General features: G+C 70.6%; 45 protein-coding genes and 1 pseudogene (1 of these 46 running past the window's edge). 11 read left to right on the forward strand and 35 right to left on the reverse strand.

Annotation, left to right across the window (positions count from 1 at the left end):
* Positions 1-110 precede the first annotated feature (110 nt).
* The gene (locus tag AB0M82_RS37405; protein WP_364732546.1) at positions 111-1,235 is read right to left on the reverse strand and encodes an acyl-CoA dehydrogenase family protein; all 1,125 of its coding nucleotides are present in this window, start codon (positions 1,233-1,235) and stop codon (positions 111-113) included.
* Between the two features lie 25 nt (positions 1,236-1,260).
* Positions 1,261-2,091, reverse strand: a complete 831-nt coding sequence (locus tag AB0M82_RS37410) for a substrate-binding domain-containing protein (protein WP_364732549.1) — start codon at positions 2,089-2,091, stop codon at positions 1,261-1,263.
* Between the two features lie 250 nt (positions 2,092-2,341).
* On the opposite strand from AB0M82_RS37410, the gene AB0M82_RS37415 reads away from it, so the two are divergent.
* Positions 2,342-3,793, forward strand: a complete 1,452-nt coding sequence (locus tag AB0M82_RS37415; protein ID WP_364732552.1) for a DUF1996 domain-containing protein — start codon at positions 2,342-2,344, stop codon at positions 3,791-3,793.
* Positions 3,794-3,859: 66 nt separating this feature from the next.
* On the opposite strand, the gene AB0M82_RS37420 is transcribed toward AB0M82_RS37415, so the two are convergent.
* The 16 genes from AB0M82_RS37420 to AB0M82_RS37495 all read right to left on the reverse strand — a co-directional run bounded on the left by AB0M82_RS37420 (position 3,860) and on the right by AB0M82_RS37495 (position 25,457).
* Positions 3,860-4,552 carry a hypothetical protein gene (locus AB0M82_RS37420; protein WP_364732554.1) on the reverse strand — a complete coding sequence of 231 codons (693 nt, stop codon included), beginning with the start codon at positions 4,550-4,552 and terminating at the stop codon, positions 3,860-3,862.
* A gap of 185 nt (positions 4,553-4,737) precedes the next feature.
* A complete protein-coding gene (gene mmsB / locus AB0M82_RS37425) occupies positions 4,738-5,958 on the reverse strand; it encodes a multiple monosaccharide ABC transporter permease (RefSeq protein WP_364732556.1) in 1,221 nt (406 codons plus the stop codon).
* Entirely contained in the window at positions 5,955-7,475 is a 1,521-nt protein-coding gene (mmsA, locus tag AB0M82_RS37430; RefSeq protein ID WP_364732559.1) for a multiple monosaccharide ABC transporter ATP-binding protein, read from the reverse strand. Before mmsA ends, mmsB begins: the two co-directional genes overlap by 4 nt.
* Positions 7,472-8,578, reverse strand: coding sequence for a multiple monosaccharide ABC transporter substrate-binding protein (gene chvE / locus AB0M82_RS37435; RefSeq protein ID WP_364732561.1), 1,107 nt, complete (start codon positions 8,576-8,578; stop codon positions 7,472-7,474). Before chvE ends, mmsA begins: the two co-directional genes overlap by 4 nt.
* 52 nt (positions 8,579-8,630) lie before the next feature.
* Positions 8,631-10,139 (reverse strand): L-arabinose isomerase, encoded by a 1,509-nt coding sequence (gene araA / locus AB0M82_RS37440; protein WP_364732563.1) that lies wholly within the window; start codon positions 10,137-10,139, stop codon positions 8,631-8,633.
* Between the two features lie 16 nt (positions 10,140-10,155).
* Positions 10,156-10,833: an L-ribulose-5-phosphate 4-epimerase gene (locus AB0M82_RS37445; protein ID WP_364732565.1), complete on the reverse strand. Its 678-nt coding sequence runs from the start codon at positions 10,831-10,833 to the stop codon at positions 10,156-10,158.
* On the reverse strand, positions 10,833-12,482 hold the full coding sequence (gene araB / locus AB0M82_RS37450) for a ribulokinase (protein WP_364732568.1): 1,650 nt from the start codon (positions 12,480-12,482) through the stop codon (positions 10,833-10,835). The genes AB0M82_RS37445 and araB overlap by 1 nt, the downstream gene beginning before the upstream one ends.
* A gap of 70 nt (positions 12,483-12,552) precedes the next feature.
* Positions 12,553-16,386: a LamG-like jellyroll fold domain-containing protein gene (locus AB0M82_RS37455; RefSeq protein WP_364732571.1), complete on the reverse strand. Its 3,834-nt coding sequence runs from the start codon at positions 16,384-16,386 to the stop codon at positions 12,553-12,555.
* Between the two features lie 72 nt (positions 16,387-16,458).
* Positions 16,459-17,442, reverse strand: a complete 984-nt coding sequence (yjfF, locus tag AB0M82_RS37460) for a galactofuranose ABC transporter, permease protein YjfF (protein ID WP_364732574.1) — start codon at positions 17,440-17,442, stop codon at positions 16,459-16,461.
* The gene (locus AB0M82_RS37465; RefSeq protein ID WP_364732576.1) at positions 17,439-18,494 is read right to left on the reverse strand and encodes an ABC transporter permease; all 1,056 of its coding nucleotides are present in this window, start codon (positions 18,492-18,494) and stop codon (positions 17,439-17,441) included. The genes yjfF and AB0M82_RS37465 overlap by 4 nt, the downstream gene beginning before the upstream one ends.
* Positions 18,491-19,993 (reverse strand): sugar ABC transporter ATP-binding protein, encoded by a 1,503-nt coding sequence (locus tag AB0M82_RS37470; protein WP_364732675.1) that lies wholly within the window; start codon positions 19,991-19,993, stop codon positions 18,491-18,493. The genes AB0M82_RS37465 and AB0M82_RS37470 overlap by 4 nt, the downstream gene beginning before the upstream one ends.
* A gap of 127 nt (positions 19,994-20,120) precedes the next feature.
* Positions 20,121-21,107 (reverse strand): ABC transporter substrate-binding protein, encoded by a 987-nt coding sequence (locus AB0M82_RS37475; protein WP_364732578.1) that lies wholly within the window; start codon positions 21,105-21,107, stop codon positions 20,121-20,123.
* 98 nt (positions 21,108-21,205) lie between these two features.
* Complete coding sequence (locus AB0M82_RS37480) at positions 21,206-22,249, reverse strand: LacI family DNA-binding transcriptional regulator (RefSeq protein ID WP_364732581.1); 1,044 nt, start codon at positions 22,247-22,249, stop codon at positions 21,206-21,208.
* A gap of 253 nt (positions 22,250-22,502) precedes the next feature.
* The gene (locus AB0M82_RS37485; protein WP_364732584.1) at positions 22,503-23,474 is read right to left on the reverse strand and encodes an endonuclease/exonuclease/phosphatase family protein; all 972 of its coding nucleotides are present in this window, start codon (positions 23,472-23,474) and stop codon (positions 22,503-22,505) included.
* Positions 23,471-24,394, reverse strand: coding sequence for a serine hydrolase (locus tag AB0M82_RS37490; protein WP_364732587.1), 924 nt, complete (start codon positions 24,392-24,394; stop codon positions 23,471-23,473). The genes AB0M82_RS37485 and AB0M82_RS37490 overlap by 4 nt, the downstream gene beginning before the upstream one ends.
* A 268-nt stretch (positions 24,395-24,662) precedes the next feature.
* Complete coding sequence (locus tag AB0M82_RS37495) at positions 24,663-25,457, reverse strand: SDR family oxidoreductase (RefSeq protein ID WP_364732590.1); 795 nt, start codon at positions 25,455-25,457, stop codon at positions 24,663-24,665.
* Positions 25,458-25,679: 222 nt separating this feature from the next.
* Between AB0M82_RS37495 and AB0M82_RS37500 the strand changes: the two genes are divergently transcribed.
* The gene (locus AB0M82_RS37500; protein ID WP_364732677.1) at positions 25,680-26,297 is read left to right on the forward strand and encodes a LysE family transporter; all 618 of its coding nucleotides are present in this window, start codon (positions 25,680-25,682) and stop codon (positions 26,295-26,297) included.
* Positions 26,298-26,429: 132 nt separating this feature from the next.
* Here the strand turns inward: AB0M82_RS37500 and AB0M82_RS37505 are convergent, their stop codons facing one another.
* The 4 genes from AB0M82_RS37505 to AB0M82_RS37520 form a co-directional block, all read right to left on the reverse strand.
* Entirely contained in the window at positions 26,430-30,524 is a 4,095-nt protein-coding gene (locus AB0M82_RS37505; protein ID WP_364732593.1) for a beta-galactosidase, read from the reverse strand.
* 315 nt (positions 30,525-30,839) lie between these two features.
* On the reverse strand, positions 30,840-31,883 hold the full coding sequence (locus tag AB0M82_RS37510) for a LacI family DNA-binding transcriptional regulator (protein WP_364732680.1): 1,044 nt from the start codon (positions 31,881-31,883) through the stop codon (positions 30,840-30,842).
* Between the two features lie 95 nt (positions 31,884-31,978).
* Complete coding sequence (locus AB0M82_RS37515; RefSeq protein WP_364732596.1) at positions 31,979-32,206, reverse strand: hypothetical protein; 228 nt, start codon at positions 32,204-32,206, stop codon at positions 31,979-31,981.
* 111 nt (positions 32,207-32,317) lie between these two features.
* A complete protein-coding gene (locus AB0M82_RS37520) occupies positions 32,318-32,974 on the reverse strand; it encodes a helix-turn-helix domain-containing protein (RefSeq protein WP_364732599.1) in 657 nt (218 codons plus the stop codon).
* Between the two features lie 115 nt (positions 32,975-33,089).
* On the opposite strand from AB0M82_RS37520, the gene folE reads away from it, so the two are divergent.
* Positions 33,090-33,683: a GTP cyclohydrolase I FolE gene (folE, locus tag AB0M82_RS37525; protein ID WP_364732683.1), complete on the forward strand. Its 594-nt coding sequence runs from the start codon at positions 33,090-33,092 to the stop codon at positions 33,681-33,683.
* A gap of 29 nt (positions 33,684-33,712) precedes the next feature.
* On the opposite strand, the gene AB0M82_RS37530 is transcribed toward folE, so the two are convergent.
* The 4 genes from AB0M82_RS37530 to AB0M82_RS37545 all read right to left on the reverse strand — a co-directional run bounded on the left by AB0M82_RS37530 (position 33,713) and on the right by AB0M82_RS37545 (position 36,996).
* Entirely contained in the window at positions 33,713-34,144 is a 432-nt protein-coding gene (locus AB0M82_RS37530) for a hypothetical protein (protein WP_364732602.1), read from the reverse strand.
* A gap of 121 nt (positions 34,145-34,265) precedes the next feature.
* Positions 34,266-34,925, reverse strand: coding sequence for a response regulator transcription factor (locus AB0M82_RS37535; RefSeq protein ID WP_364732605.1), 660 nt, complete (start codon positions 34,923-34,925; stop codon positions 34,266-34,268).
* Entirely contained in the window at positions 34,922-36,424 is a 1,503-nt protein-coding gene (locus AB0M82_RS37540) for a GAF domain-containing protein (RefSeq protein ID WP_364732686.1), read from the reverse strand. The genes AB0M82_RS37535 and AB0M82_RS37540 overlap by 4 nt, the downstream gene beginning before the upstream one ends.
* Before the next feature lie 164 nt (positions 36,425-36,588).
* On the reverse strand, positions 36,589-36,996 hold the full coding sequence (locus tag AB0M82_RS37545) for a pyridoxamine 5'-phosphate oxidase family protein (RefSeq protein WP_364732607.1): 408 nt from the start codon (positions 36,994-36,996) through the stop codon (positions 36,589-36,591).
* 243 nt (positions 36,997-37,239) lie between these two features.
* Here AB0M82_RS37545 and AB0M82_RS37550 point away from each other — a divergent pair, with 243 nt between their 5' ends.
* The 3 genes and pseudogenes from AB0M82_RS37550 to AB0M82_RS37560 form a co-directional block, all read left to right on the forward strand.
* Positions 37,240-37,857 carry a sigma-70 family RNA polymerase sigma factor gene (locus tag AB0M82_RS37550; RefSeq protein WP_364732609.1) on the forward strand — a complete coding sequence of 206 codons (618 nt, stop codon included), beginning with the start codon at positions 37,240-37,242 and terminating at the stop codon, positions 37,855-37,857.
* 588 nt (positions 37,858-38,445) lie between these two features.
* Positions 38,446-39,873: a DUF1996 domain-containing protein gene (locus AB0M82_RS37555; RefSeq protein ID WP_364732611.1), complete on the forward strand. Its 1,428-nt coding sequence runs from the start codon at positions 38,446-38,448 to the stop codon at positions 39,871-39,873.
* A 39-nt stretch (positions 39,874-39,912) separates the two neighbouring features.
* A pseudogene (locus AB0M82_RS37560) lies at positions 39,913-40,062 on the forward strand (MmcQ/YjbR family DNA-binding protein); the annotation flags it as partial.
* On the opposite strand, the gene AB0M82_RS37565 reads toward AB0M82_RS37560, so the two are convergent.
* Positions 40,038-41,270 carry an MFS transporter gene (locus tag AB0M82_RS37565; RefSeq protein WP_364732613.1) on the reverse strand — a complete coding sequence of 411 codons (1,233 nt, stop codon included), beginning with the start codon at positions 41,268-41,270 and terminating at the stop codon, positions 40,038-40,040. The pseudogene AB0M82_RS37560 and the gene AB0M82_RS37565 sit on opposite strands and share 25 nt — an antisense overlap.
* A gap of 77 nt (positions 41,271-41,347) precedes the next feature.
* Here AB0M82_RS37565 and AB0M82_RS37570 point away from each other — a divergent pair, with 77 nt between their 5' ends.
* A complete protein-coding gene (locus tag AB0M82_RS37570) occupies positions 41,348-41,872 on the forward strand; it encodes a winged helix-turn-helix domain-containing protein (RefSeq protein ID WP_364732615.1) in 525 nt (174 codons plus the stop codon).
* A gap of 156 nt (positions 41,873-42,028) precedes the next feature.
* On the opposite strand, the gene AB0M82_RS37575 is transcribed toward AB0M82_RS37570, so the two are convergent.
* From AB0M82_RS37575 to AB0M82_RS37610, 8 genes are all read right to left on the reverse strand, one after another.
* Positions 42,029-42,787: an SH3 domain-containing protein gene (locus AB0M82_RS37575; protein WP_364732617.1), complete on the reverse strand. Its 759-nt coding sequence runs from the start codon at positions 42,785-42,787 to the stop codon at positions 42,029-42,031.
* 103 nt (positions 42,788-42,890) lie between these two features.
* The gene (locus AB0M82_RS37580) at positions 42,891-44,339 is read right to left on the reverse strand and encodes a glycoside hydrolase family 3 N-terminal domain-containing protein (protein ID WP_364732619.1); all 1,449 of its coding nucleotides are present in this window, start codon (positions 44,337-44,339) and stop codon (positions 42,891-42,893) included.
* A gap of 3 nt (positions 44,340-44,342) precedes the next feature.
* Positions 44,343-45,173: a carbohydrate ABC transporter permease gene (locus AB0M82_RS37585; protein WP_364732622.1), complete on the reverse strand. Its 831-nt coding sequence runs from the start codon at positions 45,171-45,173 to the stop codon at positions 44,343-44,345.
* Complete coding sequence (locus tag AB0M82_RS37590) at positions 45,170-46,156, reverse strand: sugar ABC transporter permease (RefSeq protein WP_364732624.1); 987 nt, start codon at positions 46,154-46,156, stop codon at positions 45,170-45,172. Before AB0M82_RS37590 ends, AB0M82_RS37585 begins: the two co-directional genes overlap by 4 nt.
* A complete protein-coding gene (locus tag AB0M82_RS37595; protein WP_364732626.1) occupies positions 46,153-47,454 on the reverse strand; it encodes an extracellular solute-binding protein in 1,302 nt (433 codons plus the stop codon). The genes AB0M82_RS37590 and AB0M82_RS37595 overlap by 4 nt, the downstream gene beginning before the upstream one ends.
* A gap of 398 nt (positions 47,455-47,852) precedes the next feature.
* Complete coding sequence (locus AB0M82_RS37600; RefSeq protein ID WP_364732628.1) at positions 47,853-49,946, reverse strand: (Fe-S)-binding protein; 2,094 nt, start codon at positions 49,944-49,946, stop codon at positions 47,853-47,855.
* Positions 49,947-49,977: 31 nt separating this feature from the next.
* Positions 49,978-50,397, reverse strand: coding sequence for a hypothetical protein (locus tag AB0M82_RS37605; protein ID WP_364732630.1), 420 nt, complete (start codon positions 50,395-50,397; stop codon positions 49,978-49,980).
* 178 nt (positions 50,398-50,575) lie between these two features.
* Positions 50,576-52,684 carry an EAL domain-containing protein gene (locus AB0M82_RS37610; RefSeq protein WP_364732633.1) on the reverse strand — a complete coding sequence of 703 codons (2,109 nt, stop codon included), beginning with the start codon at positions 52,682-52,684 and terminating at the stop codon, positions 50,576-50,578.
* A 629-nt stretch (positions 52,685-53,313) separates the two neighbouring features.
* On the opposite strand from AB0M82_RS37610, the gene AB0M82_RS37615 reads away from it, so the two are divergent.
* From AB0M82_RS37615 to AB0M82_RS37630, 4 genes are all read left to right on the forward strand, one after another.
* The gene (locus tag AB0M82_RS37615) at positions 53,314-54,321 is read left to right on the forward strand and encodes a LacI family DNA-binding transcriptional regulator (RefSeq protein ID WP_364732635.1); all 1,008 of its coding nucleotides are present in this window, start codon (positions 53,314-53,316) and stop codon (positions 54,319-54,321) included.
* Positions 54,322-54,557: 236 nt separating this feature from the next.
* Positions 54,558-54,803 carry an ATP F0F1 synthase subunit C gene (locus AB0M82_RS37620; protein ID WP_364732637.1) on the forward strand — a complete coding sequence of 82 codons (246 nt, stop codon included), beginning with the start codon at positions 54,558-54,560 and terminating at the stop codon, positions 54,801-54,803.
* A 532-nt stretch (positions 54,804-55,335) separates the two neighbouring features.
* A complete protein-coding gene (locus AB0M82_RS37625; protein ID WP_364732640.1) occupies positions 55,336-56,730 on the forward strand; it encodes an endo-1,4-beta-xylanase in 1,395 nt (464 codons plus the stop codon).
* Positions 56,731-56,767: 37 nt separating this feature from the next.
* Positions 56,768-57,671: the 5' portion of a glycoside hydrolase family 43 protein gene (locus tag AB0M82_RS37630; RefSeq protein ID WP_364732644.1), read on the forward strand. The gene runs 458 nt beyond the window's last position; 904 of the gene's 1,362 nt are visible here — the first part of the coding sequence; the start codon lies at positions 56,768-56,770; its stop codon lies beyond the right edge, outside the window.

Raw genomic sequence — 57,671 nt, forward strand, 5'->3', positions numbered from 1 at the left:
TTGGTGATCCCCCAAATTGTGGTGTTGGTTGCTACAAACCACCACAATGTGGCGTTGGGTGCGTTGGACGCACCGAACGCCACATTGGGGCGCATGAGCGCCCGCCCGGCTCAGAGGTAGCCGGGGAAGGGCTGCGCGCCGAGGAACACCGCGCCCGCGCCGTCGTACATGGCTTCCGTCAGGAACGCGTGCTGCGGCACCACGGCGGCGTCACGCAGGTGCCGCTGCAACGGGTGGTCCGCCTCGATCGCCGCCGTACCGGCGAGCTGGTACGCCGCCTGGACCACCGCGAACCCCACCCGGGCCGCGTGCGCGGCCGCCAGGCGTAGCAGGCTGACCTGCTCCGGGCCCGGCTCCCCCGTCAACGCCGTCTCCCACGCTTCTTCGGTCGCCTCGTAGAAGAACGCCCGCACCGAACGGAGATCCGCCTCGGCCTTCGCGAGGGCGACGCGGGCGTACCCGCGGTCGGCGAGCACGGGACCGCCGCTGAGCCCGGCCCGGCCGGCGCCGAACCCCGTCACGTGGTTCAGCGCCGCGCGCGCGATGCCGAGGTTGACCACCGCGAGCGCCTGGGCGGCGTAGGCGAGCGTCGGGTAGCGGTAGAGCGGCTCGTCGACCGTGGCCCCGCCGCCGCGGACGAACGTCCACTCCGCCGGGACGAACGCGCCGTCCAGCCGCAGGTCGTGGCTGCCGGTGCCGCGCAGGCCGACCGCGTCCCAGGTGTCGACGATCTCGGCCCGCGCGGCCGGCACCATGGCGGTCCGCGGCCGGCCCGAGGACCCGGCCCCGATGCCGACGCCGAGGTAGTCGGCCGCGAGGCAGCCGCTGGCCAGGCGCCACTGCCCGCGGACGCGGAACCCGCCCGGCACCTCTTCGGCCGGCTGCACCGGGAAGAGCGCGCCGGCGAAGACGAGGTCCGGGCCGTCGGCGTAGAGCCGGGCCTGGGTCTCCGGCGGCAGCGCGGCGAGGTAGACGCCCGACGAGCCGAAGCCGGCGACCCAGCCGGCGGAGCCGTCCACTTCGGACATCCGCTCGACCATCCGGAGGAAGTCCCCGGGCGGCCGGGCGTCCCCGCCGAAGCGCTTCGGGGTTGTCGCCCGGTAGAAGCCGGCCAGGCGGAACTTGTCGACGACGTCTCGCGGTACGTGCCGCAACCGGGTGAACTCCCCGGCCCGGCCGGCCACCTCCGCCAGCGCCGCGTCGAAGGCCGGCGATGTCCCCCAGGTGTGCGGCATGGGCCCAGCGTAGGGGTGGCTCCGGTCACGTCCGGAGGCAGCGGCTGCTTTCCCGCACCACCAGCTCGGCTTCGACCGGCGGGCGCGGCGGGGGCACCACGCCGTCGATGTGGGCGGTGAGCGCCGCCAGCGTCTGCCGGCCCGCCTCCAGAAAGTCCTGGCGGACCGTCGTCAGCGGGGGCTCGAAGTAGGCCGCCTCCGGCACGTCGTCGAAGCCGACGACGTGGGCGTCGCGTGGCACCCGCATTCCCGCTTCGGTGAACGCGGCGAGCAGGCCGAGTGCCATGTGGTCGTTGGCGGTGAACACCGCGCGGACGGCCATTTCGACGGCCAGTGACTGCCCGGCCCGGTACCCCGAGCGGGCCGACCAGTCGCCGCGGATCACCGGCGGCACCTCCGCGCCGTGCCGTTCGAGGGTCTCCCGCCAGCCGCGCTCCCGGGCGCGCGCGATCGGCCCGTTCTCGGGGCCGCCGAGGTGCCAGACCGTCGAGTGGCCCAGCTCCAGCAGGTGCTCCGTGGCCCGGCGCGCGCCTTCGTACTGGTCGGCGGATGCCGCCGGGACCAGCGGGATCCCGCTGACCGGCGCCAGTTCGGCGATGAGGTGCTGGTCGAGCACGACGATCCCGGCCACGCCCTGCAGCCGCAGCCCGGCCACTGCGGCCAGCACCGCCGCGCCGCCCCGGCCGGGCACGCTGAAGACGCTGAGTGCGTAGCCTTGCTCGCGGGCGGCGGCGCGGAGACCGTGCAGGACGGGACCCGTGACGGCGGACCCCGTCGCGACGACGCCGAGTGTCCCCCGGCCGTGGACGGCACGCGCGCGGAGCAGACCGTCGGGACCGGCGTCGTCCAGGGGCATGCGCTGATGTTAGCGATCACACGGGGTAGACGTGAACTTCCTTCACCTTCCATAAATAACGAACCGATAACGGCGGAATCCCGGTTTGAACCGGCCCCCGCCCCCAGCCGTTTCAGCCAATGCCGGAACCAGTGACACCCGGACGCGGCCCCCCGACTTCCGCGCCCGGTGGCACTCCCCCGGGTTCCGCGCGTCTCCCCCCGGGCACGCTGCCGTCTTCGGCGCGCCCGGAAAACCGAACGAGGTGAACATGGCCCGGAAAACATCCCGATCCCCCGTCACGGGCAGACATCGCATCAGCCGCCGCACCAAGATCGCGACCGGCGGGCTCGCGCTCGCGATCGCGGTCGGCGGCATCGTCGTCGCGACCACGACCGGGCGCACCGGCGAAGCCAGCGCCGATCCCGCCGACGCTTCGTTCTTCCTCGACATCGCGAAGGTCCCCTCGGGCGTCAACGTGAACAAGGCGCTGCAGCAGAAGGGCGCGCGCGGCACGTTCACCGTGGACTGCGGCCGCAACGAGAACCAGCACTTCAACCCCGACAACTTCATCGCCCAGCCCGGCATCCGCAACGGCGCCCAGCACCTCCACGACTACGTCGGCAACCTCTCCGCCAACGCCGACTCCAACAACAAGAGCCTCGTCAAGTCCGGCACGACCTGCAAAAACGGCGACAAATCAGCCTACTTCTGGCCCGTCGTCCGCATCGACACCGGCGAAGCAGAGAAGAACGAGCCCGCGAAGGACCCCGCCGCCGACCGCGCGGCCGGTGCGAAGGACAAGGCGAGCACCCAGGTCGACTGCCCGGACGTCGCGAGCAAGCTCCCCGACGTCCCGGACCAGGCCATGGACGAGGTGAACCGCAACCTCGACCTGCTCGACAAGCAGATCGACGAAGCGAACAAGCGGATCGCGAACGGCGACCTGAAGACCCCGCAGGACGTCCAGAACGCCGTCGTCGGCCCGCTCAAGGACAAGCGCGCCGCCACCATCGACCGGATCGCCATCGCCATCGGCCGCCGGGCCGCGAAACCGACGGACCTCGGCGGGCTCGCGCCGTGCGCGCTCAAGCAGAACGGCCAGGGCGGGCTCGACAACGGCGGCCAGAACAGCGGCGGCCAGCCCGCTGAGCTTCCGGGCGTCAACGACAAGAACGAGATCGCCGACAACGACGGCGAGATCCAGCGCGTCCGGTCGGCGACGATCACGTTCACCAGCGGCGGCGCGAGCAAGGTCGTCGCGATGCCGCAGTTCCTCCGCGTCCTCTACGGCGACGCCAAGCAGAGCACCAACGGCCCGGCCAACGCCCGGCCCAGCTGGACGTGCACCGGGTTCGAGGACCGGCTGACCGACCACTACCCGATCTGCCCGCAGGGCAGCCGGGTCGAGCGCGTCCACGCCTTCCCGAACTGCTGGGACGGCAAGAACATCGACAGCGCCAACCACCGCACGCACATCGTGTTCGCCGACCAGCAGGGCAAGTGCCCGAAGGGGTTCAAGAACGTGCCGCAGCTGGTGATCAAGCTGGTCTACGACATCCCGCACGACATCCAGGTCAAGGGCCAGTACAAAGTGGACGCCTTCCCGCAGGAGAACCACAACCCGCGCTCGGACCACGACGACTTCGCCAACGTCATGGGCCAGCGCCTGATGAACCAGGTCGTCAACTGCATCAACACCGGGAAGCGCTGTTCCCAGTAGGAAAAGCCGTGAATGTCGCATTGAGGGACTTAGCGTCTCTCAATGCGACATTCACGGCTTTCGCGGTCAGGAGGCGGTGACCGAGTAGCTGTTCGTCGTGAAGTTCAGCCCTCCGGCCGACGAGGTGATCTCGAAGCCGAACTGGACCTCGCCCAGCGTCACATCGCCGTACCAGCCGCGGGCCTTGATCCAGTTCAGCACCGCGAGGACGTCGACCGTGCCGGCGTTCGTCCCGGAGGTCCGGACGAACGAGAACACCGCGTTCGAGCCGTTCGTTCCCTTGTAGACGTCCCAGGTGTGGCCGCCGACGGACGCCGTGGTCTGCTTGCTGCCCAGCGGCCCGACCGCGCCCTGCTGGTTCATCCACAGCATGATTTCGTAGGCGTTGTTGTTCGCCCAGATGTCATAGGCGGTCTCGTAGGCGCCACTGCCGGGGCGGCTGACGTCGAAGCTGCTGGAGACCCTGCTCAGGGCACTGAGCTTCTGGTTCACGTTCTTCGCCGAGTGCGGGTAGGTCTTCACCCCGCCGGTGTTCGGCTGGTCCGACCAGACACCGAAGTTGCTGTAGGAGTTCGCCCAGATCGCCTGGGGACCGGCACCGCCGCCCCAGACGTCGTTGCGGACGGTGTAGCCGCCGTTGGACCAGGTCGCCCATTTGTCCGAAGACGACCAGGTCGCCGCCGAGGCCACGCCGGCCGAGGTCGCCACCGCCGCGGCCACCGTCATCGAAACCACAAGGGAACGCACGACTTTGTGCATGGATCCGTCCTCTACTGGTGAGGGATTCACCAGGACTATCGCAGTCGCGCGACCGGCCGGTCAAGCATTAACCGGCGCGTTCGAGAAGTTCGAAAATAAGGTACCGTCGAATTCCGTCGAATGTGCCCTGGAAGCGCCGAAGGGGCATTCCGCGGTCGCGGAAAGCCCCTTCGGAACCTCGGCGCTCAGGAAGCCGCGCGCCGCTTCGTCCAGATGTCATACGCCACCGCGGCCAGCAGAACGACGCCCTTGACCAGCATCACCCGCTCGCTCGGCGCGCCGATCAGCGACATGCCGTTGTTGATCACGGCCATGATCAGGCCGCCGGTGATCGCGCCGACGACCTTGCCGACGCCGCCCTGGACCGCCGCCCCACCGATGAACGCCGCCGCGATCGCGTCCAGCTCGAAGTTGACGCCGGCCGTCGGGCCCGCCTGGTTGAGCCGGCCGGCGAAGATGATGCCCGCCAGCGCGGCCAGCACGCCCATGTTGACGAAGATCCAGAACGTCACCGACTTGACCTTGACCCCGGAGAGGGTCGCGGCCTGCAGGTTGCCGCCGACGGCGTAGATGTGCCTGCCGAACACCGACTTCCCGGCCACCAGCGAGTAGCCGAGCACCAGCACCGACAGCAGGATGAGCACCCACGGCAGGTTCTTGAACCGCGCCAGCTGCACCACCAGCGCGAGCACCACCACCGCCACACCGGCGATCTTCAGCACGAACACCGCGAACGGGTCGACGTCCTGGCCGTAGCCGAGCCGCGCCGAGCGCTTGCGCCACTGGGTGAACGCGATCCCGGCGACGGCCGCGACGCCGGCGAGCAGCGAGACCAGGTCGGCACCGCCCAGCGGGCCGAGTGCGACGTTGCCGAGATAGCCGTCGGTGAAGCCGTTCGACAGCGTGCGGATCGCGTCCGGGAACGGGCCGATGCCCTGGTTGCCCAGGACCGTCAGGGTCAGGGCGCGGAACGCGAGCATGCCCGCCAGCGTCACGATGAACGCCGGGATCCCGAAGTAGGCCACCCAATAGCCCTGCCACGCGCCGATCACCGCGCCGACCACGACGGTGATCAGCACGGCCAGCGGCCACGCCAGGTGCCAGTTCACCATCAGCACCGCCGACACCGCGCCGGTCATCGCGACGACCGACCCGGCGGACAGGTCGATGTGCCCGGAGATGATCACCAGGATCATCCCGATCGCGAGGATCAGCACGTACGAGTTCTGCACGATGATGTTGGAGATGTTCTGCGGCTCCAGCAGCGCGCCGCCGGTGAGCACCTCGAACAGCACCACGATCAGCGCGAACGCGACGTAGATGCCGCTCTGGCGCGGGTTGATCGAGATCCTCCGCTTGGAGCGCTCGCCCGGGGGCGCGGCGGGCCGCGCTTCGGTGGTGGTCATTCCCGTTCCTTAGTCATGTATTGCATGAGCAGTTCCTGGGTGGCTCGGTCACGGGTCGCCTCACCCGTGATCCGCCCCGCCGACAGCGCGTAGATCCGGTCGCAGAGCCCGAGCAGCTCCGGCAGCTCGGAGGAGATGACCAGCACGGCTTTCCCCTGCGCGGCCAGCTCGTTGATGATCGTGTAGATCTCGAACTTCGCCCCGACGTCGATGCCGCGGGTCGGCTCGTCGAGGATCAGCACGTCCGGGTCGGTGAAGATCCACTTGGCCAGCACGACCTTCTGCTGGTTGCCGCCGGAGAGCTTCCCGGTCACGCTGTTCACCGTCGGCGCCTTGATCCGCAGGTCCCGGCGGTATCGGTTGGCGGTGTCGTGCTCGGCGTGCTCGTCGACCCAGCCGCGCTTGGCGAGCTTGTCCAGCCCGGCCGCGGACACGTTGCGCTGGATGTCCTCGATCAGGTTGAGCCCGTAGCGTTTCCGGTCTTCGGTGGCGTACGCGATGCCGTGGTTGACGGCGTCGCGCACCGAGCGGACGTCGATCTCCTTGCCGTGCTTGAAGATCCGGCCGGAGATGTTCTTGCCGTACGACCGGCCGAACACGCTCATCGCGAGCTCGGTGCGGCCCGCGCCCATCAGCCCGGCGAGCCCGACGATCTCGCCGCGCCGCAGGGTGAGGTTGGCGCGGTCGACGACGAGCCAGTCGGCCTGGTTGGGGCTGTAGACCGTCCAGTCCTCGATCCGCAGCACCTCCTCGCCGATGTCCGGTTCCCGCGGCGGGAACCGGTGCTCGAGGTCGCGCCCGACCATGCCGGTGATGATGCGCTCCTCGGTGAGCCCGGCCGCGTCGAGCGTTTCGATCGTCTTGCCGTCACGCAGGATCGTGACGGTGTCGGCGATCGCGGTCACCTCGCCGAGCTTGTGCGAGATGATCACGCACGTGACGCCTTCGTCACGCAGCCCGCGCAGCAGATCGAGCAGGTGCGCCGAGTCGTCGTCGTTGAGCGCCGCGGTCGGCTCGTCGAGGATGAGCAGCTTGACGTCCTTGGACAGTGCCTTCGCGATCTCGACGAGCTGCTGCTTGCCGACACCGATCTCCTGCACCGCCCTGGTCGCGTTTTCGGCGAGGCCGACGCGCTTGAGCAGCGCGTCGGCCTCGTGGTTGGTGCGGTTCCAGTCGATCCAGCCTCGCTGCTGCCGTTCGTTGCCGAGGAAGATGTTCTCCGCGATCGACAACTGTCCGCACAGTGCGAGTTCCTGGTGGATGATCACGATCCCGCGCCGTTCGCTGTCGCGCACCGACCCGAACTCGCACCGCTGCCCGTCGAAGTGGATCTCGCCGTCGTACGTCCCGTGGGGGTAGACGCCCGAGAGCACCTTCATCAGGGTGGACTTCCCGGCGCCGTTCTCCCCGCAGATCGCGTGGATCTCCCCTTGGCGCACGGAAAGCGTGACGTCGGACAGCGCCTTGACCCCGGGGAAGGTCTTGGTGATCCCGCGCATGCCGAGTAGTTCGGTCATTTCAGCTGACCTGCCGTGTAGTAGCCGGAGTCGACGAGCTCCTTCTGGTAGTTGGCCTTGTCCACGGTCACCGGCTGCAGCAGGAAGGACGGGACGACCTTCTTGCCGTTGTCGTAGTCCTTGGTGTTGTTGACCTCGGGCTTGCCGCCCTTGAGCACCGCGTCGGCCATCTTCACCGTGGTGTCGGCGAGGATGCGGGTGTCCTTGAAGATGGTCGAGTACTGCTCACCGGCGATGATGGACTTGACCGAGGCGACCTCGGCGTCCTGCCCGGTGACGATCGGGTACGGCTGGCCGGCGGTGCCGTAGCCGTTGCTCTTCAGCGCCGACAGGATGCCGATCGACAGGCCGTCGTACGGCGAGAGCACGCCCTGGACCTTCCCGCCACCGGTGTAGGTCTTGGTGAGCAGGTCCTCCATGCGCCGCTGCGCGGTGGCCGGGTCCCAGCGCAGGATGGCCGCGCGGGCGAAGTCGGTCTGCCCGCTCTTGACGACCAGCTTTCCGCTGTCCATCAGCGGCTTGAGCACGGACATCGCGCCGTTGAAGAAGAACGTGGCGTTGTTGTCGTCCGGCGAACCGGCGAACAGCTCGATGTTGAACGGGCCGGGACCGTCACCCAGGCCCTTGACCAGCGAGTTCGCCTGCTCGACGCCGACCTTGAAGTTGTCGAAGGTGGCGTAGTAGTCGACGTTGGGCGAGTTGCGGATCAGCCGGTCGTAGGCGATGACCGGGATCTTCTTGTCCGCGGCCTCCTGCAGCTGGGTGGTGATGGCGGTGCCGTCGATCGAGGCGATGACCAGGACCTTGGCGCCCTTGGTGATCTGGTTCTCGATCTGGTTCACCTGGGTGGGGATGTCGTTCTCGGCGTACTGCAGGTCGACCTTGTAGCCGAGCTTCTCCAGCGCCGACTTGATGTTGTCGCCGTCGTGGATCCAGCGCTCCGACGACTTGGTCGGCATGGTGACGCCGACGAGGGCGCCGGCGGCACCGGCGGCACCGGGCGCCGCCGTCTGGTCCGCGGTCTTCTGGCTCGAGCCGCACGCCGACAGCGTGAGCACGAGCCCCGCGGCGGCGACGGCCGCGATTCCTCTGGTGAACTTCATTGTTCTTTCTTCCTTTCTCAACGACCCGGCACTTTCACGTGAAAGTGCCGCGTCAGAAACCTTGGGCAAGGCGGTGGTAGGCCTGGTTCCAGCGGATGCGATCGGCGAAGTCGTGCGGGGTCGTGTCCTTGTCGATGACCAGGAGCTCGACCCCGAGCAGGTTCGCGAAATCGCGGAGGGTTTCCGTGCCGACGGCCTGGGTGAGCACGGTGTGGTGCGGGCCGCCCGCGGTGATCCACGACTCCGCGGACGTCGCCAGCGACGGCGCCGGCTCCCAGACCGCCCGGGCAACCGGCAGGTTGGGCAGCGGCTCGTCCGGGGCGACGACCTCGATCTCGTTGGCCACCAGCCGGAACCGGTCGCCGAGGTCGACCAGGCCGAGGACGACGCCGGGTCCGGGCGCGGCGTCGAACACCAGCCGGACCGGGTCTTCGCGGCCGCCGATGCCCAGCGCGTGGATCTCGCAGGACGGCTTCGCCTTGGCGATGGTCGGGCAGACCTCCAGCATGTGCGCGCCGAGGATCTTCGGCGTGCCCGGCCCGAAGTGGTAGGTGTAGTCCTCCATGAACGACGTGCCGCGGTCCTTGCCGACGCTCATCGCCTTGACCGCGGCGAGCAGCGCCGAGGTCTTCCAGTCGCCCTCGCCGCCGAAGCCGTAGCCGTCGGCCATCAGCCGCTGCACCGCCAGGCCGGGCAGCTGCCGCAGCCCGCCGAGGTCCTCGAAGTTCGTGGTGAACGCGCCGAACCCGCCGTCGGTGAGGAACTTCCGCATCCCGGCTTCGATCCGGGCCGCGTAGCGCAGCGAATCGTGCCGCGCTCCCCCGGCCGCCAGTTCCGCGACAACGTTGTATTCCTCGGCGTACCGCTGCACCAGCGCGTCCACAGTGTCGTTTTCGGACACCGCGTCGACCAGTTCGACGAGGTCGTTGACGCCGTAGGTGTTGACCGACACGCCGAACCGCAGTTCGGCCTCGACCTTGTCGCCTTCGGTGACCGCGACGTCGCGCATGTTGTCGCCGAACCGGGCCAGCCGCAGGTTCCGCAGGTGGTCGGCGCCGAGCGCGGCCCGCGCCCACGCGTCGATCCGCGCCACGACGACCGGGTCGGAGACGTGGCCGGCGACGGTCTTGCGCGACACCCCCAGCCGGGTCTGGATGAACCCGAACTCCCGGTCGCCGTGGGCGGCCTGGTTGAGGTTCATGAAGTCCATGTCGATAGTGGACCACGGGAGTGCCTCGTTGAGCTGGGTGTGCAGGTGCAGCAGCGGCTTCCGGAGCGCGTCCAGCCCGGTGATCCACATCTTCGCCGGCGAGAAGGTGTGCATCCAGGCGATCACGCCGACGCACGCCGCGTCGGCGTTGGCCTCCTGCAGCACCCGGCGGATCGCCGAGGCCTCGGTCAGCACCGGCTTGCCGACGATCTCGGCCGGGAGCCCGCCGGAGGCGGCCAGGAGCTGCTGGATGCGCAGCGACTGGCCGGCGACCTGCTCGAGGGTCTCCTCGCCGTAGAGGGCCTGGCTGCCGGTGAGGAACCAGAGCTGGGGTTTCGATGCCGAAGTCATCGTTCTCCTTGGAAGATCAGTGCTGGCCGTAGACGTTCTGGTACCGGGCGTAGAGCCGGTCGACGTCCTCGGGCGGCAGGGGTTCGGGCGTACCGAGCTCGAAAGCCTTGTGCACGGTGCGGGCGACGTCCTCGACCATCACCGCGGCCTTGACCGCGTCGCGGGCGGTGCGGCCGACGGTGAACGGGCCGTGGTTGCGCATCAGCACGGCCGGCGACCGGCTCGCGCGCAGCGTCTCGACGATGCCGCGGCCGATCGAGTCGTCCCCGATCAGCGCGAACGGCCCGACCGGGATGTCCCCGCCGAACTCGTCGGCGATCATCGTGAGCACGCACGGGATCGGCTCCCCGCGGGCGGCCCACGCCGTGGCGTAGGTCGAGTGCGTGTGCACGACGCCGCCGATCTCCGGCATGTGCCGGTAGACGTAGGCGTGCGCGGCGGTGTCCGACGACGGGGCGAGGTCGCCGTGCACCAGCTCGCCGTGCAGGTCGGTGACCACCATGGTGTCGGCGGACAGGGTGTCGTAGGACACCCCCGACGGCTTGATGACCATCAGGTCCCGGCCGGGCACCCGCGCCGAGACGTTGCCCGCGGTCCAGATGACCAGGCCGTTGCGGGTGAGCTCGCCGTGCAGGTTCGCCACGGTCTCCCGCAGTTCGCCGAGGGTGTCGAGGACTTCACCGGTGAGCGACATCAGGACCGTCCTTTCGCGACGGCGCGGCGGCGGGCCGCCAGGCGGTGCATGACGTCGTTGCCGCCACGGCCGAAGTAGTCGTGCAACGCCGTGTACTCGGCATACAACTCGTCGTAGGCGACGACGTGGGCGGGCACCGGCTGGTACACCGCGCGCTCGACCGCGCCCATCGCGGCCGCGGCCGCCCGGACGTCAGGGTAGGCCCCGGCCGCGACGGCCGCGTGGATGGCGGACCCGAGCGCGGGCCCCTGCCCCGAGCCGATCACCGAGAGCGGCAGCTTGGTGACGTCGGCGTAGATCTGCATCAGCAGCGCGTTCTTCATCAGCCCACCGGCGATGATCAGCTCGGTGACCGGGACGCCGGCCTCGGTGAACGTCTCGATGATCTTCCGGGTGCCGAAGGCGGTGGCCTCCAGCAGCGCGCGGTAGATGTCCTGGGGGCGGGTGGCGAGCGTCTGCCCGACGATCACGCCGGACAGCTCGTGGTCGACCAGCACCGACCGGTTGCCGCTGTGCCAGTCCAGGGCGATCAGGCCGTGTTCGCCGATCTCCTGCTGGGCCGCGAGGCGGGTGAGGTGCTGGTGCACGCCGTCCGGGTGCGCGTAGGACGCCGGGACGCCGTGTTCGACGAACCAGCCGAAGATGTCGCCGACGCCGCTCTGGCCGGCTTCGTAGCCCCACAGCCCGGGCACGATCCCGCCCTCGACGACCCCGCACATGCCGGGGACCTCGCGCAGTTCGGCGCCGTTCATCACGTGGCACGTCGAGGTGCCCATGATCGCCACCATCTGGCCGGGTTCGACCGCCTGGGCGGCGGGAGCGGTGACGTGCGCGTCGACGTTGCCGACGGCGACCGCGATGCCTTCGGGCAGCCCGGTCCAGGCGGCGGCCTCCGCGGTGAGGCCGCCCGCGCGGGAACCCAGCTGGCCGAGGGGGTGTTCGAGCTTGTCGGCCACGAAGGACTCGAAGCCGGGCGCCAGCTCGCGGAGGAAGTCCTGGCTCGGGTACTCGCCGTCCTGCAGGATCCCCTTGTAGCCGGCGGTGCAGGCGTTGCGGACGTACACGCCGGTGAGCTGCCAGACGATCCAGTCGGCCGCCTCGACCCAGTGCCGCATCGCGGCGTAGACGTCCGGCGCTTCTTCCAGCACCTCGAGAGCCTTGGCGAACTCCCACTCCGACGAGATCAGCCCGCCGTAGCGCGGCAGCCACTTCTCGCCGCGGGTGCGGGCCAGCTCGTTGATCCGGTCCGCCTGCGGCTGGGCCGAGTGGTGCTTCCACAGCTTGACGTACGCGTGCGGCTCGGCCTCGAACTCCGGCAGCTCGCACAGCGGCGTCCCGTCGGCGGTCGTCGGCACCATCGTGCACGCGGTGAAGTCGGTGCCGATGCCGACGACGTCGGCCGGGTCGACGCCCGCGTCCCGCAGCGCCGCCGGTACGGCGTTGCGGAGTACCCCGACGTAGTCGGCGGGCACCTGCAGTGCCCAGTCCGGCGGCAGCGCTCGGCCCGTGGCGGGCAACGTCTCGTCGAGCACCCCGTGCGGGTACGCGAAGACGGCGCTGCCCAGTTCTGCTCCGTCACGGACCCGCACGACCACGGCGCGGCCCGACAGGGTGCCGAAGTCGACGCCGATGGTCAGTGGTTCTGCCACGGTGTCCTCCCTCCTGATTGGTGACCGGGACGCGGCGCGGGCGGCGGTGAACGCGCCGCGCCCCGGGGTTCTAGCGGCCGGTGAGGACCAGGACGGTCACCGAGTTGGCCGGCAGCGTCAGCTTCGACGTCGCGGCCAGACCGGTGATCTCCCTGGTCTGCGGCACGATGGCGGTCGGCGCGGCGAGGCTGTTGCGCCCCGCCGGGTCGCCGGTGAGCGTGGTGAGTGTTCCGGTGCCGTCGACCGCGGTGACGCCGGTCAGCGCCAGCCGGGCGGTCTGCACCTGGGCGGTCGGGTTGACCAGCTTGACCGTGAACGTCTTCCGCCCGCTCTTGGTGGTCACGTTGACCACCTGCCGCAGCGGGCTGCCCTGGTTGAGGCGGCTGGTCACGATCTGCTTGCCGAGCGTGCTGGAGAACATCTGCTGCACCCAGTACGACGGCGAGCCGTAGCTGCTCCCGGCGTCGAGGCCGATCAGGTTGACCGGCCAGTTGGTCTGGTTCTCGTGCACCAGCACCGGCGCGTACATCGAGCCGATGACGATGTCGCTGTTGCGTTCCAGCCCGGTGAGGAACGAGGCCTCGCCGATCGCCGCGGCCAGGGTGCCGGTGGGCCGGCCGTCCTGGGCGCCGTATTCGCCGACGAGGATCTCCGGACCGCTGCGATCAGCGGTGTCGTAGCGGGTCGAGTTGTCGGTGAACCACTGCGGCGACTGGTAGTAGTGGTCGTCCGCGGCGTCCGGGCGCACCCCGGTCGACGTGCTCGACGCGGTCCCGCCCTGCAGGCCGCCGGTCGTCGCGACGACCGTCAGCTGCGGGAACTTGGCCTTGATCGCGTTGAACATGTCCGTGAAGCGCCAGGCGTAGCTGCCGGAGCCGTCGAACCAGTCCTCGTTGCCGACCTCGACGTAGCGCAGGTCGAACGGCGCCGGGTGCCCGTCGGCGACGCGCTTGGCACCCCACGTCGTCGAAGCGTCGCCGATGGCGTACTCGATCTCGTCGAGCGCTTCCTGGACGTACTTCGGGTAGTCGGCCTGGTCGACGTGCTGGCCGTTGAGGGTGTAGCCGGCGAACAGGCCCAGCAGCGGCTGGGCGCCGATGTCCTCGGCCAGCTTCAGGTAGTCGAGGATGCCGAAGCCGTCGGTGGACCAGTAGCCCCACGCGGTGTTCTGGTGGCCGGGCCGCTGCTCCAGCGGGCCGATGGTGTCCTTCCACGCGAACCGGGTGTCGAGGGTGTTGCCCTCGAGGTAGTTGCCGCCCGGGACGCGGAACAGGCCGAGCTTCATCGCGGCGAGCTTCTGCCCGAGGTCGGCGCGGACGCCGTTGGCCCGGTTCTTGAAGGTCGGCGGGAACAGCGACACCTGCTGGAACCAGGCGTCGCCGGCCAGTGCCGTCCTGCCCTTGTTGACCAGGGACACGACGATCCGGTTGTCGGTGGACGCGGTGATCGTCGACGGCGTGGTGAAGCTGAACGTCTGCTGCGCCCACGCGGCGCCGGCCGGCTGGACGTCCTTGCTCGCCAGCACGGTGCCGTCCGGCTTCTCCAGGCTGACCCGGACGCCGCCGGTCCAGCTGCCCTTGGCGAAGAAGCTGCCGGTGTACTTGGTGGACGGCTTCGCGGCGACGCCGTAGAAGCCGACGTTCGCGGCGGCCACCCGGCCGGCGGGCGGGACCGCGTCGGCGTGCAGCTTCAGCGACCGGTCGAGCGCGGTGTTCAGCGGGTTCGCGGTGTCGACCGAATAGGTACCGGTGGCGCCCGCCGAGGTGAGCAGCGACCAGTACGGCACCGGCGTGTTGCCCGCGCCGCTGCCGGGCTGGTAGCCCTCCTTGAAGGTGCGGTTGCGGACGAGCTCCGCGTAGAGACCGCCCTCGACGGAGTGGCTGATGTCCTCGAGGATCGAGCCGTAGGTGGTCGGGCGGGTGTTCGCGCGGACCACGTTGGCGTCGACGGCGAGCTGGTTCGCCCCGGCCAGTGCGCCGATCTGCGCCGCGGTGAGCGGGAAGCGGCGCAGCTCGACCTCGTCGACGGCGCCGGTGAAGCCGGCGCCGACCGTCAGCGGGGCCGCGCTGCTGCCCGAGGCCGGGCAGGCGGAGACGTCGAGTGTGGTCCCCGACGGCGTGCCGCAGGTGCTGGTCACCGCGGCCGCGTCGCCGTCGGCGTAGACCGTCAGCCGCTGCGAAGCGCGGTCCAGGACGAGGGCGGCGTGGTGCCAGTTCCCGTCGGCGAGCCCGCCGCCGTTCGCCGTCACCTGGATCGCGCCGACCCGCGCGGTGAGCTTGCCCGCGGCCACGCCGAGAGCGTAGCCGTCACCGTGGTCCACGATGGACTGCGTGCCGGTCGCGGTGGTGCGGAACCAGCCGGCCAGCGAGAGCGAGCCGGTGCCGGTGTCGAACGCCGGCGAGACGCCCATGTCCACAGTGGACTTGCCGTCGAACTGGACGGCCTTGCCTGCCGCCCCGGCGGTCCAGGTCGCGCCCTTGAGCGTGCCGTCGGCGGCGTTCGCCGAAGCGTCCCGCGCGACCGTGCCGGCGCCTTCGTCGAAGTGCCACGACCCGCTCGCGGCCAGTGCCGCCACCGCGGACGCGGTCAGCGGCGTCGGGTACGCGCGGACGTCGTCGACGCCCCCGGCGAACCAGTCGACGGGGTTGCCCGCCCACTTGCCGCGTCCGACGACCAGGTGCCCGGCCGCGGTCCACGGCGACGTGAACGGGACGCTCTGCTGCAGGGTTCCGTTGACGTACAGGGAAAGCGTGCCGGCCGCGCGGTTGTGGACGCCCACCACGTGCTGCCATTGGTCCGCCTGCGCGGGCAGCGTCGACACGGCCGAGGAAGAGGCCGAATCGCCGTCGGCGGCGCGGCGCGTGAACGCGAAGCGGCCGTCCGCGGCGCGCTGGAGGTAGAAGCCGCTGATCGTGGCGCCGTCGACGCTGACCGCGGTCCGGAACCCGGTGGCCGCGGTGGGCTTGACCCACGCGGACACCGAGAAGCTCTGGGCGGTGTCGACCACCGGCGCCGGGACGTCGACCGCGGCGTCGGTGCCGTTCAGGGTGACGCCGTGCGGGCCGACGACGCCGTCGCCCCAGCCGGCGCCGCCGGTGAGGGTCGCGGTGCGCGTGTCGAGGGAGTCGTCGGCCGCGGTGGTGCCGGTGCCCTCGTCCAGTCCCCAGTGCCCGGCGATGGCCAGGCGGGCGGCCGCGGCCGCGGACAGCGCGCCGGTGTAGGCGCGGACGTCGTCGATCGTGCCGTCGACGTAGTCCACCGGGTTGCCGTTGTACTTGCCGCGGCCGATCACCAGGTGCCCGGTGCCGGCCCAGCCCGCGGGCGCGGCCACGGTCTGCTGGCGGGTGCCGTCGACGTAGAGGGAGAGCGTCGACGCGGCGGCGTCGAACACGCCGGTGAGCTGGTACCACTGGCCGGCGACCGGGTCGAAGTTCGCGCCCGCGACGACGCCGTCGGCCGGCGCGTCGCCGGCGAGACGGGTGAAGGCGAACCGGCGCGAGTCGTCGCGGAACTGCAGGAAGAAGTTGCTGACCTGGGCGCCGTCGACGCTGACGAACGTCTGGAAGCCCGACGTCTTGTCGAGCTTGACCCAGCTGCTCACCGAGAAGCTCTTGGTGGTGTCCAGCACGGGCGCGCCGGCGTCGGCGAAGCCGCCCGCGCCGTCGGTGGTCAGCGCGGAGGCCCCGCGGATCGCCGGGCCCCAGCCGGCGCCCGCGCTCAGCGTCGCGGGGTGGCCGCCGGCGGTGTCGGCGGCGGTCGTCCCGCTGCCTTCGTCGAACGTCCAGTGCCCGGCCAGCGCCGGGTCCGGGTCGGCCGAGGCGGCCGGCGCGGCCGCGACCGGCAGGCCGCAGGTCAGCACCAGCGCCACGAGCGCGGCCAGTGGCCGGCGGAATCTGCGGGGCATGGCTCTCCTTCGAGCGTTAGCGCTCACGCGGGGGTGCGACCGGGCACTCACGGGGGAAGTGCCCGGTCGCGGCTAGCGGGTTCGGCGGGTGACGAGGCGTTGCAGGACGATGAAGACGAACAGGAGGGCCCCGGTGATGATCGAGGTCCACCAGGAGTTGAGGGTGCCGTCGAAGGTGATCAGCGTCTGGATGATGCCCAGCACCATGATCCCGAGCAGCGTGCCGAGCACGTACCCGGAGCCACCGGTCAGGATGGTGCCGCCGATGACGACCGCGGCGATCGCCGTCAGCTCCAGGCCGACGCCGTTGAGCGGGTCGCCCGAGGACTTGTAGAGCACCAGCAGCAGCCCGCCGAGCGCCGAGCAGGTCCCGCTGATCGTGTACACCGCGATCTTGGTGCGGCCGGTCTTGAGCCCCATCAGCATCGCGGACTGCGCGTTGCCGCCGATCGAGTACACCGTGCGGCCGAACCGCGTGAAGGCCAGGACGTAGACCGCGGCGGCGACCACCAGCAGCGCCACGACCACGCTGATCGAGACGTGCAGCTCGCCGCCGAGCGGGATCTGGGTCTGGGCCAGGGTGGCGATCGTCGCGTTGTCGATCGAGTACGCCTCGGTGGTGATCGTGTAGCAGAGGCCGCGGGCGAAGAACATCCCGATCAGCGTCGCGATGAACGGCTGGATCTCGAAGAAGTGGATCAGCGCGCCCATCCCGGCGCCCAGCAGCGCGCCGACCACCAGCACCACCGCGATGGCCGCGTACGACGGCCAGCCGTGCTTCTGCAGCAGGTCGCCGGAGATCACGGTGGACAGCGCCACCACCGACCCGACGGACAAGTCGATGCCGCCGGTGAGGATCACGAACGTCATGCCGACCGCGACCACGAGCAGGAAGGCGTTGTTGATGAACAGGTCGAGCACGACCTGCCCGGAGCCGAAGGCCTCGTAGCTCGACGCGCCGTAGATGTAGGCCCCGATGAGCAACGCCATCGTCGCCAGGATCGGCAGGTGCCGCTGCTGCGGCCGGTAGCCCTTGATGCGGGTGAGCGTGGTCATGCCCCGACCTCAACCTTCTCCGGAGCCGCCGCGGGCTCCGGGGTGACCGGATGGGCCCGCTGCCGGCGCCGGAGCTTGCGGCGGAACGCGGGCGACTGCAGGAGGCACACCGCCAGGACGACGACGGCCTTGAACAGCATGATCGCTTCGGGCGGGATGCCGAGGGCGTAGACGGTGGTGGTCAGCGTCTGGATGAGCAGCGCGCCGATCACCGCCCCGCCGAGGGAGAACCGGCCACCGGTCAGCTGGGTGCCGCCGACGACGACGGCGAGGATCGCGTCGAGCTCGATGAACAGCCCGGCGTGGTTGCCGTCCGCGCTGTGCACGTTCGCGCTGATCATCAGCCCGGCGATGCCCGCGCACAGCGCGCAGAAGACGTACACGAGCCAGGTGAGCCGCGCCGACCGGAGACCGGCCAGCCTGCTGGCCTCGGGGTTGCCGCCGACGGCCTCGACGAGCAGGCCGAGCGCGGACCGGCGGACGAGCACCGAAGCCAGCACGAACACCGCCAGCGCGATGAGGATGGCGCCGGGCAGCGTGAACAGGAAGCCGCTGCCGATCCACTCGAAGGAGTGGGAGTTGACGGTGATGATCTGGCCGTCGGTGATCAGCTGCGCGATTCCCCGCCCGGCGACCATGAGGATCAGCGTGGCGATGATCGGCTGGATGCCCAGTGCCGCGACGAGCCAGCCGTTCCACACGCCAAGCAGCAGCGAGAGGCCGAGCGCCAGTCCGAAGGCGACCAGCGTCGTGCCGACGCCGTCCGGGTTGTCGCTGACCCAGAGGCACGCGAGCGCGCCGCTGATCGCGACGACCGCGCCGACCGAGAGGTCGATGCCGCGGGTCGCGATGACGAGGGTCATGCCGATCGCGATGAGGATCAGCGGGGCGCCGTTCTTCAGGATGTCGACGAGGTTCCCGTAGAGGTGCCCGTCGCGCAGCTCGATCTTGAAGAACGAAGGGCTCGCGATGAGGTCGCCCAGCAGCAGCACCAGCAACGCCACCACGGGCCAGAAGAGCCGGTGTTTCGTCAAACCTTTCAAAGCGGTCATGCCTGCACCCCCTCGGCCATCGTGGCCATGATGTCGTCCGCGGTGAGCGCCTGGTTTTCCCGCTGCGCCACCACTTTCCGGTCGCGCAGCACCACGACGCGGTGGCTCAGCCGCAGGACCTCGTCCAGCTCGGCGGAGATGTACACGACGGCCATCCCCTCGGCCGACAGCTGGGTGACCAGCCGCTGGATCTCCGTCTTGGCCCCGATGTCGATGCCGCGCGTGGGCTCGTCGAGGATCAGCAGCCGCGGCTCGGTGATCAGCCACCGGGCCAGCAGCACCTTCTGCTGGTTGCCGCCGGACAGGTTGCCCACCAGCGCCTCGGGGTTCGCGGGGCGGATGTCGAGCGCCTTGATGTACTTCTCCGCGATTTCGTCCTGGCGGCGGCGGGACAGCGGCCGCGCCCAGCCCCGGGAGGCCTGCAGCGCCAGCACGATGTTCTCGCGCACGGTGAGCTCTTCGACGAGCCCCTCGGCCTTGCGGTTCTCCGACAGGAACGCGATCTTGTGGTCCAGCCCGGCCCGCGGGGTGCGCAGCGTGGTGGGCTTCCCGTCGACCTGGACGGTCCCGCTGTCGGCGTGGTCGGCGCCGAACAGCAGCCGGGCGAGCTCGGTGCGCCCGGAGCCGAGGAGGCCGGCCAGCCCGACGACCTCGCCGGCGTGGATGTCGAGGCTGAAGGGCGCGACGCCGCCCTTGCGGCCGAGGTCTTCGGCGGCCAGCAGGACCGGGGCCCCGGCGACCTCGGCCCGGCTGGGCCCGGAGTCTTCCAGGTCCTCGAGGACCGCCAGCTCCTTGCCGATCATCATGGTGACGAGGTCGACCGGCGTGATGTCCGCCGTGCGGTACTCGCCGATCAGCTTTCCGTTGCGCAGCACGGTCATCCGGTCGGCGACGGCGAAGACCTGGTCGATGAAGTGGGAGACGAACAGGATCGCCATTCCCTGATCGCGCAGCGACCGCACGACCTTCAGCAGCTGCTCGACCTCGCCGGCGTCCAAACTGGACGTCGGCTCGTCGAGGACGAGGACCCGCGCGTCGACGTCGAGCGCGCGGGCGATCGCGACCAGCTGCTGCACCGCGATCGAGCAGGTGCTCAGCTCGGCCGAGACGTCCACGTGGACGTCCAGCCGGGCCAGGAGCTCCTCGGCCCGCCGCCGCATCGGGCCCCATTGGATGCGGCCGAAGCGGCGGGGTTCCCGGCCGAGGCAGACGTTCTCCGCCACGGACAGGTTCGGGCAGAGGTTGACCTCCTGGTAGACCGTGCTGATGCCGGCCGACTGGGCCTCGCCGGGTCCGCTGAAGGCGACGTCGTCGCCGTTCAGCTCGATGGTGCCCGCGTCCACGCCGTACACGCCGGTCAGCACCTTGATGAGGGTGGACTTCCCGGCGCCGTTCTCGCCCATCAGGGCGTGGACCTCGCCGGGGAACATCCGGAAGTCGACCCCGTCCAGGGCGAGGACGCCGGGGAACTCCTTGCGGATACCGCTCATCCGCACCATGGGTTGCGGTTCTGGCATTTCGTGTGCTCCGGGGAACGTTACGGTCGGGTCGCGCGGCTGCTGCTCGGTGCGAGTGTCGTGAGTGGGAAACAGTGCACTGACCCTGTTTCCCACTCACGACCCCGTGTCAGTACTGACGCTGCGGCAGCGCGGCCTTGGCCGATGCCTGGTCGAACTCGGTTTCGGTGGTCTCGATGCGGGCGGGCACCTGCTCGCCGGCGGCGACCTTCTTCACCAGGTCCATCAGCTGCGGGCCGAGCAGCGGGTTGCACTCGACGATGTGGTTGATCTTGCCGTCGGCGAGCGCCTGCATCCCGTCCTTCACGGCGTCCACCGAGATGATCTTGATGTCCTTGCCCGGGACCTTGCCCGCGGCTTCGATGGCCTCGATGGCGCCGAGGGCCATGTCGTCGTTGTGGGCGTAGAGCACGTCGATCTTGGGCTGGGACTTCAGGAAGGCCTCCATGACCTCCTTGCCCTTGGCGCGGGTGAACTCACCGGTCTGCGAAGCGATGATCTTGTACTTCGGGTCCGCCGCGATGACGTCGCCGAAGCCCTTCTTGCGGTCGTTCGCCGGCGCCGAGCCCGTGGTGCCCTGCAGCTCGACGATGTTCACCTGGCCGGTGGCGCTGCCGTACTCCTTGGTCAGCCACTCGCCGGCCTTCTTGCCCTCGGCGACGAAGTCCGAGCCCAGGAAGGTCTTGTAGAGCGACTTGTCCGGCGAGTCGATCGCGCGGTCGGTCAGGATGACCGGGATGTTGGCGGTCTTCGCCTCCTTGAGCACGGTGTCCCAGCCGGACTCGACCACCGGCGAGAACGCGATGACCTTGACCTTCTGCTGGATGTACGACCGGATCGCGGAGATCTGGTTCTCCTGCTTCTGCTGCGCGTCGGAGAACTTGAGCTCGATCCCGGCGGACTTCGCCGACTCCTGGATCGACTTCGTGTTCGCCGTCCGCCAGCCGCTCTCGGCGCCCACCTGGGCGAACCCGAGCGTGACAGGCCCCCCGCCTGCGGACCCGGTGGAGGAACCACCACTCCCACAGGCGGTGAGCAGCACGAGTCCGGCCGCCGCAGCCGCCGCGGCGGCCCATCGCTTCTTCAGCACGTTCACTCCTCGATCAACGGTGATCTGTGAAACTTGGACATTGTGACACTTTGTTAGCGTTAACAAACTCAGGTGGACCACCCGGGTCCACACCGGCCGCCGCGCTATCGCGGTCCGGTGCTTTCGCGCACGATCAGTTCCGGCACGACCACGGCGCGCGCGTCCCGGTCGCCCCCGTCCATCCGCCCGGCCAGCAGGCCGAACGTGCGTCGGCCGACTTCGATGAAGTCCTGGCGCACCGTGGTCAGCGGCGGCGTGAAGTACGCCGCCTCCGGCACGTCGTCGAAACCCGCGACGCGCACGTCCCGCGGCACCGAGATGCCCGCTTCGGCGAACGCGCGGAGCAGGCCGAGCGCCATCTGGTCGTTGCCTGCGAAGACGGCGTCCAGGTCGCGTTCCCCGGCGAGGGATCGCCCCGCCTCGTAGCCGGAGCGCGAGCTCCAGTCGCCGCGGATCACCCGCGGCACCGCGACGCCGTGGCGTTCCAGCGTTTCCCGCCAGCCCAGCTCGCGGTCGCGAGCCTCCAGCCACTCCTCCGGCCCGGCGACGTGCCACACGGTGCGGTGGCCCAGCGCCAGGAGGTGTTCGGTGGCGCGGCGGGCGCCGTCGCGCTGGTCGACGGAGATCACCGGCACCGGCGCGGTCTCGCCGCCGCCGACCGCGACGACCGGGATGTCCTGGGGCGCGGCCTCCAGGGCCCGCCCGGCCGAGACGTGCGGGGCGATGACGATGATGCCCTCGACCGCCTGGCGGCGGAGGTTCTCCACCGCGTCGGCGATCGACGACCGGCCCGGACGGCTGACGCTGGAGATCGTGATCGCGTACCCGGCTTCGCGGGCGGCGTTCTCGATGCCGTACAGCGTGCTGGCCGGACCGTACAGGTTGGACTCGAGCGCGACGACACCGAGTGTGCCGGTCCGCCCGGTGACCAGCGCGCGGGCCGCCGAGTTGGGGCGGTAGCCCAGTTCCTCGATCGCGGCGAGCACCCTGGCGCGGGTCTCGGGGCGCACCGGGCCGGTCCCGTTGATCACCCGGGACACGGTCATGTGGGACACGCCCGCCACGCCCGCCACGTCGGTCAGGCTCGGCTGCCGCGTGCCGGCCCCGGTCGCCTTCACGGGTCCGCCGGAGCGGGGTCGTTCGGCCACCGGTGTCCCCTTTCGTCGACGTTGGCGTGGTCCGCATCACCTGTTCCGGTGATGGCGAGGAGTAGTGTTAGCGATAACACCCGCGCGGTCAACCCCGGGCCGCGTAACGGTCTAATCACGTGAGCCCGACGGCCGTCACCGACGAATTCGACACGCCGACCTGCGGCGGGAGTCGTGGGTAATTCACCAGCTACCCGCGGCCCGCGGTGTTCAGCCGCATGTTCGCCCCTCGCCAGGGGATGGCCAGGCGGTGTCAGAGCGTCAGGGAAGCCGCCACCGGGAGGTGGTCGCTGCCGGTCTCCGGCAACGTCCAGGACGCCACCGGCCGCACCCCCGAAACGAAGATCTGGTCGATCCGCGCCAGCGGCAGCGAGGCGGGCCAGCTGAAGCCGAAACCGTCCCCCGCCTCGTCCTGCGTGGCGCGCAGCCGGGCGGTGATCGGCGCGAGCGCGCGGTCGTCGGCGGTGCCGTTGAAGTCGCCGGCCAGCACGGTGCGCGCCACGGGGTCCGCGGCCAGCGCGTCGGCGAGCAGGCCGACCGCCGCGTCGCGGCCGTTCGCGGTGAAGCCCGCGTCGAGCCGCACCCGGACCGACGGCAGATGGGCCACGAAGACGGCGACCGGCCCCTTCGGAGTGTGCACCGTGGTCCGCAGCGCGCGGGTCCACGGCATGATCGCCACCGGCCGGGTGTCGCCGAGCGGGAAGGTGCTCCAGATCCCGACCGTCCCCTGGACCGAGTGGTGGGGATAGCCGGCGGCGAGGGCGTCCTCGTACTTCGGGATCTCGGACTTCTTCAGCTCCTCCAAGGCGATCACCTGCGCGCCCGAGGCGGCCAGTGCGCGCGCGGTGCCCGCCGGGTCCGGGTTCTCGTCGTTCACGTTGTGCGAGACGATCGTGAACTCCCCGCCGGTCCCCCGCTTGTCGAAGACCCGGCCGCCGAAGAGCCCGCCCCAGACCAGCGCCGGCAGCAGGAGGGCCACGAGCGCGAGCGCCGAGCGCCGGACCAGCGCCGCGACGAGCAGGGGCACCACGAGCAGGCCGGTCCACGGCAGGACCGTCTCCAGGAGGCTGCCGGCGTTGCCCACCCCGTTGGGCACCAGCGGATGGGCGAGCAGCAGCGACGCCGTCAGCACGGCGAACACGGCGATGACCCGGCCGCGGCGCCAGGCCCCGGCCGGGCGGCCCGGCGGGGATGTGGCCGCCACCGGCGCGGCGGTCTCGGTCATCGGGTGGCCGCCGGCAGTGCCTGCCGGATCGCGGCGATGAGTTTCTCGCTGTTCTCCAGCGCGGCCCGCAGCCCGGCCCCCGGTGTCCCGCCGGGGCTCTGGTGCAGGACGACGCCGAGGATCAGCGCGCCGCCGGGGGCCTGCGCGGCCCACATCAGGGCGCCGCCGGCCGCGGTCGACGAGCCGGTCTTGAGCCCGATCACGCCGTTGCGGCCGAGCAGCGTGTTCGTGTTGGCGACCGCGCCCGGCACGCCGTCGACCCGCAGGCTCGTGGTCGCGACGATCGCGCGGATCACGCCGTTCTTCATCACCTCGCGCGCCAGCTTCAGCTGGTCGATGGCGGTGCTCGTGGTCGAGTCCTCGACGCCGCTGGCGCCGGTGTAGGTGGTGCTGGTCATGCCGAGCGCGGCGGCCTCGCGGTTCATCTTCGCGACGAAGGCTTCCTGGCTGCCCGCGTCCCAGCGGGCGAGCAGGCGGGCGACGTTGTTGCCGGAGGGGACGAGCATCAGGGCCAGCAGGTCCCGCTCGCTGATCGTGCGCCCGGCGCGGACCGGCGCGGTCGACTCCTCGCTCGACGCCGACTCGGCCTCGGCCTGCTCGTCGACGGTGATCTCCGGGCCCGCCTCGCCCGCGCCGAGCGGGTGGTCCTTCAGCACCACGTAGGCGGTCATCACCTTCGTGACGCTGGCGATCGGCACCGGCTGCCGCTCACCACGGCTGCCGAGGGAGCCGAGGCCCAGGACCTCCGCGCTCGCCTGCCCGCCGGCGGGCCACGGCAGGGCCAGGTCGACGGCCGGGCGGGCGGGACTCGCCTGGCCGGCGACCTCGGGCGGGAAGACGACCCAGCCGGCCACGGCGAGCGCCACCGCCACCGCGGCAGCGAGCCCGCCGGCCGTCGGCGGGATTCGGGTACGGGCCATCGACTTCCTCCGGGTGCCGGGGTGCGCTTCCGCGGCGCACCCCGGTCACGGTGGCCGGAGAAGATCGCCGGTACGTCGGGGTTGTTCGACAGGTTTGAACCAGAAATGTCCCGGTTCTGTCCCAACGGCGCAGCGGGGCGGGCTCACTTCCGCGTCACCGGAAAGTGTCACGGCAGACGGCCGGACGAACTCGTTGTACTGGTGGCCGGCCCCCGCACTCCCGTCCCCACCCGAGGCTCCCCCGTGCTTCCGGGCGGGGGCGGGACTTTCACGGCAGGATCGAGTCGACGTACCCGCCGTCGACGCGGACCGCCGCGCCCGTGGTCGCCGACGCGAACGGGGAACTGAGGTACACCACCAGGTTCGCGATCTCCTCGGGCTCGATCAGCCGCTGCAGCAACGACTGCGGGCGGTGCTTCTTCATGAACTCGCGCTGCGCTTCGTCCCACGGCAGGTCCTTGCCGACCAGTTCGTGGACGAAGTCCTCGACGCCACCGGTGTGCGTCGGGCCGGCGATCACGGAGTTGACGGTGACCCCGGTGCCGGCGGCGTGCTTCGCGAACCCGCGTGACACGCCGAGCAACGCCGTCTTCGACACTCCATAGTGGATCATCTCGGCCGGGATCACGATCGCGGAATCGCTGGCGATGTACTGGATCCGGCCCCAGCCGCGCTCCGTCATCCCGGGCAGGTACGCGCGGGTGAGCCGCACCGCGGCCAGGACGTTCACCTCGAAGTAGTGGCGCCAGTCGGCGTCGGTGATGTCCAGTGGCTCCTGCGCGCCGAAGATGCCGAGGTTGTTGACCAGGATGTCGGCCTCCGGCACCTCTTCGACCACCTGCGCCGCGCCGGCCTCTTCGGAGACGTCGCCCGGGGCCGGCAGGAAGGCCGCGTCCGGCAGGTTCTCCCGCAGCCGCGCGATGGCCTTGTGGACACCGGTTTCGCTCCGGCCGTTGACCGCGACCCGCGCGCCCGCCGCGGCGAGCCCCGCCGCGATCGCCGAGCCGATGCCCTGGGTGGATCCGGTGACCAGTGCCGTCTTCCCGCTCAGGTCGACCCGCATCGTGAAAGCCCTCTCTCGCGTCGGCGCCTCCCTCGCGCCGATTCAAGCACAGCTCGGGAACGCGCACCGGCTGGAAATCCGGTTGCCACGGCGGCCGCGCCGACGGCACCATCGGCGCATGACCACGCCCCGCACACCGCTCCTGCCGACCGTCGCCGCGACCACCGCGCCGGCCGGGCAGCAGCAGCCGTGCCGTCCGCGGAGGCCGATCCGTTCAGCGCCGTGACCGGCGCGCTGTTCGCCGGCCTGCTGGCCGGCTACGGCATCGCGATCCCGGTCGGCGCCGTGGGGACGTACCTGGTCGCTCTCACCGCCCGCACCTCGCTCAAGACCGGCCTCGCCGCCGCACTCGGCGTCGCGACCGCCGACGGGGTGTACGCGCTGGTGGCCGTGCTCGGCGGCGCGGCGATCGCGGGCGTCGTCGCCCCGGCCGCCGGGCCGTTGCGGCTGGCCTCGGCAGGGGTCCTCGTCGTGCTGGCGATCCGCGGCGCCGTGGTGGCGCTGCGCTCGCACCGCGGCGTCACCGCGCGGCCGGTGACCGCGCTGGGGCCCGGCCGCGCCTACGTCAGCCTGCTCGGCGTCACGCTGGTGAACCCGGCCACGGTCGTCTACTTCACCGCGCTGGTGGTCGGCGACCGCGCCGGCACCGCGGTGTCCGTCCCCGGCCAGACGGTGTTCGTGCTCGCCGCGTTCGCCGCCTCGGCGAGCTGGCAAGTGCTCTTGGCGGGCGGTGGGGCCCTGCTCGGCCGCGTCCTCACCGGGCCACGGGGCCGGCTGGTGACGGCGCTGGTGTCCAGCGCGGTGATCACCGCGCTGGCCGTCCGGCTCGTCCTTTCCTGAGCGGGAATCCAGGCCGCGGCTCATGCGCCCCAATGTGGCGTTCGGTGCGTCCAACGCACCCAATGTGGCGTTCGGTGCGTCCAACGCACCCAACGCCACATTGGGGCGTTTGGCACCCCGGCAGTCGCCGAGCTAGGAACCGCAGGTCAGCGTCGGCGCCGCCCAGTCGGCGTGGTCCTGCCCGTTGCCGTCGCCGCCGTCGGTCACCTGCAGGTCCAGGACCTGGCCTCCGGTGACGTCGATGTCGATCGGGACCGCCGGCTGCCCGCCCTTGACCACCGGGGTGGTGACGCGGGTGACGCCGTCCACCGAGACGCTGAAGCCGACACTGCCCCCGGTGCCGGTTTCGCCGTCGACGCCGGCCGAAGCCGTCAGCCGGGTGCAGGCGCCCGCCAGGTAGAGCTGGACGTCGCTCGCCGCGTGCACGCCGAGGCCCTTGGCGTAGGCGACCCCGCCGATGGTCATCGGCTTGCCGTCGCCCGCGTTCGCTTCGCCGTTGCTCGTGTCGCGCTCGACCGGGCCCCAGCCGTTGGTGGCCGTCAGGAACGGCAGCGAGCTCACCGCCACCTGCCCGGCGGGTGGCGCCGGGGGCACCGCGCCGACGATGCGCGCCCCGGTCACCGCACCCGCGCGGCCCGCCTGCCGGTAGGCCACCGCCACCTTCAGCGCGGCGGTGTCCACTGTGGACGGCGGAGTGACGGTCCACGAGAACGTCGCCGACCGGCCACCGTCGATCCGCCCGGCCGAAGACGGCGTGGGCGCGCCGACCGTCCACCCCGCCGGGGCGGTCAGCACCGGCTTGACGTCGAACGCCGGCGGCGCGCCCGCCGGCACCCGCACCGTCGCCGAGGCGGTGAACCGCTGCCCGGCAGACGCCGTGTCCGGCGCGGTCAGCGAAACCGCCGCGGTGGGCTCCGGCGGCATCGCGTACCGCGCGGGGTCGTAACCCGGCGAGGCGTTCTGCCGGACCGTCAGTGGCGAGCGGTGGCTGCCGTAGTTCGTCCACGCGATCTTGCCGAGGCCGCCGGTGCCGCCGTCGAGGTTCCACACCGCGACGGCGATGGTGTTGCGGCCGTTCGGGTTCAGCACGCCGTTCGGGATCGGGAAGCTGTGCTGCGGCCCGAGGTAGTTGACGTACTGGCCGAGCTGCCAGCCGTTCACGAAGAGCAGCGCCCGGTACTGCCGCGCCGGGTCGTCGGTGATCGTCAGGCCGAGCGAAGTGTCCTGGCCGCGCGGCAAATCCAGATCCGCCGTCGTCCGGTACCACGAGACGCCGGGCGTCGCGTCCTTCGCCGGCAGCGACGCCGGCGTCCAGCGTCCGTCCGGGAAGCCGGGCAGCGACCAGCCCGCGCGCTCGCCGTACAACCCGCCGGTGTTGAGCGGGCCGCGGACCGGGTCGAGCCCGGTCTCGCCGCCCCGGACGCCCTGCAGCCGCCAGGTGACCGACGTCAGCGGCGCCCCCGTCAGCCGGGCCGCGGTGAGCCCCCGCGCGGCCTTGTTGCCGTTGGCGGCGCCGTAGTCCTCTTCGTGACCCATGTTCACCGTCAGCACGGAAATCTCGTTCTCGCCCTGGCGCAGCGCCCCCGCGGGGAACGGGAACGTGTGCTGCGGATCTTTCGAGCTGCCGAGGAAGACGCCGTTGAGCCACGCCGAGAACGCGCCCGCCGGGCCGCCGCTCTGGCTGGACAGGGTGATCCCGGTCTGCCTGCCGTCCCCGGTGAACCGCCCGCGGTACCAGGTGTTGCCGGTGTGGAAGCCGTAGTCGTCGGCGAAGAGCACCGGTTTCGTGCCGAGCGCGGTCGAGCTGTTGCTGGTTTCCTTGTCGGCCACCGGCCACGCCGAGTCGTCGAAGCCCGGCTGGCTCTCCGGCGACTCCTGCTGGTGCTTCCAGCCGGTCAGCGCGGGCAGCGTCACGGCCTTCGCGGTCGGCGCGACGCCGGTGAGGCTGCCACTCGACGTCGGCGTGACGGGAACCCAGGAACCGTTCCAGGACACGCTCTTCGCGGTGCCGAAGACCTCGAACGCGCCGTCCGTGCCGGTGTCACCGGTCAGGTTGAGCGTGCCGTAGCCGTCGGTGGCGGTCCGCACCAGGTGTGTGCCGCGGACCAGCACCGGGCCCGTCGCGGTGTCCTGGCGCCAGAACGTCGCCGCCGTCGCCTTGTCCGCGAGCAGCAGGAGCAGTGGCCGCGCGCCGGGGGCGGTGACGAGCACCCGCGTCAGGCCGTCGTGGGTGTAGTTCAGCCGCAGGTCGCCGCGGGCGGCGTCCCACGAGCTCGTCGCGGCCCCGTCGAGGACCTGCACGGACGGCTGCTTCGCGAACCGGAGGACGGTTTCGCCGGGCCCGCCCTTGTCGCCGTACAGGACCGCGACGTCACCCCTGCCGATGGCCGCGGTGGTCATGATCTCCGACGTCGAGTACTGCATCCGCGTCCGTCCGAGGTCGTAGCCGGCGACGAGGATCTTCGACTGGCGGCCGTTCAGCGTGACGCCGGTGCCGGGCTGCTGCGGCACGACCGGGTAGTAGTCGGTGCTGGCCGCCAGCAGGTCGACGGCGTCCACCACGACGAACGGTGCGCCGGCCTTCGCGTTCTTCTGCCCGGTGACGACGATCTTCAGCGTGTGCGCCCCGGCCGGCAGGTCCCGCACCTCGTAGCCGGTGACCTGGTTCTGCTTGCCCGCCGCGTAGAGGTCGACGGTGTCCACTTTGGCTCCGTCGAGATAGACGTCGGCGATGCCGTGGCTCGGGTCCTTCGACGTCACCCACCGGATCCCGGTGCCGGTGAACGGGACGCTCACGCTGTCCCCGGCGACCTCCGAGAACGACTCGGTGTGCTGGTAGTCGCCGCCGGTGTAGTTCACCTCGGGCCCGACGTGGCTCCAGGTGCCGGTGTAGGCGACCTCGCCGGCGCGGTCGTCGTGGGTGTAGCCGGCGTGCGCGGCGAGGTCGAGCGCGACGGTCGTGGTGTTCGTGGCCGTGGACGCCGAATCGCTGTGCCGCAGGGTGTGGAACTGCGTGCGGGTGTCCGGGTTGATCCGGGCGGTGTCGGTGAGCGCCGGGTCGGTCAGCGGCGCCGAGCCGAGGCCGTCGGTCTTGGTCAGCGGGGCGACGGACTGGGTGAAGTAGCCGATCAGCTTGTCCTCGGCGTACTTCGGGTCGAACTGGCGTGCCTCGGTGATCGCCGCGCCGTAGTCGTAGGACGTGTAGTTCTGCGGGATCGCGCTCCAGCCCCACGACGTGCCGCCGTGCAGCATGTAGAAGCTCTGGCCGGTGGCGCCGACCGCGATGTTCTGCTTGTAGAAGACGTTCGCGAACTGGTCGTTGATCAGCTGGGCGCACTTTTCGTAGCCGGGGCCGCCCCACGGGTCGAAGGCGCCGCCCTGGAACTCGGCCGTGATCAGCGGCTTCCCGGGGACGTGGTCGTAGCTGATGTCCGGCACGCCGTTCCACTTCGCCGGGTTCGAGCAGTCGAAACCCTGCGGATAGGAGTCGGCGGCGTCGACGTCGAGTTCGGCCTCGCCGGCGTTGAACGTCCCGTTGTTGTTGCCGACCAGCGGGACGGTGATGCCGTCGGCGCGGGCCTTGTCCTCCAGGTGCTTCATGTAGGCGCGGCCGTCGGCGTTGCCGTTGTAGTACTCGTTTTCGACCTGGTAGGCCAGGACGCTGCCGGTGCCGTCGGTCAGTTGGTGGCGCGCGATGATCCGGTCGATCTGCGTCTGCCATTCGTCGGAGTACTTCAGGTAGACCGGATCGGCGCTGCGGGTGTGGCCGGGGGTGGTGGACAGCCAGGTCGGGAACCCGCCGCCGTCGACCTCGGCGTTGATGTACGGCCCGGGCCGCGCGATGACGTAGAGCCCGGCCTGCCGCGCCAGGTCGAGGAGCTTGTCGAGGTCCCGGATGCCGGTGAAGTCGTAGACCCCCTGCCGCGGCGAGTGGTAGCCCCAGTCGAAGTACAGCGACGTCGTGTTGAAGCCGGCCGCCTTCATCTTCTGGAAGATGTCGAGCCACAGGTCGGGGCTCGGCAGCCGGTAGGAGTGGAACTCCCCCGACCACAGGTAGGTCCGGTTGCCGTCGACCAGGAACGAGTATCCGTCGTAGGTGACGCTGTGCGCGGGGCGCGGCGCGGGCGCGGCGGCCGCCTGCGGGACGGTCACGCCGGCGAGGGCGAACACGACGGCGAGCAGGGCGGCGAACACCGTCCGGGGAAGAGCACGGCGGGCGGAGCGCATGTGAGGGCCTCCTGGAACGGCGCTGAACCAGCGGGGAATGTCCGAATTCACCCAGAACCGAACACGAACGCTAAGCAATCACACAGAAGCGGTCAAGATACGACACCGGGATGGATCAGTGCCGACGTAGTGTTAGCGCTAACTGAAATGCGGAATTACGCCGCTCAGCATGAAAGTTTCGCGGTCGCCACGGCTCTTCGCGCGCGCTGGACGCCGGCTCCCGCAGCTTCTGAACGCGCGAAAGGCAGCCTTACGGGCGTTATGTCCGTAAGGCTGCCGTTCACGGTATTCCGGAGCCCGGCACCTCCGCCGCGCTCAGCGCGGTCCGGTGCTCTCCCGCACGACGAGCTCGGCGGGCACGAGGTGCCGGGCACCGGCGTCGCCGCCCGCCATCCGCTCTTCGAGGAGCCCGAACGTGCGGCGCCCGACCTCGATGAAGTCCTGGCGGACGGTCGTCAGCGGCGGGTTGAAGTACGCGGCCTCGGGCACGTCGTCGAACCCGGCGACGTGGACGTCTTCCGGCACCCGGACGCCCGCCTCGGTGAACGCCCGGAGCAGGCCCAGCGCCATCTGGTCGTTGGCCGAGAAGACCGCCTTGAGCCCGCGCTTGCCGGCGAGCGCCCGGCCCGCCTCGTAGCCCGACCGCGGGCTCCAGTCGCCGCGGACGACCGCGGGCACCCGCAGGCCGTGCCCTTCGAGGGTTTCGCGCCAGCCGCGTTCCCGGTCACGGGCCTCGAGCCAGTCTTCGGGCCCGGCGACGTGCCAGACCGTCCGGTGCCCCAGGGCCAGCAGGTGCTCGGTGACCCGCCGGGCGCCGTCGTACTGGTCGACCGAAAGCACCGGCACCGGCGCCGATTCCCCGCCACCGACCGCCACCAGCGGGATGTCCGCGGGCGCCGCCGCGAGGGCCCGCCCGGCCGTGACGTGCGGGGCGATGACGATGATCCCCTCGACCGCCTGGCGCCGCAGGCTTTCCACCGCGTCGCCGATCGACGTGCGCCCCGGCCGGGTCACGCTGCAGATCGCGACGCCGTACCCGGATTCGCGCGCCGCGTTCTCGATGCCGTACAGGGTGCTCGCCGGCCCGTAGAGGTTCGACTCCAGCGCGACCACGCCCAGGGTGCCGGACCGGCCGGTGACCAGGGCCCGCGCGGCGGTGTTGGGCCGGTACCCGAGTTTCTGCACCGCGGCGAGGACGCGCTCGCGGGTTTCCGGGCGCACCGGGCCGCTCTCGTTGACCACGCGCGAGACCGTCATGTGCGAGACCCCGGCCATGCCGGCGACGTCGGCCAGGCTCGGCTGCCGCGGCCCCGGCAGGAACGTCCTGGCCTGCTCCCCCGGTTTCGTCCGCTCCACCAATCTGACCCCCTCCACGTCACGCCGTCCCCTCACCCACGAGACCGTACCGCCGAATCGCCGCGCGCCGGGCGTCCCGCGCCGGGCCGCACCCTGCTTCACGGCTCAGTCGGCCGCGGCGCCTTCGCCGGTCGGCTCGGGAAGGTCTCCGGCGGCGCCGAAGTCGCGGTCGTGGCCACGCTCGTCGTCAGCGGAGGCGTGGTCACGAACTGCGGGCCGGGCGCGGCGGCCGGTCCCGGTGGCCGCATCGCCGCGGCCACGACCAGCACCGCCACCACGGCACCGGCGCATGTCCCGGCGACCAGCATCGCGGTCTCTCTGCGCATACCTGCTGTTGCCCGAAAGCCCCCTCCGTGTTCGTCGCGATGACCCGGGTGTGTCGCGCGGCGTGCCAGACCGGCTGGCCGCACCTCCGTCCCGGCGCGGCTGATTCCGGGTCAGCCGCGCGCCAGGCGGACGCAGCAGAAGCCCGGCCGCGGGTCCAGGCGGGCCCGCAGGCCGCGTTCGCCCGCGCCGGCGAGCATGCCCTCGACCAGGCCGAGGTTCATTTCGCAGACCAACCGCGGGTGGGTCCGGGCCAGCCGATGGAACGGGCAGTTGCCGAGCAGCACCTCGCCGCCCGCTATGCGCGGCTCGAAGCCGTGTTCTTCGAGCGTGCCGATGATCTCCGTGGCGCCGGCGGCGAGCTCCGCCCCCCGTTCGCGGGCCCGCCGTCCCAGGATCTCGCGCGCCGAGCCGCCGGTCCCGTCCGCTTCCTCCACCGCCGTTGCGAGCAGCTGACCAGCGAGTTCGTACTGCCGCTCGGGCAGGGAGACGCTGACCTGCCGGTCCGACCGGCGGTAGAGCTTGGCCGGACGGCCCGCGCCGGGGCCGCTGCGGCCGGTGCGGCGTGCGTAGTCCACCGTCAGCAGCTGTTCGTCCACCAGGCGGTCGAGGTGGAACGCGACGGTCGCCCGGGGCACGCTGAGGGCGGCGGCGACGTCGTCGCGGCTCACCGGCTCCGGCCGCCGCACGACGTACTCGTACAGCCGGCGCCGGGTCGGTTCGTCGAGCGCCGCCACCGCGGCCAGCGCGCCGGCCAAGGGTTTGTGCATCACCGCACTCTAAAACAAATAACCGTTGACGAAAACCCCGGCGGCCTTCTAACGTCAGCTTGACTTGGTTTTAGAAGGAGGCGCCCACGTGACCGTCGATCCCGTCCGCGAAGCGATCCCGCTCCGGCACCTCGGTGTCGTCCACAACCGCGACGACGTCGACCTGCGCGCGGCGGAACGCGCGGTCGCCGACCTGCTGCGGGCCCTGGGCAAGGACCCGGTGTCGGAGCACCTGAGCGACACGCCACGGCGGGTGGCCCAGGCGTACGCGGAGATGCTGCGGCCGCGTGACTTCCGGCTGACGACGTTCCCCAACGACGAGGGCTACGACGAGCTCGTGCTGGCCAAGAGCATCCCGGTCCAGTCGCTGTGCGAGCACCACATGCTGCCCTTCCGCGGCGTCGCGCACGTGGGCTACCTCCCCGGCGAGCGGATCCTGGGCCTGTCGAAGCTCGCGCGCGTCGTCGAGCTGTTCGCGCGCGACCTGCAGGTGCAGGAACGGCTGACCAAGCAGGTCGCGGACTGGCTGCAGGAACACCTCGCGCCGAAGGGCGTCGGCGTGGTGATCGAAGCCGAGCACCTGTGCATGTCGTTGCGCGGGGTGCGGGCGAACGGCGCGCTCACCGTCACTTCGTCGCTGCACGGCCTGCTGCGCGAGGAACCCAAGACCCGGCAGGAGTTCTTCGCCCTGACCGGGGTCCACGCCTGAGCCGGGAGCCCGCCACCGCGCGCCGCGAGTCAGTCGCGCCGGTGCCGGCCGCCCCGGGCGCCGGCGATCGCGCGCAGCCGCGACTCGAGGTCGTCCCGGCGCACCCGGCGGGCGTAGGCGAGCAGCGCTTCGGCCTGCGCCTCCGGCAGCCAGCCCTGGTCGGCGCCCGCCTCCAGCCGGAGCAGGTGCGTCACCAGTTCTCGCGATTCCTCGTCGTGTTCGCCCGCGCGCTCGGCGAACCGGCGGGCCGCGTCGGCCGCGCCGTCGCACCAGGCCGTCATCGCGAGCAGCGTCGCCGTCGCCGTCAGGATGTCGCCGCGGTGGACGCCGCCCTCCGCGGCCAGGTGCTCGGCCAGCTGGAAACTCCGGGCGCCGACGCCGCCGGCCCCTTCCCGGCGCACCGCTTCCGCGAGTGCCCGGATCTGCTGCGTGACATAGTCCCCGCTCGACAACCCCGCCATGCCGTCCCCTCCACTACGCAGCGAGGTCCCCTGCCAGCCTCGTGCGTCACCCGACAGGTGTACTCCATCCGGGGCCAGATACGTCGAACGCCCCACCGGTTACGTCCGAACAGTCGCGAATTCAGCCAGATTGTCCGGGTCCGGCGTGCCGCTGGGACATGTACACCGCCGCCGACGTCCGGCGCTCCACGCCCAGCTTGTGCAGCACCGACGACACGTAGTTCTTGACCGTCTTCTCGGCCAGGAACAGCCGCCCGGCGATCTGCCGGTTGGTCAGGCCCTCCCCGACGAGGTCGAGCACCCGCTTCTCCTGCGGGCTCAGCTGCTCGTACCGCGAGTCCGGGGAGGGGACGTTCTCGCCGCGCAGCTTGTTCATCACCGACGCGGTGAGCGTGGCGTCCAGCAGCGAGCCGCCGACGGCGACCGTGCGGACGGCGTCGACCAGCGACCGGCCGGAGACCTGCTTGAGCATGTACCCCGCCGCGCCCGCCATGATCGCCCCGAACAGCGCGTCGTCATCCGAATAGGACGTCAGCATCAGGCACGCCGGCGCCGGATCCATAGTGGACCGGATCTCACGGCACACCTCGACGCCTCCGCCGTCCGGCAGCCGGACGTCCAGGATCGCCACGTCCGGACGCACCTGCGAGATCCGGACCAGCGCCTCGGCCGCCGACGCCGCTTCCCCGACCACCTCGATGTCCGCTTCGGACTCGAAGACCGTCTTCAGCCCCGTTCGCACCAGTTCGTGGTCGTCGAGCAGGAACACCGAAATCGTCATCGCCCATTCCCCTGTTCGCCGGGCCGCGCCGGCAGCTCGGCGGTCCACTCCAGCCGGGAGCCGCCGCCGTCGGCGGCCATCAGCACGCAGGTGCCGCCCCACCGGGCCGCGCGGGTGGCCAGGTTGGCGAGCCCGCTGAACCGGCCGGCCTCCACCGGCGGGCCGGTTCCGTCGTCGCGCACCGCCAGGCTCAGCCGGCGGCCCAGGCCGTCCACCGCGACCTCGACCGACAACGAGTGCGCCCCGGCGTGGCGCGCGACGTTCGCCAAGGCCTCGCGCAGCGACGCGATCAGGTCCGAGCGGACGACGTCCGGCACCGCCGCGTCGAGCGGCCCGTCGAAACCGACGCGCGGCTCGAAGCCCAGCGCCTCGCGGGCGTCCAGTGCCACCCGCAGCAGCTCCGCGCGAAGGCTGCCCTGCGCATGCGCGGGCGCCTGCAGCGAGAAGATGGTGTTGCGGATCTCGCGGATCGTGCGGTCGAGATCGTGGGCGAATCCGGCGACGCGCGCGGCGACGCCCGCGTCGGCGATCAGCCTGCTGACGCCCTCCAGCCCGAGCCCGGTCGCGAAGAGCCGCTGGATCACCAGGTCGTGCAGGTCGCGGGCGATCCGGTCCCGGTCCTCGAACACCGCCAGCTGCTGCCGCACTTCCTGCGCCCGGGAGAACTCGACGGCCAGCGCGGCGTGCCCGGCGAAGGTTTCGACCAGCTGGACGTCGGACGCGGTGAACGGCGACTTGTCGCGGAACTTGGCGACGACCAGCACCCCGAGGGTCTCGTCCGCGACGATCAGCGGCACCGAGATCGCCGAATCCAGGTCCTTGACCATCGCCGGCATCGGCACGCCGTGGTGGCGCTGCTGCTCCTGCACCCGCTCGCCGTAGTCGCGCACCACGACCGGGCGGCGGGTGGTGAACGCCATCCCGGTGGCGGTGCCCTCCGTCGGCACGGTCAGCCCGATGAGGCGCTCGGCGTCGTCCCCCGGCGGCTCGACGACGTCGAACACCAGCCGGCCCGGGCCGTCGGGCCGGGCGATCGCGCCCGCGGTCCCGCCGGCGACCGCGCGGGCGCGTTCGGCGACCAGCCGGAGCGTCGCGTGCAGGTCCTGCGCGGCGAGCAAGGCCTTGGTGACGTCGTAGGACGCCTGGAGCCAGCGTTCGCGGCGGCGCATCTGGTCGACGAGCAGGGCCTTTTCGACGGCCATCCCGGTCGCCGCGGTGAGCGCGCCCAGCACCTCCCGCTCGCGGCAGCCGAACTCCGGGCTGTCCCCGGGTTCGACGGTCAGGGTGCCGAAAGTCTCCGTCCCCGCGCGGACCGGCAGCTCGACCGCGCCGGCGCCGGGCCTGCCCCGGCCATACCCGGCGACACCGCCCTCGAGCAGCTCCAGCCGGCCGCGCCGGGCCCCGAGCAGCTCGCAGATCGCCGTCACCGCGTGGTCCAGCAGGGCCGGCAGCTCCAGCTCGTGCGAGATGCCGCCCACCGCGGCGAGGATCGCCGGCATACTGATTTCGTCCGCCACGCTCCGTCGACTCCGCTGACTTCGCCCGATCCCGGGGTTCCCCGGGCCGTCAAGCGTCTCACAAGCGACTGCCCATGACGGCCTAATCCAGTTCATCCATCCGGTGGGTCGATCGCGGGGTGCGCGACTGTCGCGGATACGCGTTGTCACCCGGTGTGACAAATGATGCGGTGACCGGTGACGGTCTCGACCGGGATCCGCAGGAACCGGCGGCCGACCGGTGCCGGGCCCGGGCAGCGGCAGTCGATCTCGCCGACGTCGACGGCGCCGGATTCGGTGGCGCGCCCCAGCACGCTGACGTACCAGCCGGCGCCGAAGTCGGCAGCGAATTCGTCGGCTTCGAACGCGACGACGGCGCCGTGAGCTCCCGCGTAGAGAGAACTGCCCGCCGTCATAGCGAACACCACGGCGTCGTCGACGACGGTGAAGCGCACCGGGCGGACCGCGGGCATGGCCCGGTGGGTGAAGATCACCCTTCCGAGGCTCGCCGTCCTGAGCAGCGCGAGGCACTGCTGCCGGTCGAGCACCAGCCCGAACCCCACGTCGTCCACCATCGCGTACCCGTGTTTCTCCTGTGGAACATCCCGGCCACCAGCGTGATCGGCTCGCCCGGTTCGCCGATAGGGCCGTTCGACCCGGCCGCCGCCACCGGGGCTCGGCACGCACACCGCGGGCCCGCCCACCAGGGCCGGAAGACCCGAGTCGCGGCGGTCGCCCGGCCGGTGTGGCGACCACGAGGGGTGACTTAACGTCGTCACCGTCCGCTGTCACCGACTTTTGGAAAGGAGGTGAGGTCGATGCCGCCGCACTCCGCCGGAGGCACTTCCACACCCACGGCGCCGTTCTCACTCGACCCCGCGACCGTCCAGTTGGCCATGAAGGGCGACCGCGCCGCGGTGGCGGCGCTGCTGCGCGCACTGCGGCCGCCGGTGTTCCGCTACTGCCTCGGCCGGCTCGGCACGTGGCCGGACGGTTCGTCCGACGCCGAAGACTGCGCGCAGGAAGTGCTGCTCGCGGTCGTCAACGCGCTGCCCGGCTACCGCTACGAAGCCGAGAGCTTCCTGCCGTTCGTCTTCGGCATCGCCGCGCACAAGGTGACCGACGTCCACCGGCACCGGGCGCGCGACCGCACCAGCCCGTTCGCCGAGCCGCCCGCCGGCCGGTGGCTGGGCGCGGACCCGACGGGCGAAGAGGTCGAGCGCTCCGCCGCGCTCGGCTGGTCGGCCGGCCTGCTCGACACGCTTCCCCCGCGCCAGCGCGAAATCCTCGTCCTGCGCGTCATCCTCGGCCTGTCGGCCGAAGAGACGGCCTCGGCGGTCGGCCTGAACAGCGCCGGAGCGGTCCGCGTCGCCCAGCACCGCGCGCTCACCACCTTGCGGCGCAGCTTGACGACCGAGAAACGCGCGGCCTCCTGACCCGATTGACTCCGAGTCATTCAAGAGCATTCCCGCGCGTCCTCGGCCAGTGGGCATTCCGCACGCTTCACTGAGGGATACGGACGCGGGTTCGGATCGGTTCAAAGTTTCTTCCGCGAACTTCGCCACGCCGCCCGGTGCTGGACAACGCCCCGGTCGCGGGCCCAGGATGGCCGCGCACCCGAGAGCGCCGGAGCGGGACACGCGCGGCTACCCAGCGTGATCCACCTGCGGGCCGTCGCGCCCGCGATATTGCGCGCGCGCCATTCTTCGTCAATTGCCGACGCCCTTTCACGCCCGCACTCGGCTACGGAAACGGAAACCGCACCTGACGGTTCGTGATTGTCGGGAATACCGTCTTGCCCGGTGTGAAAGCCCGGTGTAGCGTCCATAACGGAACGATAACCAGCCGGTTGACGGCGTGGCCACGGGCAGGTGACCGCGCGCCCACTGATGTCGGGTCAGTGGACCAGCCGCGCATCGTTCCTGCCGACACATCCGAGTACCCCACCCTGACGGGTGCGAGCCTGGGCTCGCCCCGCTCACTGTCGCGCGTTCCCGCCAGCCCGGCACCCCGGAGGATTCACCATGTCCAGCACCCAAGGACGGCATCGTCTTTCCCGCAGAACGAAGATCGCCACCGGCGGTCTCGCGCTCGCGATCGCGGTCGGCGGCATCGTCGTCGCGACGACCACCGGCAACACCGGTGAAGCCAGCGCCGACGAGGCGAACCCGGCGTTCTTCGTCGACATCCTGAAGGTGAAGCCGAACCAGTTCGACCCGCGGCCGGTCACCGGCGCGTCGACGGGCACGTTCACCGTGGACTGCGGCCGCAACGAGAACCAGCACTTCAACCCCGACAACTTCATCGCCCAGCCCGGCATCCGCAACGGCGCCCAGCACCTCCACGACTACGTCGGCAACCTCTCCGCCAACGCCGACTCCAACAACAAGAGCCTCGCCAAATCCGGCACCACCTGCAAAAACGGCGACAAATCAGCCTACTTCTGGCCCGTCGTCCGCATCGACACCGGCGAAGAAGAGAAGAACGAGCCGGCGAAGGCGCCCGACGGCGACCGGGCCGAGGCCGCCCAGGAGGCGAAGTCCGTCCAGGTCGCCTGCCCGGACGTCGCGAGCAAGCTGCCGGACATCCCCGACCAGGCCATGGCCGAGGTCGACGGCAACCTCGACCAGCTCGACACCCAGACCGACGAGGCGAACAAGCGCATCGCGGCGACGCAGGGCCAGGGCGGCGCGGACTTCGTGCGCAACGCGATCCTGAACCCGCTCAAGGACAAGCGGGCCGCGATCATCGACCGGATCGCCATCGCGATCGGCCGGTTCGCGCCGAAGCCACCGGACCTGGGCGGTCTCGCGCCGTGCGCGCCGAAGCCCGGCAAGGACACCGGCACGCCGGCGCCGCCGGGCACCACCACCGGCGGGGCGCTCCCCGGCCAGGACGAGAACAACGAGCTGCCCGGAAACGACGGCAAGATCCTGCGGCCGCAACGGGTTCAGATCACCTTCCGCGGCAGCCCGGTCGGCAAGGTCGTGGCGATGCCGCGCTTCCTGCGCGTGCTCTACGGCGACGCGAAGGTTTCGACCAACGGGCCCGCCAACGCCCGGGCGAGCTGGACGTGCACCGGCTTCGAGAACCGCGTCACGGACAAGTACCCGATCTGCCCGCAGGGCAGCAAGGTCAAGCGCGTCCACACGTTCCCGAGCTGCTGGGACGGGAAGAACACCGACAGCGCCAACCACCGGACGCACATCGTGTTCCCCGACCAGTCCGGCCGGTGCGGCAAGGGGTTCAAGGCCGTGCCGCAGCTGCAGATCTCGCTGACCTACGACATTCCGCGGGACATCCAGCTCGGGAAACAGTACAAAGTGGACGCTTTCCCGCAGGAGAAGCACAACCCCCTGTCCGATCACGACGACTTCGCCAACGTGATGTCGCAGCGGATCATGAACGGTCTGGTCAACTGCGTGAACCGCGGGAAGACCTGCCGGGCGTGACTCCCGGAACCGGCGGCGCACCCGCGCCGCCGGTTCCGGCCCGAGCCGTCGGACCTGCGCTACCAGTGGGTGCGCTGCCGCCTCGCGGCGATCGATGCGGACGAGATGCGTGAGCTCATCCTGGACGCGTGGCGGATGTGCGTGCCGAAGAAGGTCTGGGCGGCCTATGTGGAGACGCACCCGCTCTGATCTCGCTCGGCCGCGGCGAGCGCGTCCTCCGTGATCACGAGGAAGCCGGGCAGGACGGCGAACGGCAGCACGCCCATGACGACGAACACCGCGGGCAGCCCGAACGCCTGCGCGATCGCGCCGCCGGCCAGCGCGCCGAGGGACCTGGTGCCCCAGGCCACGAGCCGGTGGCTGCTGTTGAGCCTGCCGAGGAGGCGGTCGGGGGTGAGCCGCTGACGCAGCGTCACCATCACGACGCTCGCGACCAGGATTCCCGCGCCGCTGACGAAGAACACGGTTCCGACGGCATACGGGTTCGCGGTCACCGCGAGCACCCCGATCGTCGGGCTGCTCGCGAGCCAGGACACCCGCAGCGCGCGGATGCGGCCGAGCCGGCGTTCGATCGGCTCGGCGAGGAACGACCCGGCCAGGCTGCCCGCGGCGATCGTGGCCATCAGCAGCCCGAAGGCCGGCGCGGACAAGCCCATCGCCGAGCCCGGGCCGACCGCGTGGAGCACGAGCACGGCGAACGCGGCGCCGGTGGCGAAGTTGAACGTGCCGACCATGATCGAGAACGTGCGCAGCACCTTGTGGCGCCAGAGAAAGCGCAGCCCTTCGGCCATGTCCGCGCGGAGTGTGGTGTGCCCGGCGCGCGGGATCCGGTACGAGCCACGCACGAGCAGCAGGGCCGCGAGGGCGACCGCCCACAGCGCGACCGGCACGGCCAGCGCGACGACGACCCCGGCCGCCGCGAGCACGCCGGCCAGCGGCGGCCCGGCGAACTCGTTCGCCGTCTGCTCGGCGGCGTACATCCGGCCGTTGGCGCGGGCCAGCAGTTCCCGGCCGACCACCTGCGGCACGATCGACTGCGCCGCGGTGTCGTAAACCGTCTCGGCGGAGCCGACGCCGAGCGCGACGACGTACAGCGCCCAGATCGATCCCCCGCCGAAGACGGTCAGCAGCGTGACGCCGGCGAGGAGCCCGCCGCGGACGACGTTCGCGGCGAGCATCGCGCGGCGGCGGTCGAGGCGGTCGACCAGTGCGCCGGCAGGCAGTGCGAAGAGCAGCCACGGTAGCGTGAAAGCGAGGGCGAGCCCCGCGATGAGCGCCGGCGACCGGGTGTAGCCGACCGCGACGAGCGGCAGACCGACCTTGAGGATCCCGTCGGCGAGACTCGAGAGGCCCGCCGCCGTCCACAGCCGCCAGTACACGCCACCCAGTGCGGTCATGTGATGGAGGATCGCACATCGATGGGCTTTTCTCCATCGATGGGGCGAGAATTCCCTCGATGAATTACGCTGCGCTCATGACCGAACCTCGTCGTCGGCGCCCGGCGACGCCGGAGGAGGCGAAGGCCCTCGGGCACCCCCTGCGGCTGCGCATCATGCGGCTTTGCCTGGTCGAGGAGCTGACGAACAAGCAGCTGGCCGACCGCCTCGACCGCGACCCGGGCACGGTCCTGCACCACGTGCGGCAGCTGGTGGCCGCGGGCCTCCTCGAACCGGCGCCGGTCCGCACCGGCGCCAGCGGCGCCCTCGAGAAGCCGTACCGGTCGAACAACGCGACGTGGTGGCTGGACGGCCCGCTGTCCGGCGCCGACGCCGAGACGCGGTTCGCGCCGATCGAGATCTTCCAGGAGGAACTGGCCGCGGCAGGGCCGGAATCGGTGGTGGTGCACGAGAAGTTCCTGCTGCACCTGTCCCCCGACGAGGTCGAGGAGCTGGACCGGCGGATCCTGGCGGTGCTGGACGAGTACGTGGCGACCGACCACGAACGGCTCGACCGTCCGGCCGTCGGCGGGATCTTCGTGCTGCACCACCTGAAACGCTGACTGGCCCCGGCAATTGGCCCGGTTTCAGGTGCTCGCCCACAGCCGTGAATGGCCCATTCAGGGACATAGAGTCCCTCAATGTGCCATTCACGGCCGTTCCGTTGACCGCTTGCGCGGCAGAGGAATCCTTAACAGGGCCCGTGCAGGTTCAGCGGGTCAGTGGTTGTACTTGAACCACGGCTGCGCCCAGCCGAGGTAGGTCTGGCCCCACTTGCTCTTGATCTGCGCGATCGTCGTTTCGGTGTAGCTGCCGAAGCCGTTGATGTCGTTCGACAGGAACTTGCCGTCGCCGATCGAGATCATCGTGTGCCCGGCACCGCTGCTCTTGAAGTAGGCGAGCCCACCGGCCGGGACCTGGTAGTCACCGGCGTGCTTGAACGAGGACGGGATCTGGGTCCAGTGGATGTAAGCCGTGTCCGAGCCGGAGGCGGGCCAGCCGTAGTTCTGCGCGTTGATCCGGTCGCACCAGCGCTCGTAGGAGTCGAGGTCGTTGGTGTGGATGCGGGTCTTGGCGTAGGCCACCGCCTGCGCGCAGGTCTTCGGGTTCCCGGTGCCCGCGGTCGAACAGGTCAGGGTCGAGCCTTCGCAGTCCGGGGCGACGCGGCCGTCGGAGCCGGTGTAGACGTAGGCGTCGCTGATGTAGCCGTTGCCCACCTTGTCCCAGATGTCCGAGGTGCCGTACTTGCCGTCGACGGTCGAGCCGTTGGTCTGGCACGTGATGGTGACCGCGGTGCCGTCGGCGATGGTGCCGACCGAGCCGCCGCTGGTGCTCGGGGTGGCCCGCAAGGTCAGGGCGGCGCCGGAGTCGGTGTGCACTGTGCCCGTCGCCGCGAAGGCCGGGGTGGCCCCGGCCAGCGCGATCGCCGCGGCGACGCCGGCTACGGCGGCCACCTGCTTGCCGATGCGAAACTTCATTTCCGTCCTCCAGTTTTCCGGTGTGCGGCCAGGATGGCGAGCACCGGTACAAGCCGCGTACAAACGGCGAGCGAACTTCTGGAGATGCGGCAATCCGGACAGCTCAGGCCAGGTACTCGGCCGCCGCGCGCAGGCTCACGGACGAGCCGCCGAACGTGTCGATCCGTGGCCCGTCGCCGTCCGCCGGCCCCGGCACGCCCGTCTCGACGCGGATGAAGTCCACACCGGACAGTGCGGCGAGCAACGCGCGCACCCGCGGGTGCCGGTGTGCTTCCCGCGTGACCACGACGACGCTGCGGAACCCTTGCGCTGCCTCAAGAACCGCGTCGACGTCCTCGGGTGTGACGGTGAGTGCCCGCGTGCCCGGCACCAGCTCCGCCAGGTGCGTGCCGAGGCCCCACGGCATCGGCCCCGCCGCGATCGTCGGCTCGGTCCGGACGTCGACCACCAGCGGCGGGCCGGCCAGCCGCGGCTCGCCGCGGACCCGCAGCGCCTTGCGCGCCGCTTCCAGGCCGAGCCGCCGGTCGACCGGGCCCACGCGGGCCGGCGCCGGGTCCGTGCCCAGCGCCGCCGTCCGCCCGGCGGCTTCGGCCAGGCGCTCAAGGGGCAGCTCCCCCGCCGCCACCGCCGCGACGATCGCGGCCACACAGGCGTCCAAGGCGGGAGCTTCGAACGCCGCGCCGCCGAGACACAGGGCGTCCGCGCCCGCGGCCAGTGCCCGCACGGCCGAGCGGCCGAGGCCGTCGTGGCGTCCGTACGCACCCGACACCGCGCCCATCTCCAGCGCGTCGGTGATCACCGCGCCGGTGAAGCCCAGCTCGCCGCGCAGGACATCGGTGAGCGCCGTCCGGTTGAGCGTGGCCGGCTCGTCGCCCCACGCCCGGACCACCAGGTGGCCCGACATCACCGAGCGCACCCCGGCCCGGATCGCCGCGGCGAACGGGACAAGCTCGATCTCCCGCAGTTCTTCGACGGTGCGCGGCAGCACCGGCAGGGCCACGTGCGAATCCTCGGTCGCCGCGCCGTGGCCCGGGAAGTGCTTCGCGCACGCCGCGACGCCGTACTTCTGCAGGCCGGTCACGTAGGCCGCGACGTGTGGTGACGCCTTCGCCGGGTCGGACCCGAACGCCCGGACGCCGATGATCGGGTCCTCGGCCGCCAGGGTCAGATCCGCGCAGGGCGCCAGGTTGAGCGTGACGCCGCAGGCCGCCAGCCGTTCGCCGAGCGCGGCGGCGACGGCCGTGGTCAGCTCCGGGTCGTCGGCCGCGCCGAGGGCCAGCGGGCCCGGCACGAACGACCCGGTGTTCACGTCGAGGCGGGTGACGTCGCCGCCCTCCTCGTCGATTCCGATAACGACACCGCCGACGCCGTCGCGCTCGCCCCGCAGCTGGGCGGTGAGCGCGGCGACCTGCTCGTCGTCGACGACGTTGCGGCCGAACAGGACCACCCCGCCGAGGCCTTCGGCGATCCGGCGGCGGAGCCAGTCCGGCGCGGTGGTTCCGGCGAACCCGGGCAGGAGGACGGCTTCCGCGAGTTTCTCGGGCGACGACAACGGCTACCCCTTCACGGCGCCGGCGGTCGCGCCGGACACCAGCTTGCGTTGCACGAGCAGGAAGAACACCAGCGCCGGGATCGCGTAGATGACCGACGCGGCCATGACGCCGCCCCAGTCGGTGGCGAACGCCGTGCGGAACGACGCCAGCCACACCGGCAGCGTCTCCTTCGGCTTGTCCTGGATGAACACGAGCGCGAACAGGTACTCGTTCCACGCGGTGATGAAGCTGAACACCGAGGTGGTGACCAGGCCGGGGCCGAGCAGCGGCAGCGTCACCCGGCGGAACGCGCCGGTCTGGCTGCAGCCGTCGATCATCGCGGCCTCCTCCAGCTCGTACGGGATCCCGTTGACGAAGCCGTACAGCATCCAGACGGTGAACGGCAGCGTGGTGGCGAAGTAGATCAGCAGCAGCGACGGCAGCGTGTTGAGCAGCCCGGCGTCCCGCATCAGCAGGAACAGCGGGATGAACAGCGCGGACACCGGCGCCAGCTGCGCCACCATCACCAGCACCAGGAAGCCCTTGCGGCCGGTGAAGCGCAGCCGCGACAGCGGGATCGCCGCCAGTGTCCCGGCGACCAGCGCGCACAGCACCGAACCGACCGTGACGATCAGGCTGTTCATCAGGTAGGTCGGGAAGTTGTCCTTGCCCAGCGCGGTGGCGAAGTTGCCGAACGAGAACGACGTCGGGATCAGGTCGTACTTCGGCGAGAGGATCTCGCCGGGCGTCCTCAGCGACGTGACGAACATCCAGTACGTCGGGAACGCGATCGCCAGCGCCACCAGGACGCCGACGACCGACAGCGCGATCCGCTGTGGCAGCGATTTCCTCACTTGAGACCACCTTCCGGGGTCCGGACGAGCAGCTGGATGTACCGGCCGGTGATGAGCGCCAGCACGATCAGCATCAGCGTGGCGATCGCGCCGGCCGCGCCGAAGTGGTTGCCCGCGATGCCCTTGAGGTACAGCACGACGGCCAGGGTGGTGCTCCCGCCGTCGGGCCCGCCCTCGCGGATCGCCCAGATCTGGGCGAAGGCGTTGAAGTCCCACAGCACCGACAGGAACGTCACCATCGTGGTGATCGGCCGGATGGCGGGCCAGGTGACCGCGCGGAACGTCTGCCACGCGCTGGCGCCGTCGATGCCCGCGGCTTCGTACTGCTCGCGCGGGACGCCGATGATGCCCGCGTAGAGCGAGAACGTCACGAACGGCACGGCCTGCCACACGATGAGCAGGCCGATCACAGTGAGCGTGCTGGCACCGCTGGAGAACCACGAGAAACCGATGAAGCCGTGGAAGCCCAGCCGGTCGAGGGTCTTGTTGAGAATGCCGTACTGCTCGTCGAAGATCCACTGGAACACCGTGGTCGTGGCGATCACCGGCGTGGCCCACGCCAGGACCAGCGTCACCTGCACGATGATCCGCACGACCGGATCGAGGTGGCGCATGAGCACCGCCAGCAGCAGGCCGCCGGCGATGGTGGCGGCCACGATGGCGGCGGTGAAGACCAGGGTCCGGAAGGTGATCGTCCAGAACTCCGGGTCCGAAAGCGTGTTCGTGTAGTTGGCGAACCCGACCCAGACGGTCTTGCCGGAGACGAGCTGGCCGATGTCGAGCTTGCGGAAGCTGATCGCGAGCACCTGGACCAGCGGCCACGCGAGCAGGACGAGAATCGCGGCGAGCGCCGGGAGGAGGAGCAGGTACGGGAGCACCCGGTCGCCGAACCGGCCGCGCTTGCGCCTCTTGACCCGCGTGTCGCGCGGCGACGCCGGCGGGGTCGCCCCCGCCGGCATCGTCACGTTCGCGGTCGCTGTCATCCGCCGATGAGCTTGTTCAGCGCTGCGTTGGCGTCGGCGGTCGCCTGGTCGAGCGTCTTCTTGCCGGTCAGGTAGGCGGTCAGCATGTCCTTGACCGGGTTCTGGCCGGACTCGACGTCGCCCCACTTGGGGCTGGCCGGGACGGCCTTGCCGTTCGCCGAAGCCTTCGCCATCACGCTGCCCAGCGGGTCCTTGTCCAGGCCGGTGAGGTCGGTCGACGTGCCGGGCACGACGCCGGCGGCGGCGAGCTGGCTCTGGTACTTCGCGCTGGAGAGCAGCTTGATGTACTCCTTGGCGGCGGCCACGTTCTTGCTGTTGGCCGGGATCGCCAAGTTCGAGCCGCCCAGGAATACCGGAGCGGTCTGGCCGGCGGTCTTGCCCGGGATCGCGAAGGCAGCGGTCTTGCCGGTCAGGCTCGCGTCGGTCTTCGCCGCCGTCGGCAGCTCCCAGGGAAGGCCGATCATCATGGCGACCTTGCCGGCGCCGTAGACGGTCGCCTGCTGCGGCTTGGCCTCGTCGGCGTCCTTCGGCGCCTTGGTGCCGGAGGTGTCGACGAGCTTCTTGTAGAACTCCAGGCCGGCCTTGGCCTCGGGGGTGTCCAGGGTCGCCTTGTAGTTCTTGCCGTCGGCCTTGGCGATGTCACCGCCGTTGTCCCAGATGAACGACAGCAGCGCGTACCAGTTCTGGCCCGGCATGTACAGCGCCTGGAAGTCGGGGTCGGAGCCGAACTTCGCCTTCAGCTTGCCGATCGCGTCGATCCACTCGTCGTTCGAAGCCGGCAGCTTGGCGATGCCGGCCTGCTCGAACATGTCCTTGCGGTAGATGACCTCGCGGTTGGCCGCGTAGAACGGAACGCCGTAGGTCTTGCCTTCGTAGGCACCGGAGTCCGCGAGACCCTTCAGCCACTGCGCGCCGTTGAAGCTGTCCTTGTCGGCGGACAGGTCGGTCAGGACGCCGTCCTGCGAGGCGAACGCCGCGGTCTGTGTGTTGCCGATCTCTATCACGTCCGGGGGCGTGCCACCGGCCAGCGCGGTGGTCAGCTTCTGCTGGATACCGTCCCACTGCTGGACTTCGTACTTGACCTTGACCCCGGGGTGCGCGGCTTCGAACTCCTTGTTGAGCGCGTCGGTCAGGGTGGCCGGCGCGGACCCGGTCATCAGCCAGACCGTGACCGTGCCGCTGAGCGGTGCATTGCCGCTCGACGAAGCCGCGGTCTCCGAGCCGCTGGAGCCCGCGCAGCCTGCGGTCGCGAGCGTGAGTGCGGCGGCGCCCGCCACCAGCTTGAGCCAGCGTTTCACTCGATGCCGTCCTTTCCCATGCCCGGCCACCGCGGCCGAGCGCCCAAATGGTGTAGACCAATGTTGGGAGTTAGAGTGGTACGTACCACCGACCCTGTCAAGGTGGTTGCCGGAACGTTGTAAACGCGCCGAGATCCTGACGGGAAGTAGCCGGATAGTCACCGGCGCCCGTCGCGACAGTGGGGAGAAGTCGTCCGGACAGGAACGTGTCCGGAACGTTTTTCACCACCGGCAGCCGGAAACCGGCGCGCGCAGGACGGCGCACGGAAAACCGCCCCGGGAAAGGACTTCCCGGGGCGGTGGTGGACAGGTGCGGCCGTGAATGTCGCATTGAGGGACTTGAAGTCCCTCAATGCGACATTCACGGACCTAAAGATATGCGCGAACGGGTGAACCCGTCAGGGCTTGGGCGCAGGCGCCTTCACCCGCTCCAGGAGCAGCTGGGCGACGTCGCGGACGTCGACGTTCTCCGCCTTCTGCTCGCTCTGGCGCTGCACCAGACCGTCCGTCAGCATCACGCGGCAGAACGGGCAGCCCGTCACGATCGTCTCGGCGTCCGTGGCGATCGCCTCGTCGACGCGTTCCAGGTTGATCCGCTTGCCGATCTGCTCCTCCATCCACATCCGCGCGCCGCCGGCGCCGCAGCACAGCGCGCGGTCGGCGTGGCGGGGCATTTCCGCCAGGGAGGCGCCGGTCGCTCCGACAAGCTCGCGCGGCGGCGTGTAGACCTTGTTGTGCCGCCCGAGGTAGCAGGGGTCGTGGTAGGTGACGCGGGGGCCGTCCTCGACCGGCTTGACCGGGGTCAGCTGCCCGCCGCGCACCAGCCGGTTCAGCAGCTGCGTGTGGTGCACGACCTCGTAGTGCCCGTCCAGGTCCGGGTACTCGCGGCCGAGGGTGTTCAGGCAGTGCGGGCAGGTGGTGACGATCTTGCGCAGCCGCGGCTCGCGGCCCTCGAACACGGCGTTGAGCGTCTCGGCGGTCTGCTGCGCCATCATCTGGAAGAGGAACTCGTTGCCCGCGCGGCGCGCCGGATCACCGGTGCAGGACTCCTCGGTGCCGAGCACCACGTACTTCACCCCGGCGATGTGCAGCAGCTCCGCCGTGGCCCGGACGGTCTTGCGCGCCTGGTCGTCGAAGGCGCCGGCGCAGCCGACCCAGTAGACGTACTCGACGTCCTCGGCCAGCTCGCCGTCGAACACCGGGACGTCGAAGCCGAGGTCCTTCGTCCAGGCGAGCCGTTCCGAGTTGTTCTGGCCCCACGGGTTGCCCTTGGTTTCCAGGTTCTTGAACAGCCCGCCGAGCTCGGTCGGGAACGCGGACTCGATCATCACCTGGTAGCGGCGCATGTCGACGATGTGGTCGACGTGCTCGATGTCCACCGGGCACTGCTCGACGCACGCCCCGCAGGTGGTGCACGACCACAGCACGTCCGGGTCGATGACGCCGCCGTCGCTCTCCGGGCCGACCAGCGGGCGCGCGTCCTCGTGCTCGGTGCCCGCGAGGATGTAGGGCGCCTCCTCGAACAGGTTGTCGCGCAGGTTCATGATGACGAGCTTGGGCGACAGCGGTTTCCCGGTGTTCCACGCGGGGCACTGCGACTGGCAGCGGCCGCACTCGGTGCACGTGGCGAAGTCCAGCATGCCCTTCCAGGTGAAGTCGCCGATCTTGCCGCGGCCGAACGTGTCGTCCTCGCCCGGGTCCTCGAAGTCGATCGGCTTGCCCGCGGACTCCATCGGCAGCAGCGGGCCGAGCCCGTCCGGCAGCCGCTTCGCGGTGACGTTCACCGGCGCCAGGAAGATGTGCAGGTGCTTCGAGTAGAGCACGATCGACAGGAACACCAGCATGACGCCGATGTGCAGCAGCAGCCCGACGGTCTCCAGCACCTCGGTTGCCGAGTGCCCGAGCGGCTCGAGGAGGTTCCCGACGCCGAGCGAGACGTACGCGCCCGAGTCGTACGGGAAGTTGCCGGACGCCGAAGAGGCGCCGCGGAAGAAGAACATCGTCCAGACGACGTTGAAGATCATGAACAGGATCAGCCACGCGCCGCCGGTGTGCGAACCGTAGAACCGGGACGCGCGGTCCTGGCGCGCGGGCGCCTGCCGGACCCGGATCACGGCGAACACGCCGAGCGAGACGGCCACGGCGACGGCGATGAAGTCCTGCAGGAAGCCGAGCGGGCCCCAGTGCCCGATCCACGGGATCGCGAAGTCCTCGTCGAAGAGGGCGCCGTACGCCTCGAGGTACACCGAAGCGAGGATCACGAAGCCCCAGAACGTGAACAGGTGCGCGAGGCCGGGCACCGACCACTTGAGCAGCTTGCGCTGGCCGAACACTTCACGCAGGTGCGCGGACACCCGGCGGCCGAGCTCGTCCGACCGCTTGGTGTCCGGCTGGCCCGCCTTGATCAGCCGGTACAGGAAGGCCACGCGCTTGCCGGCGACGGCGAGGCCGACGACGGTCATGAGCAGGCCGAGGATGAGACGAACGAGCACGAGTCCTCCGGTCGTACTTTGAAGGAACGGCTCAGTGCGAGCCGGTGTAGTACCGGCACGCCTTGCACGCGTACCGCATCTTCGCGACCCGCCAGTGTTTCCGGTACAGATCGAGGTCGGGCGACCGGCGGACGCCGAGGCGCTGGTAGCGCCCCGGACGGCGGCGGCCGGTTTCGTACTGCTCGGTCGCGCGGCCGAGGTGGGCGCGCCGCAGCACGCACCCCCGGGTCCGGCAGCGGCCGAGCGCGCTGCGGCAGAACCGGTGCAGCAGCACCAGATCCGCCCCGATTTCGTCGACCACGCCGTAGCCGGGGTGGTCGCCCGGCCCGGTGAGCCGCACCGGCAGCCCGCAGTACCCGCATTTGAGGGTGCAGGGGAGGCAGCCGGCGAGGTGCCTGAGCCGCAGTTCGCGCCGGTCTTCGGAGCCGGGTCCTCGGACGCGCGACGCCATGGGGCCTCCTCCGACGACTGTGATCGGCACCACTTGTCCTACTGGAGGGTAATGAGAAGCTCACGGGGTGCGACAGGACCGAATGGCCTACTTACATTAAGCCGTACGGCGTAAAAGTCAAGGCAAGGTCGACCTTACTGCGCGTAGAACGAACGGCCGCGTCCGAAAACCGGACGCTTCAGCAGGCGGGGAGGCCGTCCGGGGGCGCGGGGAACGCCGGGCCCGAGACCCGGTCCGCACCCCGCTCCTGCCACCACGCGGCCTGCTCCCGGCTCTCGACTCCGGCGACACCGACCTCCGCCCCGGCCAGGTGCGCCGCCTCGATCAGCGCCGTCAACGACCGTTCCACCACCGGGTGGTCGCGGCGGGCCGCGAGGTTCGCCGCCAAGCGGACCGTGCGCACCGGCAGGTCCGCGAGGCAGGTGACGTCGCCCGCCGCGCCGAAGCCGTGGAGCTCCGCCGGCACGCCGATTTCCGCCAGCACCTTGAGGTTCTCGGCCGCGTCGCCGGCGTCCGGCAGCAGCGTGGCGGCCGGGAAGCCGGGCCGGAGCCGGTCCGGGACGAGGCCGGTGTCGTCGAGCACGCTCCGGATCTCGCCGACCAGCTCGGGATCGGCGGCCTGCTGCGCCGTCAGCTCGACGGTGAGCGGCACCGCGATCCCGGACGTCACGAGCCGCTCGGCCGCGGTCCGCAGCAGCCACGCGCCCAGCGGCAGCGCCAGCCCGGTCTCCGCGGCCAGCCGTACACAGGTTTCGTGCGGCAGCACGCCTTGCGGCCGGGTCCAGCGCAGCCTCGCCTCGACGCCGGTCACCTCACCGCCGGCCAGGCGCACCAGCGGCCGGTAGCCGATCTCGATCTCGCCGTTCTCCCAGGCGCCCGCCATCGACGCGGCCAGGCCGAAGTCGTGCCGGTCGTGCCGGTCCAGCTGCCGGTCGAACAGGCCCCACTGGCTCCCCGTCCGCTGGACGCGGCGCAGCGTCAGGTCCGACGCGCGGAGCAGTTCCGCCGGTGTGATGTCGCGCGGCGGCCGGTGGACGACGCCGATGGCGGCCGACACCCCGACCCCGTGCTCCCCGTCGACGTACTCCGGCTCCGCGAGTTCGCGGGTGATCCGGCGGACGAGCGTCACCACGTCCGGCGTGTCCGCCGTGTTCTGCACCAGCACGCCGAACTCGTCGCCGCCGAGGCGAGCCACGAGCGCGTTTTCGGCGTCGAAGACCGTCTTCAGCTTCGCGGCGACACCGCGCAGCACGCGGTCGCCGAGGTCATGGCCGAGCCCGCCGTTGATCTGCGAGAAGCCGTCGAGGTCGAGGTGGAACAGCGTGACGCCGCGGGCCGGGTCGGCGTCGCGCAGCAGGGTCTCCAGCCGGGTGCCGAAGAACTGGCGGTTCGGCAGCCCGGTGAGCAGGTCGTGCAGAGCCTGGTGGCTCAGGCGCCGCTGCAGCAGCGACACCTCGGTGTCGTCGTCGACGATCGTGATCAGCCGCCGCGGCGTGCCGAGGGCATCGCGGACCACCGACGCGGCGAACGTGGCCCACATCGGCTCGCCGTCCTTGCCGACCAGCCGCCGGCCGGCGCGCAGCCGGTGCAGCCTGCCGGCCACCAGCTCCCGGTAGGCCTCCCGCAGTTGCTCGACGTCCTCCGGGTGGACCAGGTCGAACAGGGTCATCGAGGCGATCTCGGCCGGCGTGCGGTTGAGCGTCTTGGCCAGCGCCGCGTTGGCCCGCAGGACCCGGCCGTCCAGCTCGGTGAGCGCGACGCCGCTGGCCGAGCCGGCGAACACCTCCTCGAACTGCGCGCGGGTGAGGACCTGCTTCTGCCGCGTCTCCTGCTCGACCTTCAGCAGCGCGCGGCTGAGGCCCTCCTGGCGTTTCTGGATGTCCTCACGCACCATCTCCGCGTACCCCGAGCTCAGCGCGCCGAGCACCAGCACGATCCGCTCGGCGAGCCCGTCGACACCGCGCAGCTCCGGCTCGCGCAGCAGCGCCTTCCCGAGCACCTCAAGGCTGCGACGCAGGCTGTCCGCGCCGACGCACCGCAGTTCGACGAGCCGCCTCCCGGCCGCGGCCGCCTCGTCCAGCCCCGGCGGATCGCTCGCGACCGCCTCGAACAGCCGGCCGGCCAGGAGCCCCAGTTCGCGCTCGATCTCTTCGGGGGTGTGCGGCAGGTAGGCCGTGGCGCTGATCAGGTAGCCCCACTTGCGGGCGAGGGCGCCGAGACGGCGCGCGGCGCGCTCGGCCGACGGCTTCGTCCGCGGGGCATCGCCATGGGGATGGGGAGCAGTCACCTCAGCCTGTCCAGGGGTCTAGGCACACTCCGGCTCGGGTCGCCGAGATATCTTGCCGCGAAATGCCGCGACGCGCACGGTTCCGCTTTCATCCGATTCTCCCACCATGGGGAATCGGGAACGGGAGCGCGGCAATTCCCTTCGCCGCGGGCAGCACGATGCCGGACAGCGCCGACGTCAGCTTGACCGGCGGTCTCAAGACGCACTCCTCCGGACGGGCACGAGCTGAAATGGACCCTGGAACACTACACCCGGTAGCCGCACGGGCACCGCCAGGTCTGCCGGACGCCCAGGCCGGGTTTGTCGAATCGCTTCGACTGCACGGCGCGGAGCATTCGCGTCAAAGGTTCGGATAGTGACGACTATTACAGTCACGTGAGCACGAGGTCAAGACTTTCCGAGAGCGCTTCCAGGAAACGCGGTCCGCTCCCCCAGACCCGCACTGAGCCGCGAAAGTTCCGCCATCAGCGTCGTTCGACGGATTCACCGGCGCCACCACTGTCGAATGCGCGTCGAACATGTGCGGACGGCAAATCGTGCTTGTGTTTCGCGCAGGTGTCACTTACCTTCGTCTCATCGTCGATGCGCTTCGACAACGACCCACCGCTCCGTCCCCCAGGAGGCCGCCCGTGGTCACGATCAACGACGTCGCCAACGCGGCGGGGGTGGCTCCCAGCACGGTGTCGTACGTGATCAGCGGCAAGCGCTCGATCTCACCGAAAACCCGGCGACTGGTCGAAGAAAGCATCCGCAAACTCGGCTACCACCCCCACGCCGGCGCCCGCGCACTCGCCAGCAGCAAAACCAACGTCCTCGCCCTCGTCGTCCCCCTCCGCACCGACCTCAACGTCGCCGTCGTCATGCAATTCGTCGCCGCCGCCGTCACCGCCGCCCGGGCCCACGACCACGACCTCCTCCTCCTCACCAAAGACGAAGGACCCGCCGCACTCCAACGCGTCGCCTCCTCCGCCATCGCCGACGCACTCATCGTCATGGACGTCGAAGCCGCCGACCCCCGAGTACCAATGCTCCTCGCCCTCGACCGACCCGTAGTCCTCATCGGCGTACCCGACCACCCCGCCGGGCTGAGCTGCGTCGACCTCGACTTCACCGCCGCCGGCTCGGCCTGCGTCGCACACCTCGCCGACCTCGGCCACCGCTCGATCGCGCTGATCGGCCCCTCCCCCGCCGTCTACCGGCGCGGCACGAGCTACGCGACGCGATTCCTCGACGGCTTCGACGAAACCGCGCGGAGCCGCGACGTGCGGGCGTCCTCCCGGCCGTGCGCGCACTCCTACGAAGCGGTGAGCGCCTGCCTGGACGACCTGCTCGCCGCCGACCCGGACCTGACCGGCCTGGTCGTGCACAACGAGGCCGTGCTGCCCGCCCTGCTGTCGGACCTGCGCCACCGCGGCCTGCGGGTGCCCGAGGACATCTCGGTCGTCGCGGTGTGCCCGGACACCATGGCCGAGCAGCACGCGGTCGCGCTGACCACGGTCGCCATCCCGGCCGAGGAGGTCGGGGCCCAAGCCGTCGAGATGACCATGCGCCGGCTCGCCGGCCACACCACCTCCGAGGTCCGGCTGCTCGGGCCCCGGCTCACCTGGCGCGACAGCACCGCCGCGCCGCGCGCCTGAAAGGCAGCGGACGGCACCGCCCGTCAGTGCTACAATCGAATTGACCGAACAAAGCTCCGGCCACCGAATCATTTGCTTGCCCAAGGCAAATCTCAAGGCAATGCCAAGGCAATACAGCACATTTCCTTGCGTTGATTTCGACACCCTGGAACAGCTCCGCTCGCATGCCCGGCCCGATAACACGGATCGCCGTTCCACGCGAACGCGCGCGTGGACCGAATGTGAAGGGGGACGCCATGATCGACATCATCCAAGCTCAGGCCGTCAACATCAATCCCGGTCTCGCCGCCATCGGCTACGGACTCGGCGCGATCGGTCCGGGAATCGGCGTCGGCCTGATTTTCGCCGCCGTCATCAACGGCACCGCCCGTCAGCCGGAAGCCAGGGGCAAGCTGCAGACCATCGGTTATTCGACTTTCGTGCTGACCGAAGTGCTCGCCCTGATCGGCATTGTCGTCTACTTCATCGCCTCCACCAAGTAAGTTCGTTCGCGTATTCGCCGCACGCGCCCGGTTGCGTGCGGCGAATACCGTTGCACCACCGGCCCCGATCGTGAAACTTACATCGGCGAGACTTCGCCGAAAGGGCTTCCGCGCGCGCGTCAAATGCGCATATCGGGGCCACCAAGGGGAAGCTGCTGCTCCGTTCAGGCCAACGAACCAAAAGTTGCCAAGATCCTCTTGTGAGCGTGAACATCCGGGTGTAACACTGGCTTCCGTCGCCGGTCCCGCACCCGGCTTTTCGAAACTTTCGGTTTCGCGAGTTTCGGATGCGGATTTCGGAGTGCTGTGGAAGGTGGGGAGAGAATGGAACCGACAGCGAAGCCGGTGCCGCACCCGGGCGAGCCCCGCGCGACGGCCTCCTTTCCCTTTCAGCTCGTCGCGGAATCGGCAATACCCTCGGCATCGACCGGCTCGCGAATATTCTTCGCGTGTCTCGAAGGACCGCGATGAAGCGCGAGCTCCCCGGAAACACACCCACCGCTTGGTCGTCCCAGGCGCAACTCCAGAAGGCATGAACATGAAGATGACATCGCGGTCATTGTCCCGAGCCGCGCTCGCTTCGACGCTGCTCGCGGCGGCGCTCGGTGCGTCGCTGGTGCTCGTCACGTCCGCCGACGGCGCGGCCTCGACGCTCGGCGCGGCGGCCGCGCAGAGCGGCCGGTACTTCGGCGCCGCCGTCGCGGCCGGGAAGCTCGGCGACTCGACCTACGTGAACATCCTGAACCGGGAGTTCAACATGGTCACCGCCGAAAACGAGATGAAGTGGGACGCCACCGAACCCAACCCGGGGCAGTTCAGCTACGGCAACGGCGACCGGATCCTCAACCACGCGGTGAGCAACGGCAAGCGGATGCGCGGGCACGCGCTGCTGTGGTACCAGCAGGAACCAGGCTGGGCACAGCGCATGGAAGGCTCCGGCCTGCGCCAGGCCATGATGAACCACGTCACCCAGGTCGCCAGCCACTACAAGGGCAAGATCTACGCCTGGGACGTCGTCAACGAGGCGTTCGCCGACGGCGGCAGCGGCGGGCGCCGCGACTCCAACCTGCAGCGCACCGGCAACGACTGGATCGAAGCGGCCTTCCGCGCCGCGCGGGCCGCCGACCCGGGCGCGAAGCTCTGCTACAACGACTACAACACCGACGGCATCAACGCCAAGAGCACCGGCATCTACAACATGGTCCGCGACTTCAAGTCCCGCGGCGTGCCGATCGACTGCGTCGGCTTCCAGTCCCACCTCACCAACTCGGCGCCCGGTGACTACCAGGCCAACCTCCAGCGGTTCGCCGACCTCGGCGTCGAAGTCCAGATCACCGAGCTCGACATCGCCGGCTCCAACATGGCCAACGCCTACGGCGCCGTCACCCGTGCCTGCATGGCCGTCACCCGCTGCGCCGGCATCACCACCTGGGGCATCCGCGACACCGACTCCTGGCGCGGCGGGGAAAACCCGCTGCTGTTCGACGGCAACGGCAACAAGAAGGCCGCCTACAACAACGTCCTCACCGCGCTGAACGCCGCCAACCCGACCACGCCCACCACCCCGACGACCCCGACGACCCCGACGACGCCCACCACCCCCACCACGCCCACCACGCCGACGACCCCGAACCCCGGCGGCTGCACCGCCTCGGTGTCCCTGAACCCCTGGACCGGCGGATTCGTGGCGACGGTGAAGGTCACCGCGGGAGCGAGCGCCCTCGACGGCTGGCGGGTGACGACGGTCCTGCCCGCCGGTGCGGCCGTCACCAACGCGTGGAGCGCCACCAACACCGGCACCACAGGCACCGTCACCTGGGCCAACGTCGACTACAACCGCTCGGTCGCGGCCGGGCAGTCCACCGAGTTCGGCTTCCAGGGCACCGGCAACGGCCAGGGGATCACGTCGACCTGTGCGGCGAGCTGATCCGTCCCCCTTCACCCAGCTACCGACGGAGGTAATCGTGCAACGCCGAAGGCGCCTGCTCGCCTGGCTGACCGGTGCCGTGTGCGCCTTCGGCCTCTTGCCCGGAACCGCCCACGCCGACAACCCGATCGTGCAGCACATATACACCGCGGACCCGGCGCCGCTGGTGCACAACGGCCGGGTCTACCTCTACACCGGCCACGACGAGGACGGCTCCACCTACTTCACCATGAAGGAGTGGCGCGTCTGGTCGTCCGCGGACATGGTCAACTGGACCGACCACGGCTCGCCGATGAGCCTGGCGACGTTCAGCTGGGCCAAACAGGACGCGTGGGCGGGGCAGGCCGTCGAGCGCAACGGCAAGTTCTACTGGTACGTCCCGGTGGTCAACCGCTCGACCGGCCGGATGGCCATCGGCGTCGGCGTCGCGGACAGCCCCACGGGGCCGTTCCGCGACGCCATCGGCCGCCCGCTCGTCGAAAACGGGGAGATCGATCCGACCGTCTTCATCGACGACAACGGGCAGGCGTACCTGTATTGGGGAAACCCCAACCTGTCGTACGTGCGGCTCAACACCGACATGACGTCGTACTCGGGCGGGATCACCCAGATCCCGCTCACCACGGCCGGGTTCGGCACGCGCCCCAACGGTGGCAGCCGCCCGACGCTGTACGAGGAAGGGCCCTGGGTCTACAAGCGCAACGGCCTGTACTACAACGTGTTCGCCGCCAAGTGCTGCTCGGAGTTCATCGCCTACTCCACCGCGCCCGGCCCCACCGGTCCCTGGACCTACCGGGGCACGGTCATGCCCACCCAGGGCAGCAGCTTCACGAACCACCCCGGGCTCGTGGACTTCAAGGGCAGCTCGTACTTCTTCTACCACAACGGAGCCCTGCCCGGCGGTGGCGGCTACACCCGCTCGGTGGCGGTGGAGAAGTTCG

This window comes from Amycolatopsis sp. NPDC051128 (assembly GCF_040682715.1).
Taxonomy (GTDB): Bacteria; Actinomycetota; Actinomycetes; order Mycobacteriales; family Pseudonocardiaceae; genus Amycolatopsis.

Coding starts and splice junctions, on each gene's coding strand:
- AB0M82_RS37405 (WP_364732546.1), bottom strand. CDS start 1,235: ATGCCGCACACCTGGGGGACATCGCCGGCCTTCGACGCGGCGCTGGCG.
- AB0M82_RS37410 (WP_364732549.1), bottom strand. CDS start 2,091: ATGCCCCTGGACGACGCCGGTCCCGACGGTCTGCTCCGCGCGCGTGCC.
- AB0M82_RS37415 (WP_364732552.1), top strand. CDS start 2,342: ATGGCCCGGAAAACATCCCGATCCCCCGTCACGGGCAGACATCGCATC.
- AB0M82_RS37420 (WP_364732554.1), bottom strand. CDS start 4,552: ATGCACAAAGTCGTGCGTTCCCTTGTGGTTTCGATGACGGTGGCCGCG.
- mmsB (WP_364732556.1), bottom strand. CDS start 5,958: ATGACCACCACCGAAGCGCGGCCCGCCGCGCCCCCGGGCGAGCGCTCC.
- mmsA (WP_364732559.1), bottom strand. CDS start 7,475: ATGACCGAACTACTCGGCATGCGCGGGATCACCAAGACCTTCCCCGGG.
- chvE (WP_364732561.1), bottom strand. CDS start 8,578: ATGAAGTTCACCAGAGGAATCGCGGCCGTCGCCGCCGCGGGGCTCGTG.
- araA (WP_364732563.1), bottom strand. CDS start 10,139: ATGACTTCGGCATCGAAACCCCAGCTCTGGTTCCTCACCGGCAGCCAG.
- AB0M82_RS37445 (WP_364732565.1), bottom strand. CDS start 10,833: ATGTCGCTCACCGGTGAAGTCCTCGACACCCTCGGCGAACTGCGGGAG.
- AB0M82_RS37455 (WP_364732571.1), bottom strand. CDS start 16,386: ATGCCCCGCAGATTCCGCCGGCCACTGGCCGCGCTCGTGGCGCTGGTG.
- yjfF (WP_364732574.1), bottom strand. CDS start 17,442: ATGACCACGCTCACCCGCATCAAGGGCTACCGGCCGCAGCAGCGGCAC.
- AB0M82_RS37465 (WP_364732576.1), bottom strand. CDS start 18,494: ATGACCGCTTTGAAAGGTTTGACGAAACACCGGCTCTTCTGGCCCGTG.
- AB0M82_RS37470 (WP_364732675.1), bottom strand. CDS start 19,993: ATGGTGCGGATGAGCGGTATCCGCAAGGAGTTCCCCGGCGTCCTCGCC.
- AB0M82_RS37485 (WP_364732584.1), bottom strand. CDS start 23,474: ATGACCGAGACCGCCGCGCCGGTGGCGGCCACATCCCCGCCGGGCCGC.
- AB0M82_RS37490 (WP_364732587.1), bottom strand. CDS start 24,394: ATGGCCCGTACCCGAATCCCGCCGACGGCCGGCGGGCTCGCTGCCGCG.
- AB0M82_RS37495 (WP_364732590.1), bottom strand. CDS start 25,457: ATGCGGGTCGACCTGAGCGGGAAGACGGCACTGGTCACCGGATCCACC.
- AB0M82_RS37505 (WP_364732593.1), bottom strand. CDS start 30,524: ATGCGCTCCGCCCGCCGTGCTCTTCCCCGGACGGTGTTCGCCGCCCTG.
- AB0M82_RS37515 (WP_364732596.1), bottom strand. CDS start 32,206: ATGCGCAGAGAGACCGCGATGCTGGTCGCCGGGACATGCGCCGGTGCC.
- AB0M82_RS37520 (WP_364732599.1), bottom strand. CDS start 32,974: ATGCACAAACCCTTGGCCGGCGCGCTGGCCGCGGTGGCGGCGCTCGAC.
- AB0M82_RS37530 (WP_364732602.1), bottom strand. CDS start 34,144: ATGGCGGGGTTGTCGAGCGGGGACTATGTCACGCAGCAGATCCGGGCA.
- AB0M82_RS37535 (WP_364732605.1), bottom strand. CDS start 34,925: ATGACGATTTCGGTGTTCCTGCTCGACGACCACGAACTGGTGCGAACG.
- AB0M82_RS37540 (WP_364732686.1), bottom strand. CDS start 36,424: ATGCCGGCGATCCTCGCCGCGGTGGGCGGCATCTCGCACGAGCTGGAG.
- AB0M82_RS37545 (WP_364732607.1), bottom strand. CDS start 36,996: ATGGTGGACGACGTGGGGTTCGGGCTGGTGCTCGACCGGCAGCAGTGC.
- AB0M82_RS37550 (WP_364732609.1), top strand. CDS start 37,240: ATGCCGCCGCACTCCGCCGGAGGCACTTCCACACCCACGGCGCCGTTC.
- AB0M82_RS37555 (WP_364732611.1), top strand. CDS start 38,446: ATGTCCAGCACCCAAGGACGGCATCGTCTTTCCCGCAGAACGAAGATC.
- AB0M82_RS37565 (WP_364732613.1), bottom strand. CDS start 41,270: ATGACCGCACTGGGTGGCGTGTACTGGCGGCTGTGGACGGCGGCGGGC.
- AB0M82_RS37570 (WP_364732615.1), top strand. CDS start 41,348: ATGACCGAACCTCGTCGTCGGCGCCCGGCGACGCCGGAGGAGGCGAAG.
- AB0M82_RS37575 (WP_364732617.1), bottom strand. CDS start 42,787: ATGAAGTTTCGCATCGGCAAGCAGGTGGCCGCCGTAGCCGGCGTCGCC.
- AB0M82_RS37590 (WP_364732624.1), bottom strand. CDS start 46,156: ATGACAGCGACCGCGAACGTGACGATGCCGGCGGGGGCGACCCCGCCG.
- AB0M82_RS37605 (WP_364732630.1), bottom strand. CDS start 50,397: ATGGCGTCGCGCGTCCGAGGACCCGGCTCCGAAGACCGGCGCGAACTG.
- AB0M82_RS37620 (WP_364732637.1), top strand. CDS start 54,558: ATGATCGACATCATCCAAGCTCAGGCCGTCAACATCAATCCCGGTCTC.
- AB0M82_RS37625 (WP_364732640.1), top strand. CDS start 55,336: ATGAACATGAAGATGACATCGCGGTCATTGTCCCGAGCCGCGCTCGCT.